We start from the raw sequence: 57,671 nt of genomic DNA on the forward strand, positions 1-57,671 counted from the left end.
ATCACCCCGATACATCCAGTATCGAGGCGACCCTCCGCCTTGCGATCGCACGCACCAGACGCCGCCAGGCCCGCCCTTCGGGCGGACGGCGCTACTTTCGAAACACGCCCTAGGCGGGCCCTGCCCGGGAAGCCGGAATCCGTAAAGAGGGTGACGTCCGGCCGCGCAGCGGATACAACACCCAGATGACCACGACCATCCGACCGGCCGGGCCGGTAGAGCAGGGTGCCGACGGCACGCGGGCACGCACGTACGACGTGTGCGACAACGGGCGGCCCGTGGGCGCCGTCGGTATCTCCACCGATCCGGCGTTCGGCCCCTCGGCGGGCATACTCAAGGTGCTCGACATCGACGAGGCGCACCGCAGGCGCGGGCGCGGCACCATCGCCGCGCTCGCCGCCGAAGAGGTGCTGCGCGGCTGGGGCTGTACCCAGGTCCGCCTGGTGGCCCCGGCCGGGAACACCGCTGCCCAGGCCCTTGCGGCCGTGCTCGGCTACACCGAGCGCAGCCGGAACATGCTGAAGCCCCTCGGGCAGGCCGCTCCCGCGCTGCCGGCCGGGGTCACGGCGCGGCCCATGACGGAGCGGGAGTACGCCGAGTGGGCGGCCACCAGCGTCGGGACGTACACGCGGGAATGGGCGGAGCGCGGCGTGCCGGAGGAGCAGGCCCGGCGCAAGGCCGAGCGGGACCACTCCATGCTCCTGCGCGACGGCCTGGCCACGCCCGGCATGTACTTCCATGTCCTCGTCCACGACGGAGCAGTCGTCGGCTACATATGGGTGGCCCGACGCGACACGCCGGACGGCGACGACCTCGGCTACGTGTTCGACATCGAGGTGAGCGAGGAGCACCGGGGGCGCGGCTACGGCCGGGCGCTGATGCACCTCGCGGAGGGCATCACGCTCGACGCCGGCCTCCGTCTCCTGGGCCTGCACGTCTTCGCCTCCAATACTCCCGCGCTGCGACTGTACGCATCACTCGGCTACGAGGTGACGCAGTACAACCTGGCCAAGGCGCTGTAGCCGGCCGGCACACCGGGCAGCCGGTGACCTCCGCGGCCGGCGGCAGCCGCGGTCAGCCCTGGTCGGCGAGCAGGCGGTCGGCGATCTCCACGACGCGCGCCAGGAGCCCGTCCTGGCTCTTCCCGCCGTCCAGCCGCTCCTCGCCGATGACATAGGTCGGAGTCCCGGTGACGCCGATCGCCTTGCCCTCCGCCTGGTCCGCGTCCACGATCAGCAGATGCCGGCCGTCGATCAGCGCGGTGTCGAACTCCTCGGCGTCCAGTCCCAGTTCGCCGGCCACCTCGAGCAGTAGGGGCTCACCCAGGCGGGCGAGGTCGGCGGTGCGGGCCAGTACGGCCTCGATGTACGGCCATCCCTTGCCCTGGACGACCGCCTCCTCGGCGGCCTGCGCCGCCGCGTACGCGTGCTTGTGCTTCTCCAGCGGGAAGTGGCGCAGCCGGACCTCCAGCCGGTCGCCGTAGCGGGCGCGCAGGGCGTGGATGTCGGAGAGTGCCCGGTGGCAGTCGGGGCACTCGAGCTCGCACCAGAGGTCGAGGACGACCGGCGAGGCGGAGGGGGATTCGCTCATGGCGTCAGTCTTCCAGGCCGGACCGGCGCTTCCCAAACGGGACCTGTGGAGGACTGCGGCCCTGAAATGTCCCTGATGTGGCGCCGCACCGTGGCCCCTGCGGCGGTGCCCGGTGCAGGATGGAAGGGACGTATCCCGATCGCTGGAGGCTCCGATGCTTGCCGAGACCATCTGTTCCGCGGTGTCGGCGGCCGGTTTGGGTATCGCCGCGATCACCGCGTACCGCAAGCGGTTCCTCACAGCGACCCGGATCGCCGCCTATGCGCTGGTGCCCGTCGGTCTGGTGATGACGGGTGTCGTCGAGTGGCTGTCGGGCATCGTCTTCGAGCCGAGCGTCTGGATCGGGTTCGGGCTGCTGGCCGTGGCCTGGCTGCTCTTCATGACGACGCGGGCCGTGGAACGCCGCGGTGGGCCGACCCGCAAGGAGCGCAAGGCCGCCAGGGCCGCGGAGCGGAGCGGTGCCGTCGCACCCACCACGTCGTCGCCCTCGCTGCCCTCGTCCGAGGCCGGATCGGCGGCCGGCCCGCAGGGTCAGGAACGGCCGAGGAGGAAGCCGCAGCAGGCGGCCACGCCCGGAGACGATTTCAGTGACATCGAGGCCATCTTGAAGAAGCACGGGATCTGACCGGCCACCGGGACGGCCCGCCTCCCTCACGATCCGCCTTATGAGACGAGAGGGTGTGAATCGATTCACACCCTCTCGTGGAGTTCTTGGAGCCCGCAGCCGCCTCGCGTCTCGGTATATTCGGTTGGCGTCGCACCGATCTTGACGGTCTCCCGTGGGTGCGGTTAGCGTCCCGGACGGATTGAAACAATTCAATCCGGTGGGCGCGGTTCGGGCGACGACGCGACGGAACACGCCGTGCGTCCGTCCATGGACCGAGGGACCGGCGCCGACGCGCGGCGGCCGAACGCATCAGTGGGGCAGGGCAAGTGGGGCGTGTGGCAGGGATCAAGGACGTGGCCCGGCAGGCCGGAGTCTCGGTGGGCACCGTCTCCAATGTGATCAACCGTCCCGAAGCGGTACTTCCCGACACCCGGGCCCGTGTGCTGGCGGCGATCGAGGAACTCGGATACGTGCGCAGCGAGTCGGCGAGACAGCTCCGGGCGGGCCGCAGTCGCATCATGGCCCTGCTCGTGCTGGACATGGGCAACCCGTTCTTCGTCGACATCGCCCGCGGCGCCGAGCGTGCGGCCCGGGAGGCCGGGCTCGGCGTGATGGTCTGCAACAGCGGACAGAGTCAGGAGGAGGAGGCCGAATACCTGGGGCTCTTCGCCGAGCAGCGAGTCTGCGGCGTGCTCGTCACCCCGGCCGACGCCACCGGCGGCAACCTCGAGGCCTTCGCCCGCCACCGGATCCCCCACGTCCTGGTCGACCGGGTGGCTGCGTCCACCGACAGCTGTGCCGTCTCCGTCGACGACGTACGCGGAGGCATGCTCGCCGTCGGGCATCTCGTCTCGGCGGGCCACCGCTCCGTCGCCTATGTGAGCGGCCCCGGCGATCTCCACCAGATCAGGGACCGCCGCGAGGGTGCCCTCGCGGCGCTCACCGAGGCGGGGCTCGGTCCCGAGGCACTCGTCGAGATCCCCTCCGACCGCCTGGATGTGGCGGCGGGCCGCGACGCCGGGGCCAGGCTGCTCGGCCTCGTACCCAGGCCCACCGCGGTGTTCTGTGCCAACGACCTGCTGGCGCTGGGTGTCCTGCAGTCGCTCTACGCAGCCGGCGTGCGGGTGCCGCAGGACGTCGCCATCGTCGGTTACGACGACATCGAATTCGCCGCAGCCGCTGCCGTACCCCTCACGTCGGTGCGGCAGCCCGCCGTGGTGATGGGCAGGATGGCGGCGGAACTCCTCCTTGAGGAGGCGGACGACGAGGGCGGCACCCACCGTCACCGCAGTGTGGTGCTCCAGCCGGAACTCGTCGTGCGCGCGTCCAGCGCCGCCCCCCGCTGACCCCGGGGGTGGCGGGCGGGGGCGATCCCGTCGACCGGACGTCCCGGCGGGAAGCGGGCCGGGACGAACGCGTGCACGATCTTCGGACGGCGAAGTGAATCCCGTTCATCCTGGCGTGGGTGAACGCGCCCTGCGAAAGGTGCTGTTGATCGCCAACAGGGTCCCCTCTGCGTCATGATCACTACGAGATGGTGGACACCTCCCGGGGCGACGCCCCCGCATCCCCTGCCGAAGAGCCCCGTGGCTGCCTCTTCGCGCTTTCCCAGCCCCCGCTGATGATTTTCCTGACGGTGGTCGGCGGCCTGCTGCTGATGGCCGCCCTGCACGATCTCTTTCTCCTGTGAGCGCCCACCGGGCCCGGCTGCACTCCGGTCCGCGGGGGTGGCCCTCCTGCCGGGGACGGCCGTGCGGCGCGCGGGCGTACGGTCAGCGTTCCGCTTCCCGGCGCCGGGCGCGGTAGGCGGCGACATGCAGCCGGTTGCCGCAGGTCCGGCTCGAGCAGTAGCGGCGGGAGCGGTTGCGCGAGAGGTCGACGAAGGCGTCCCGGCAGTCCGGGGCCTCGCAGCGGCGCAGCCGTTCCTGCTCGCCCGCCACCACGATGAAGGCCAGTGCCATGCCGCAGTCGGCCGCGAGGTGGTCAGCGACGGAGGCGTCCGGCGCGAAGTAGTGGATGTGCCAGTCGTAGCCGTCATGGTCGGTGAGCTGCGGGGTGGTGCCGGCCGCGGCCACCAGGCTGTTGACGAGGTCTGCGGCGGTGCGGGCGTCGGGCGCCGCGAATATCTCCGCGAACCGGCCTCGGACGTCCCGCACGGCGCGCAGATCCTTCTCACCGAGGGTCCCGACTCCGCTGATGTCGTGGCGCTCCGCGAAGGCGTAGAGCGCGGAGAGCTCCGCGAGCCCGTCGCCCGCGTCGCTGTCCGGTGCGGTGTTCACCAGATCGACCACCGTCTCGAGGGCGATCCGGGTGTCGTGTGGGATCAGCACGCTTCGCTCCCTGGCTCCGGCGGACGGGCGTCCGCCGATGGCGGCTGACTCTACTGGCTCGACGAAGGCACTCACGGCCCGGTGCGGCCTCAGTGGGATGGAAGGGCCCCTTTCCCCGCTCGGGGCGCGCCGCCGGAGCCGGGAGGGCCCGCTCAAGGCTCCAGAGGCGGTTCAGGTGGCAGTAGCGGGGGCGCATGGTGCGGATGGTGCCGGTGTGACGCGCGGCAGCTCCGGATCGATACGGCTCCGGCCGGCGACCGCACCCAGGCGGGCGCCCTCGTACGCCCGCCCCCGTGTGCACAGCGGCGCCGCCGCCGCGGTGGGTTCCGCGGCGACGGCGCCGGTGCCTGCCCTATGAGGTTGTCCGCGTGACGCCGTCTCCCCGAGTCGGACGGCGTCCCGCAGCTCTCGGCCTGGCTCAGCTCTCGGCCAGGATGTGTGAGAGCTCCGTATCGAGGTCGAAGTGACGGTGCTCGGTGCCGGGCGGGACCGCGGCGTCGGTCCTCTTCAGGAACGACTCCAGGGCCCTCGCCGGGGCTTCCAGCAGGGCTTCGCCCTCCGGGGAGCTCAGTGCGATGCAGACGACGCCTTGGCCGTGACTTCGAGATGGCCAGACGCGGACGTCTCCGGTGCCGGTGGGCCGGTGCAGCCCCTCGGCAAGGAGGTCACGGGCGAAAACCCATTCGACCGTCTCCTCCGCTCCGGTGTGGAAGGTGGCGTGCACGGCATAGGGGTCGGCCGTGTCATACCGCAGGCCCGCGGGTACAGGCAGTGAGGACTCGCTCGACACAACGAGGCGCAGGTGCAGCTCGCAGCTGACCGTGGTGTTCATAAGCGCCAGGGCCTTTCGCTCAGTGTGCGCTCGGGGATTCGCACGTCGGCGAAATCGACATGCCACCTACGGTGGCGTTGTAAACCCCTCTGACCTATTTGTGATGCTTCAGCCCGCTTGTCCAGGGGTATGTAACTTTGCGCCATGCGTCCATTCCGGTGACGAGCGCCGTTCCGGTAGGTTGGGCCCCATGAACGCGGAGAGTGACGAGCGGAAAGAGGTCGCCGCGACGGTGGCCGCCGATTCCGCCGCGGGGGACGAACGGACGACGGAGCGCGAGCTGGGGTCGCGGGCGCCCGGGTTCATCCGGAAGTCGAGGCTGCTTCACCTGAGCTGGCAGGTCGGGATCTTCGTCGTCGGCCTCGCGGTGGTCGGGGCGGGCGTCGCGATGCTGGTGCTGCCCGGCCCGGGCTGGCTGGTGATCTTCGGCGGTATGGCGATCTGGGCGACCGAGTTCGTCTGGGCGCAGATCGTCCTGCGCTGGACCCGGCGCAAGGTCACCGAAGCCGCCCAGCGCGCCCTCGACCCCAAGGTCCGGCGGCGCAACATCATCCTCACCACGGTCGGACTCGTGATCATCGCGGTGCTGGTCGGCGTCTACCTCTGGAAGTTCGGCATAGTGATGCCGTGGAAGATCGAGCAGTGACCTGGTGATGGTCCGGAGGCGCCGCTGACATGGGGTAATGTTTGCGGTGCGCCGGGGCGATTAGCTCAGTGGGAGAGCGCTTCGTTCACACCGAAGAGGTCACTGGTTCGAACCCAGTATCGCCCACCCCGGACCGATGGCCCGGAAGCTTCTGATGAAGCTTCCGGGCCATCGGCGTTTCCATGCGTGCGCCGGCGTCGCCGTCCGTGTCGCCTGTTCGGCCTGTCGTCAGGCTGCCGGAATTTCGTCCTAACCGTTGACGCGCCCCGTGCCGGTCCTTACTTTGACCCAGCAAGCGCTTTCTAAAACGATTCAATGCGGAACGGTGGGGGCGAGCTATGTCTCGTAACAACGGCATGGACAGGCGGCAGCTGCTGAAGCTGGCCGGCCTCTCGGCGGCCGGTCTCGGGCTGACCGCGGCCGGTTGCGGCTCGGGCAGCAGTGGTTCGGGTGGCCCGGTGACCATCCGGCACTCGTGGTGGGGTGCGGACGACCGCGCGAAGAAGGTCCAGCAGTGCGTCGCGCTCTTCGAGAAGAAGCACCCGAAGATCAAGGTGAAGACGGACTTCCAGCAGTACCCGGACTTCTGGAAGAAGTTCAACACCCAGGCGGCCGGTGGCAACCCCCCTGACGTCATCCAGAACGCCGTGACCTTCCTGCGCAAGTACGAGGCGAAGAACGTCCTCCTCGACCTCGGCCCTCAGGTGGAGAAGGGCAACCTCGACCTCGGCGGCTTCCGCTCCGGGCTGGAGAAGTTCGCCGAGATCGACGGCAAGCTGCTCGGCGTGCCGGTCGGCAGCAACTCGATGGCCCTGGTCATCGACGAGAAGGTGTACGAGAAGGCAGGCATCACGCCCGAGATCGGCTGGACGTGGGACGACTGGCTCGCCGGCCTCCAGAAGATCAAGGGCGGGCAGAAGATCGCCGGTGACGCCGGACCGCACGGGGTGATGTACCTCTACGACCTGATCCTCCGCCAGAACGGGAAGGCCTTCTTCACCGAGGACGGCATGGGCTTCGGCGAGGCCGAGCTGCTGCCGTACTGGACCGAAGCCCTCGAGCGGGTGAAGTCGGGTCTCTACGCCGACCCCAACAAGGTCGAGCAGATCAAGCCGGCGTCGGCGACCGCCAAGGGCCTGTCCGCCGGGGAGTTCACCTGGGACAACTTCTCGGTCCGCTACAGCGCGGAGGGCAAGAGCAGCTACGGCCTCGCGCCCATCCCGAGCACCGACGGCAAGAAGACCGGACAGTACCTGGGTTCGCTGATGCTGAGCGGTACGGCCCGCACCAAGCACCCGGCCGAGGTCGCCACCTTCATCAGCTTCATGACCCACGACCCGGAGGTCGCCCGCGTCATGGGCTACGACCGCGGAGTGCCCGCCACCACCGCCCAGTTCGAGGCCTACCAGCCCGCTGACGCCCCCAGCAAGGCCATCGGCGCGTACGAGACCGCGATCGCCGACGCCGGTGTGCTGGAGCCCATCACCCCGCACCCGGCCGGTGCGGACGTCATCGAGGCTGCGTTCCTGCGCATCTCCGCCGACCTCTCCCTGGGCAAGACCTCGCCGAAGGACTCCGTACAGCAGTTCTTCACCGAGGCGAAGACCGCCCTCGCCTCGAACTGAGAGGACCGTGGTGACTCACATCCACAGCTCCCCGGGCGTGCTCGCCGCCGGGGACGACCGCTCCGTCGCCAAGCGGAACGGTCCCGGAGGAAACGCGCCGCCCGTAGCCCCGAAGCGGCGGGACCGCGGCGAGAACCTGGCCGGCTATCTGTTCATGTCGCCCTGGATCGCGGGATTCCTGTTCCTGATCGCCGGGCCCATGGTGTTCTCGCTGTACCTGTCGTTCACCGAGTACAACCTGTTCGACGCACCCCGCTGGATCGGTCTGCAGAACTTCACCGACATGTTCGCCGACCCCCGCTGGCGCCAGTCGGTGAAGGTCACCTCCTGGTACGTGCTGATCGGCACCCCGGTCAAGCTGGCCGCCGCACTCGCCGTCGCCATGCTGCTCGCGCAGAAGCGCTGGGGGCAGTCCTTCTACCGGGCGGCGTTCTACGCCCCGTCCCTGATCGGCGCGAGCGTCTCGGCCGCCATCGTCTGGCGCGCACTGTTCTCGGACGACGCGATCGTCGATCGTACGCAGAAGGTGTTCGGCGTCGAGGCCGGCGGCTGGATCGGCGACCCCTCGATGATCATCTACGCGCTGATCGCCCTCACGGTATGGCAGTTCGGCGCGCCGATGGTCATCTTCCTCGCCGGCCTCAAGCAGGTCCCGCAGGAGCTGTACGAGGCGGCCGAGATGGACGGAGCCGGCCGCTGGCGGAAGTTCTTCAACATCACCCTGCCGATGATCTCGCCGGTCCTGTTCTTCAACGTCCTGCTGGAGACCATCCACTCCTTCCAGATCTTCGGCTCGGCCTACATCGTCAGTAACGGCAGCTGCGGACCGGCCGACGCGACGCTCGTCTACACCTGCTACCTGTACGAACAAGGTTTCGTGAACAGCCGCATGGGCTTCGCCTCGGCCATGGGATGGCTGCTGCTGCTCGCGGTCGGCCTGGTCACCGCCGTGCTGTTCTGGTCCCAGAAGCGCTGGGTGCACTACGAGGAGGGCGGCCGATGAGTCTCCTGTCAGCAGCCGTACGGCGCCGGGGACCCGGCGCGCTCGCCTGGCACCTCGGTGCGCTCGCCGTCCTCGCCGTGGTCCTCTACCCGGTGGTGTGGACGATCGGAGCCTCCTTCAAGCCCAGCGCCGACATCATCGGCGCCCTGGACCTCTTCCCGGCCGATCCGATCGGCGACAACTACGCCCGGCTCACCGAGGGCATCGCCGACATCCCGATCTCGACGTTCTTCCTGAACTCGACCTACATAGCGGTCGGTTCGGTGTTCGGCGTGGTGCTGTCCTGCTCGCTGACCGCCTACGCCTTCGCGAAGGTGCGCTTCGCCGGCCGCAACATCATGTTCGCCGTCATGATCGGCACCCTGCTGCTGCCGTACCACGTACTGATCATCCCGCAGTACGTGATGTTCCAGAAGCTGGAGCTGATCAACACCTTCACCCCGCTGCTGATCGGCAAGTACCTGGCCACCGACGCCTTCTTCGTCTTCCTGATGGTGCAGTTCATGCGAGGCCTGCCCAAGGAACTCGACGAGGCGGCACGGCTGGACGGCTGCGGCCACCTGAGGACGTACTGGTCCATCGTCATGCCGCTCTGCCGGCCGGCGCTCGTCACCAGCGCGATCTTCACGTTCATCAACGCCTGGAACGACTTCATGGGCCCCCTGCTGTACCTCAACGAGCCGGACAAGTACACCGTCTCCCTGGGGCTGAAGATGTTCATCGACCAGGACGCGGTGGCGGACTACGGCGGCATGATCGCCATGTCGCTGGTCGCCCTGCTCCCGGTGCTGGCCTTCTTCGTGGCCTTCCAGCGCTATCTGATCGACGGCATGGCCACCTCCGGCCTGAAGGGCTGACCACCGTGGCGACGAAGACCCGCACCCCGGCCAGGCGTTCGCGCGTCATGGACCGCTTCGCCCTGTTCTCCGAATGTCTGCTGGTGGGCGTGTGGATCGCCGTCGCCGCCCTGCCCTTGTTCACGTTCCCCGCGGCCTTCGCCGCGGGGACCCGGCACCTGCGCCGCTACCTCGACGGCGAACACGGCGGCCTGCGTGAATTCGCCGCCGACACCCGGGCCGCCGCCCGCGGCGGATGGCTCGTGGGCGCGGCCGTGTGTGCCGCCGCGGCCCTGCTCCGGCTCGACCTCGCGGCCGTACGCGCCGGGCTGCCCGGCGGCCCCTTCGTGGGCGCCGTCGGCGTCCTCGCCATGATCGGTCTCCTCGTCGCCGTCCTGCGCGCCGCCTCGTGCTGGGCACCCGGCGCCCTCTGGCGCACCCTCCTGGCCGAGGCGGGCCGGAACACGGTCCGCGACCCGGCCGGTTCCCTGCTGCTCGTCTGCGGCATGGCCGTCGTCGTCCTGTCCGGCGCACTGGTCCTGCCGCTGGCCGTCCCCGTCATCGGGGCCGTGGCCGCCGCGGCCACCGCGGTGCGGGCACGCGGGCTCTCCCACTGACCGTTCCTGTTCGTTTCGTTCCCTGTCCCGAATCCGCACGGAGAGAGGCACACCCATGTCCAGGATGCCCCGCAGAACGCTCCTGAAGGCCGCGGCCGCGGCCGGCGCGGCCGCACAGTTCAGCTGGTCACTCGGCGCCACTCCCGCGTCGGCGGCGGCCCCGGGCGCGGAGCGCACCGGCGGACCCGTCACCCTGACCTGGCTGGAGTCCGGCGGTCTCGGCGCCGCCCCCGGCTCCACGCTCGGCGTGCCCTGGCCCAAGGGGCAGTACCCCAAGGACCAGACCTTCGCGCTGGCCACCGAGGACGGCAAGGACGTCCCCGTGCAGTCCTGGACGACCGCCACCTGGCCCGACGGTTCCGCGAAGTGGACCGCGCACGCCGTGGGCCCCGAAGCCGCCGGCGCCAAGAAGTTCGTCCTCGGTCCGGGTGGGCCCGCCGCACCCGCCCACAAGGTCACCGTCAAGAACACCGGCTCCACCGTCTCCGTCTCCACCGGTGTCATCACCGCGAAGATAGGGAAGTCCGGCTCCTCGCTCATCACCTCGCTCACCCGCGGCACCACCGAGATCGCGAAGGACGGCCGGCTCGTCCTGATCCGGCAGGGCGAGATCGAGGACGGTGACCAGGGGCGCGAGTCGTACGAACGGTTCGAGAGCGCCGTCACCAGGACCGAGGTCGAACAGAGCGGCCCGGTGCGCGCCGTCGTCCGGATCGAGGGCAAGCACCGCAGAGGGAAGCGCTCCTGGCTGCCCTTCTCGGTGCGGCTCTACTTCTACGCCGGCGCCGAATCGTTCCGCATGGTGCACACCATCACCTTCGACGGCACCCAGGAACCCGGGAAGGCGAGCGGTGACTTCATCCGCGGCCTCGGCGTCCGCTTCACCGTCCCCATGCGGGACGAGGCCTACGACCGGCACATCCGCATCGGCGGTGAGGGCACCGGCATGCTCCGGGAAGCCGTCAAGGGCATCACCGGGCTGCGCCGTGACCCCGGCGCCGCAGTCCAGGCGGCCCAGTTCGAGGGCACGAAGCTGCCCGACCCCGCCACCTGGGACCAGCGCGTCACCAGCCGCCTCCACCTCATCCCGGCCTGGGGCGACTACACCCTGAGCCAGTTGTCCGCCGACGGGTTCTCCCTGCGCAAGCGCACGAAGAAGGGGCACGGCTGGATCGCGGCGGGCGGCGGCCGACGGGCCTCCGGCTTCGGATACGTCGGAGGGGCGAGCGGCGGACTCGCCTTCGGGCTGCGGGACTTCTGGGAGAAGTTCCCCGCCCAGCTCGACATCCGCGGCGCGCACACGGACGCCGCCGAGGTCACCGTGTGGCTCTGGTCGCCCGAGGCCGAACCGATGGACCTGCGCTTCTACCACGACGGCCTCGGCCAGGACACGTACGCCGAACAGCTCGAAGGCCTCAACATCACCTACGAGGACTACGAACCGGGCTTCGGCACCCCGTACGGCATCGCCCGTACCAGCGAACTCCTCTTCTGGGCCCATGACTCCACCCCCGGCGCCACCGCCCTCGCCCAGCAGACCGAGGCCGTCCGCACCCTTCCCCAGCTCGTCGCACCGCCCGACCAACTGATCGCCGCGAAGGTCTTCGGCGGACTGTTCTCCCCGGTCGACCGCTCGACCCCCGCCAAGGCGAAGATCGAGGACCACCTCGACTTCCTCTTCACGTACTACAAGGACCAGGTCGACATGCGGCGCTGGTACGGCTTCTGGGACTACGGCGACGTCATGCACTCCTACGACCCCGCACGCCACCAGTGGCGCTACGACGTCGGCGGCTACGCCTGGGACAACTCCGAGCTCTCACCCGACCTCTGGCTCTGGTACGCCTACCTGCGCTCCGGCCGCGCCGACATCTTCCGCTTCGCCGAGGCCATGACCCGCCACACCGGCGAGGTCGACGTCTACCACCTCGGCCAGTGGGCCGGCCTCGGCACCCGCCACGGCATCCAGCACTACGCGGACAGCGCCAAACAGCAGCGCATCGCCAACACGACCTACCGGCGCTTCTACTACTTCCTCACCGCCGACGAACGCGTCGGTGACCTGATGCGCGCCAACGTCGACTCCGACGAGACCTTCCTCGTCCTCGACCCGATCCGTAAGATCCGCACCGAGCCCTACACCCCGGACCGGCACGCCCTGTCCGTCGGCTTCGGTACCGACTGGAGCGGGCTGGTCTCCGCCTGGCTCACCGAATGGGAGCGGGGCGGTCCGCAGGCGGCGAAGGCCAGGGCCCGCATCCTCGGGACCATGGAGACGATCGCCGCCCAGCCCAACGGTTTCGTCCAGGGCAGTGGCCTCTACGACCTCGACAGCGGGAAGTTCGCGGTCGCCACCGAGCCGGTCGTCAGTGTCTCGCACCTCTCGGCCGTATTCGGCCTGAACGAGCTGTGCGCCGAGCTCATCGACCTCGTCGGCGCCGACGTACCGGAGTTCGAGGAGGCGTACCTCGACTACTGCCGGTACTTCAACGCCACCAAGACGGAGCAGGCGGCCCGCTACGGCTCCCACTTCGGCAGCCTCATCCTCTTCCAGGGCCACTCGCGCCTCGACGCCTACGCGGCGGTCCGGACGGGCGACGAGAAGCTCGCCGCCCGCGCCTGGGAGAAGTTCTACAACAGTGACGGATACAAGGAATCGGCTCCCTGGAAGACCGAGGAGGTGACCGGCCCCGTCACGACCGTCCCGGGTACCGAGGCCAACTGGGTCTACACCAACGACACCGCGCTCTACGGACTCGCCGCCATCGAGAACCTCGCCCTCATCGGGGACAAGATGCCATAGGGCCTCCCGCCCTCACAGGGCAATACACCTAGCGCATCCGGCCGAAGCTCTCCCTCACCCGGCGCGCGTCGCGCAGCCGCTGCTCGTACGTCGCACCGACCACGAGCAGCAGCAGCCCGGCGAGTGCCGGGGGAGCCCAGCGGGGGAGCGCGTCGAAGACCTGGACCACATGCGGGGCCAGCTCGTGCAGGCCGTCCAGCGCCAGGACCGCACCACCCAGCACCAAAGGCGCCTGCAACCGCAGGCGGGCGCCCGCCAGGGTCACCACCAGCGCGGCGACCCCCAGCAGCAGGGGCCGGAGCCAGTGCGGATCACCCCACGCCACCACGAGACTCGGCACCATCGTCAGGGTCAGGGCGGGACCGTACGCCACCCACGAGGACGCGGCCGGATCCCTGCGGCGACGCAGATGCCCCACCACGAACGCGGACAGCGACACCGGCAGTGTGTACGCCTCGGGGTCCGTCACCCCTGAAGCCGCCAGCCGCACCCACGCCGCCGCCACGAACAGTGCCGCCGCCGCGTACCCGGCCACCCGCCGGCGCTCCGGGCGCAGCGCCGTAGCCGAGGCCAGCACCCCGCAGAGGCCCAGCACCAGCGCCAGGAACGGCGCGTCCGTCACCGCGAGAGCCACGGCGACCACCGCCGCGAACGCCCCCGCGAACTCCACCGAAACCGCGACCAGCGGCACCCGCACCCGTGACCCGAGCACCACCGTCGCCGCCGTCACCACCAGGACCAGCGGGGCCGAGTGCGGGGCGCTCCACCCCATCGACACCCCCGTGGCAGCGGCGACCACGACAGCGCCCAGCACCGAGGCGCAGGCGAGCACCGACCGCACCGCGGGCACCTTCGCACCGGCCGCCGTGCCGGCGAACAGCACCACCAGCACCCCGTACACCGCGTACGTCGCGGGCTCGGCGGCCAGCCCGAGCAGTCCCACGCTCACCGCCCCCACCAGCGCGCACACCAGGCAGGTCACCGCGACCGCGTCGGCGGCGCGCCGCACCACGAGGACCGAGAGCACCGCGACCAGCAGCAGTTCCCCACACACCGCCACCGCGTACGGGGCGTCCGCCACCGCGAGCAGCGCCAACACCGCTCCCCAGCCCAGAAGCGCCGCACCGGGCGCCGCCACGGGCCGGACCTGCTCCGGGAGAGCCCGAGGCCACCTGACGTGGAGCGCCGCCGACAGGCCGGCCACGAGTGCGAGCACCACCGGGGAAGCGACCGAGTCCGACCACGGAACCGAAACGCCCAGCGGGTCCCGGAGTCCCTCCGGGGCGCCGGACCACACCTCCGCCGTCACGGACACCGGCCCCAGCAGCACCGCGGCCACCACGGGCGCCGCCCACAGCACCGCGCCCACCACCACCGCAGCCGACGCGTACAGGACCCCCGAAGCCACCGGGCGCGGAACCCGGAGCCGTAGCACCACCGACAGGGCCGTCCCGCACAGCAGATACACCACGACCGTCCAGCCGTACGGCAGTCCCGCGCCCGGCACACCGCCCACAGCGGCCACCGCCGTGAGGCCGGCCACGACACCCCCGAGGACGGCCATCCCCTTCGGAGCCCGCCAGGCCCCGGCCAGCGCCACCGCCGCGCCGGCCAGCAGCAGCGCGCCCGGGCCCACGGCGCCGAGCAAGCCGTCGGCCGACACGGACAGGCCCAGACCCAGCGCCGACGAGATCAGTCCCGTCAGCAACGCCCCGGCGCACGCCGTGACCCGCACCGCGGGCCCCCGGCCCCACAGCGCCACGGCGACGTCCGCGGCCGCCGTCAGCAGGAGTGCCCAGCCGAAGCCGGCCGCGGACGCCCCGGCCGCCCAGGCGGTGAACACCAGTGGCAGTTGCCCCGCCACCACAGCCGCCGGCAGCGGCCCTCGCAGCCTGCCGAGCAGCAGCCCGTAGGCGGCCCACACCACGACCAGCACCGCGGACGCGACCGCCGAGAACACGAGCCCGTCCGTCCCGGGCGCCGCGACCGCGTGCAGCGCGATCGCGTCCAGCACCGTCAGCACCAGGGCCAGGGCGGCCACCGCCTCCGCTGTGGAGGGCAGGGCGCGGCCGACCAGCACGGCGGGTGCCACCAGCGCGCCCGCCGTCACCGCCGCCAGCACCGCCGAACGGCCCGCGATGCCCATCTCGCCCCAGCTGAACAGGGTGAACGCGATCGCCGCGACCGTCAGCAGCAGACCACCGAGGACCAGCAGCACGTTCTGCGTGCCGTGCGCGGGGGCGGTGGGCCGGGCGTACGGCCGCGGGAAGGGCGGGGCCACAGGCGCCGGAGGAGGAGGCGTCGGCGCCGCCGGCGCACGCAGCACACCGAGCAGCCAGGCACGACGGTTCAGCAACTGCAGCCGACGGGCGTCCAGCCGGACCAGTTCATGATCGAGGAGGGCCAATTCCTCTGCGGGTGGCGGCACATGTCTCATGTACGGGAGTGTGGCGGCCGCCACACTCCCGTACATGCGCTCGGATACTCAGTTCCTCGACTGAGTAGGAGTTTGAACCCAGGGCGCCACGCCCTGTATGGTTCAACCCGTTCCCGGGCGATTAGCTCAGTGGGAGAGCGCTTCGTTCACACCGAAGAGGTCACTGGTTCGAACCCAGTATCGCCCACCCGGGAAAAGCCGGTCCGTCAGTGTCGTCGACGGACCGGCTTTCGCGTACCCGGCCCGGGTCAGGCCGCAGCAGGAAGCTCAGGACGCAACGGCCACGCCGGGTCCACCGCCTCCGCCGCACCGTTCTTCTCGAACCACGCCTGCAGCCCGCGCGCCTGAGCCGCGTGCCACACCGCTTGCAGAGAATGCACCTCCGCCGGTGACAGCCGCTCCAGCCGGGCGGAGAACCGCCGGCCGACCGCCCGCACCAGTTCCAGCGAGGCCGCCGCGTCGGCCGCCGCGTCGTGCGCGCCGTCCAGCGTCACCCCGTACAGCTCGCACAGGTCCGTCAGCGTGCGACGGCCCTTGCGGTAGCGGTCCAGATGCTTGTCCAGCACCCGGGGGTCCAGCACGCACAACGGCTTCTTCCCCATGTACCCGGCCAGCGACGAGGCCCGGTGGCGCCTCAGTTCCCGGTCCAGCAGCGTCAGATCGAACGGCGCGTTCATCACGACCAGCGGCCGTCCCGTCGCGCACTGCTCGGCCAGTGCCCTGGCTATCTCCTCCACGACCGGTGCGGGCCACCGGCCGTTGCGCTGCAGATGGTCGTCGGTCAGGCCGTGGATCCCGGTGGCGCCGGGCGGCACCGGAATCCCCGGGTTGACCAGCCAGCGGGTGACGCGGAAGCGTCCGCCCGCCGCGTCCTGCACGACGAGGGCGGCCGAAACGATCCGGTCCTCCTCGACATCCACGCCTGTCGTCTCGGTGTCAAAAGCCGCCAGCGGCCCCTCGAACCAATGCATCATCCCCGAACTCCTCGCGCCTGCACGGCAGATGGCGGGATTCCTCTGCCCGGTGCGGTGATACCCGCGCCTCATGCCTGGTACGCCGTTTAGGGCCCGGCTCCTGCGGTGACAACACAAGGGACGGGTAAGGAAGTTGACCGGCCCGTCAGTGGAGACCGGGCAACCGGTCGGCACAGCCCGGAAGGCACGGAGCCATGGCGCTCGCGCAGCCGAACCCAGGGAGTCCCGCCCGCACCGAGGACCACGGGGGAATGCCGCCGCCCCAGCGGACCGCACCACCGCTGCGCGGCACGCTCGCCACCACCGCCTGCATGGAGACCCTCCAGGTGGGCTACCTCCACGCGGTGGCAGCCGCAGCCGGCTGCTCACTCTCGCAGCCCTTTCCCGACAACGGCATCGACTGGCACGTCAGTCACGGCGCCCCCGACCACACCGTCGACGACGAGGTGACCGTCAAGGTGCAGCTCAAATGCACCTACCAGATCCCGCCGCACCCGCCCGGCGCCGCGTTCTCCTTCACCCTTGACAACGCCCATCTGGTGAAGCTCGCGCGCACCCCCGTCTCGGTGCACAAGATCCTGGTCGTGATGCTCGTGCCGCGCAGCCAGGACGACTGGCTGCGGGCCGGACACGAACGGCTGGAGCTGCGGCACTGCTGCTACTGGACGAACCTGGCCGGCCACCCGGTGACGGGCCGGAACCGGACCACCGTACGGATACCCACCTCGCGGGTCTTCGACGACCGCGCGCTCTGCGACATCATGGCCCGAGTCGGGGCGGGAGGGAGACCCTGATGCACCGCTCGACGGACGAGCCCACCGGAGGGACGGTACCGGCGGGCGGCCGCGCACATCCGTACGCCGCCGGCCCCGACCCGCGACCGGCCCCCGACCCCGCACGCGTCGACCCCGCCGTACTCGGAGTGCTGCTGCGACGGCACGGCTGGCACCGGCGAGGAGGCGCACCGGGGCGCTACAGCCGCTGGGTCCCACCCGGCGCCGCCACCGCCGGAACCAGCCTGCTCGTGCCCGACACCACCGCCTACCCCGACAGCGAGGACCTGCTGGCCGAAGCCCTCACCGCCCTCGTGCGCAGCGCGGCCCCCTCCGCCCGCGACATCCTGATCGCCCTCACCGTGCCGAGCGACGAGATCCGCTGGTGGCGCGAGGTCCCCGAAGGTGCCACAGCCGCCGCCGACTGGACCGGCACCGACCAGCTGCGCACGGCGGCCCGGCAGATACTCCTCGCGGGGTCCCTCGCCGTACGCGGCCGGGCCGGCTACCACGGCGCCCGCCACCGCAGGAAGGCCAGGAGCGCACTGGACGGCACCCTGGTCGGGCCCGCGGCCGACGGCTGCGGCCTCACCGCGTACGTTCCTGTCACCGCGGGGCGAGCCGTCGTCGTCCAGCTGTACGCGGCGCTGCACGCGGCCCGGGAAGCCGTCGACTACCAGCGGGCCACCGGCGGGCTGGAGGCGTTCGACGCGGCGGTCGCCGCCGGCGTCAGCCGGGAACTGACCGAGGCGGTCGTCGCGCTCGTCCGGGGAGCGGAGGGCGCAAGGATCACGCTGGCCTGGGCGCCCGCCGCCGGAACCCCCGAGGGCTGCCCCGCGAGCCCCGAGCCCGTCGCGTTCTCCCCTGGCGACCTGCCCGCGCTCAGGCTGGCGGGAGCGCGCTATCTGCAGGACGAGCCCGCCGTCCCGGTACGGCTCACCGGAGCCGTCGTGCGACTGCGCCGCTCGGGACCGCGCGGCCCCGGCGTCGTACGGCTGCGGGTGCTGGCGGGAGCTGAAGTCGCGCACGTACGGATCGAGCTCGACGAGGAGGCCTACCGGATCGCGGGCCACGCCCACCTGGTCGGACTCCCGCTGCGGGTGGAGGGCAGGCTGGAGAACCGGGGCGGCTTCCGGCGGCTCGGCGGCGCCTCCCAGGTCACGCCGGTCCAGGTGGACGAGGCGGAGAGGGACCGGTTGATGAAGTCGCTCCAGGAGAACGTCGACTTCTTCGAGGAGGCCTGTACGGGGGACGAGGAGTAGCTCGCGGTATCCCTTTCGCGTCGAGGCCCTCCGGCTCGGTACGATTCGCATTGCGTACGCACCATCGAAGCGACGTACCCCCTCAGTCAGGAGAGACCGGTGTCAGACGTCCGTGTGATCATCCAACGCGATTCCGAGCGGGAAGAGCACGTGGTGACGACGGGCACGACGGCCGCCGAGCTCTTTCCCGGGCAGCGCACCGTCGTCGCCGCGCGGGTGGAGGGCGAGCTGAAGGACCTCGCGTACGAGCTCGAGGACGGCGACGTCGTCGAGCCCGTCGAGATCTCCTCCCAGGACGGCCTGAACATCCTGCGGCACTCCACCGCGCACGTGATGGCGCAGGCCGTCCAGGAGCTCCACCCCGAGGCCAAGCTGGGCATCGGCCCGCCGGTCAAGGACGGCTTCTACTACGACTTCGACGTCGAGACGCCGTTCACGCCCGAGGACCTCAAGGCCATCGAGAAGAAGATGCAGGAGATCCAGAAGCGCGGGCAGAAGTTCTCCCGCCGGGTCGTCACCGACGAGGCGGCCCGCGAGGAGCTCGCCGACGAGCCGTACAAGCTGGAGCTCATCGGCATCAAGGGCTCCGACTCCGTCGAGAACGCCGGCGACGGCGCGGACGTCGAGGTGGGCGGCGGCGAGCTGACCATCTACGACAACCTCGACCCGAAGACCGGCGAGCTGTGCTGGAAGGACCTCTGCCGGGGCCCGCACCTGCCCACCACCCGCTTCATCCCCGCGTTCAAGCTGATGCGCAACGCGGCGGCGTACTGGCGGGGCAGCGAGAAGAACCCGATGCTCCAGCGCATCTACGGCACCGCCTGGCCCACCAAGGACGAGCTCAAGGCGCACCTGGAGTTCCTGGAGGAGGCCGCCAAGCGCGACCACCGCAAGCTCGGCAACGAGCTGGACCTCTTCTCCTTCCCCGACGAGATCGGCCCCGGCCTCGCCGTCTTCCACCCCAAGGGCGGCGTCATCCGCCGGGCCATGGAGGACTACTCGCGGCGCCGCCACGAGGAGGAGGGCTACGAGTTCGTCTACAGCCCGCACGCCACCAAGGGCAAGCTCTTCGAGAAGTCCGGTCACCTCGACTGGTACGCCGACGGCATGTACCCGCCCATGCAGCTCGACGACGGGGTGGACTACTACCTCAAGCCGATGAACTGCCCGATGCACAACCTGATCTTCGACGCGCGCGGCCGCTCCTACCGTGAACTGCCGCTGCGCCTCTTCGAGTTCGGCACGGTATATCGCTACGAGAAGTCCGGTGTCGTCCACGGGCTGACCCGCTCGCGCGGCTTCACGCAGGACGACGCGCACATCTACTGCACCAGGGAGCAGATGGCCGAGGAGCTCGACAGGACGCTCACCTTCGTCCTGAACCTGCTCCGCGACTACGGTCTGACCGACTTCTACCTGGAGCTCTCCACCAAGGACCCGGAGAAGTTCGTCGGCTCCGACGAGGTCTGGGAAGAGGCCACCGAGACGCTGCGCCAGGTCGCCGAGAAGCAGGGCCTCCCGCTGGTCCCGGACCCGGGTGGCGCCGCCTTCTACGGCCCGAAGATCTCGGTGCAGTGCAAGGACGCGATCGGCCGTACCTGGCAGATGTCGACCGTGCAGCTCGACTTCAACCTCCCGGAGCGCTTCGACCTGGAGTACACCGGCCCGGACGGCACCAAGCAGCGCCCGGTCATGATCCACCGCGCGCTGTTCGGCTCCATCGAGCGCTTCTTCGCGGTGCTCCTCGAGCACTACGCGGGCGCGTTCCCGGTCTGGCTCGCCCCGGTCCAGGCGGTCGGCATCCCGATCGGCGACACCCACATCCCGTACCTCCAGGAGTTCGCCGCCGAGGCGCGCAAGAAGGGGCTGCGGGTCGAGGTGGACGCCTCCTCGGACCGGATGCAGAAGAAGATCCGGAACCACCAGAAGGCCAAGGTCCCGTTCATGATCATCGTCGGTGACGACGACATGAACGCGGGCACGGTCTCCTTCCGCCACCGCGACGGCTCGCAGGAGAACGGCATCGCCCGTGACGAGGCGATCGCCAAGCTCATCGATGTGGTGGAGCGTCGCGTGCAGGTGTGACGTGTTCCCCGCGCGGGCGGGAGCGGCCCGAACCCGATGCCTCGGCGGAGGGGCCCGGCCCCCGGAGAGCTACGCGCTCCCCGGGGGCCTCTTCTCGTCCTCCCGCTTGAACACCTCCACCAGCCACGACGAGAACGACCCCGTGACCGCCCCCAGCAGCGCCAGCCCGCAGGCCATCAGGCAGGCGGCGATCACCCGGCCGACCGGCGTCACCGGCACCGCGTCGCCGTAGCCCACCGTGGTGAGCGTCGCGCACGCCCACCACATCGCGTCGCCGAACGTACGGATCGTGGATCCGGGCGCCCCGCGTTCCTGGTGGTACACCGCGAGCGCCGCGGACAAGCCCAGGAGGGCGGCGGTGAGGCTCGCGTACGTCATCACCCGGGCGTACAGGCTCAGTCTGGGACGGTCCGTGCGCTGCTGGACCGCCGTGTAGATCTGGACGACGCGCAGTGGGCGCAGCAGCGGCAGGAGCAGGACCACCGAGTCCAGCCAGTGAGTGTGCACGAAGTGGGCACCCTGGCCGCTGAGCCGGAGGCGTACGCCGTAGTCCACGGCGAAGAGCAGCCAGGTGGCGGCGACGAGGGCGAGGGCGATGTCGCGCCAGGGCTGGGAGCCGATGGGGGCGAGGACGCGGACCGCGTAGCCGGTGAGGAAGACCAGTGCCGCGACGAGGAGCGGTACTTCGGTGCGCTGCTCCCATCTCTTCAGCCGGTCGGGGGAGGCGGGGGCCGTGAGGCGGTCGCTCATGGCGTCAGCATCGCGGTGCGCCGGCGGGGTCGGCCCCGGCGACACGCGCGAGGGGAGTGACGCAATATGCTGACGGGCATGACGAGTGAGCCGGAGCAGCAGATCGGAGTGGGGACGCCCGACGCGTTCCAGCGCCTGTGGACGCCCCACCGGATGGCCTACATCCAGGGTGAGAGCAAGCCGAGCGGCCCGGGGGCCGGGGACGGCTGTCCGTTCTGCGAGATTCCGTCGAAGTCGGACGAGGACGGGCTCGTCGTCGCGCGGGGCGAGAAGGTCTACGCGGTGCTGAACCTGTATCCGTACAACGGCGGGCACCTGATGGTGGTGCCGTACCGGCACGTGGCCGACTACACGGAGCTCGACGGGCCGGAGACCGCGGAGCTGGCCGACTACACCAAGCGCGCCATGGTCGCCCTGCGGGCCGCCTCCGGTGCACACGGCTTCAACATCGGGATGAACCAGGGCGCGGAGGCCGGTGCCGGCATCGCCGCCCACCTCCACCAGCATGTGGTGCCGCGCTGGGGCGGGGACACCAATTTCATGCCGGTCGTCGGGCACACGAAGGTACTCCCGCAGTTGCTGGGGGACACCCGGACGATGCTGGCCGGTGTGTGGCCGGCCGAGCTGCCCTCCGTCTGAGCGGGTGCACCGCCCCGGGCGGGCTCACGCGTCGTAGACGTCGGCCTTCCTCGGGGCGGCGTCCTGGACCATTCCGCTGAGGATCATGGAGCGGTTGTCGAAGCGCTCGGTGTCGACGCCGTGCTCCTTCAGGACCCGCATCGTCGCGGAGTGGACGACGCGCAGGACCGGGGTGGCCGTCCGCATGGCGTCGTCGGCCATGAAGCGGTGGCCCCAGGGCTTGGCCGCCCAGGCGTGGCGCAAGCCGAACGGTTCGGGCAGGACGATCTTGCCGCCCAGGTAGTCCAGGAGCGGCGGGTACCAGGTGAAGGGGGCGCGCAGGGCGAGCCTGACGACCTCGGTCGCCTTGACGAGGGGGAGCGAGATCTTGCGGGTCTCCCAGAACCTGACCGCCTTCTTGACCGTCTTGGTCGGCGCCTCCGGCTTGGAGAGGAAGAGGGAGTGGACAGGGCCCAGCGCGTGTCCGGTGACCTCGATCCGCAGGGTCTCGTGGAGCACGGTCACGGTGATCAGCATCGTGATCACCAGCTGGCCGTCCCAGAGCGTGAACTGGACGCCGAGGTAGTGCCGGTTGCCGCTGCTGAACTGCTGGTGGTTGCAGATGCGCTGTATCTCGTGGGGCTTGATCTGGAAGGTGGCGACGTCCTCGCCCTCCGGGCGGGAGACGGAGTCCGCGTTCTCGCCGATCGGTGAGACGATCCAGTGCTTGACGGACGGCGTGGGGAATCCGCCGGTGTTCAGCGGACCGCGCTCGAGCATCTTCAGCTGGTCGTGGATGGCCCGCACGACGTCCCAGCTGCGGAACTGGTGGATCTCCCGGGCGGGGTCCTCGGGAACGAGTTCTTCGGCGAGCTGCCAGCTGCCCCAGCGGGTGCCCATGCCGAGGATGCCCTTGGGGCCCGCGTAGAACACGGCGTTGGACTGCTGTTCGGCGGAGAGCTTCTCCAGGCCTTGGCGCAGGGCTTCGCGGGCGGTCTCGTTGGGATTCTTCGGTACGGCCTCGGGGATCTTCGCGCTCACGCCGGCGCCGGAGAGGAGCCCTTCCCAACGGGCCCGGAGATCCTTCGTCGAGGCCTCCGCGATCCGTTTGGCGAGCAGCCAGCCGATCAGCGGGGCGACGGCGGCGGCGCGCAGGTAAAGGGCCCAGAAGCCGGTGAGCGGCATCACGATCAGGAAGAAGGCGGCGGCCCCGCCGAGCACGACGAGCAGGATGCCGCCCAGTGCCTGGAAGAACTTGTCCTTGGACTTGTTCAGGCTGTCACGGAGGCGGAAGGCGAGGACCCAGAGGATCAGGCCGGGCAGGAAGACGAAGCCGCAGACGGCGGTGATCAGGGTCAGCTTCGTGTCACGGGCCTTGCGCAGCCGGGTCGCGGAAAGGCAGTGCTCCACGACGGTCTGCGGGTCGGTGCCGAAGGACTGGATGAGCGCGTTGCGGCCGCCGCCGAGCATGCGTTCCTGGACGGCCCGGGAGAACGCCTCGCCCAGATTCGGCTTGAAGTAGTCGGACTTGAACAGCTTCGACTCGCCCGATTTCACCTCGGACTTGTGCCACTCGCTGTTGGCCTTGAGGATCTCCGTCACATCGCTGTCGCGGTACGCGGCGGAGGCGAGGGCGTTGGTCGCCACCGCCTGTGCTCCCGATCCCTGGAGCGGGATCTGCGCTCCGGGAGAGAAATCGAATCCGTCGTTGGCCACTGTCGCCCCCACTCGCCCGCACGGTCTGCTCCTGCGGCTGTTCCCAACTACCGTACGTCGCACACCTTCTGAGCTGGGCCCACAGAATACCGCCCGAGCCGTGCGCCCGCCCGGACGACAAGCCCGTGGGCGGACGTAAGGGATCATATCCAGTCAGCTAGCCGACTTTTGTGCTGTTTTGCTGTGCTTCGCGGACGCGGTCGGAGAGTTGCGGAGGCATGGGTTCGTGCCGGGCGTACGCCCGGTCGAACTGTCCGGTGCCGTGCGTCAGGGAACGGAGGTCGACGGCATACCTGTCGATCTCGATCTCCGGCACCTCGGCGCGTACGAGCGTGCGCTCCCCGGCCTCCTGTTCGGTGCCGACTACCCGGCCGCGCCGACCGGCCAGGTCGCTCATGACGGCCCCCACGTAGTCGTCGGGAACCAGGACGCCGACCGTGGCGACGGGTTCGAGGAGCTGGATGCGGGTCTCGGCCGCGGCCTCGCGCAGCGCAAGCGCGCCCGCCGTCTGGAAGGCGGCGTCGGAGGAGTCCACCGAGTGCGACTTCCCGTCGAGCAGGGTGACGCGTACGTCGACGAGCGGGTGCCCGGCCGCGACACCGCGGGCCGCCTGGGTGCGTACGCCCTTCTCCACGGAGGTGATGAACTGCCGCGGGACCGAGCCGCCGACCACCTTGTCGACGAACTCGATGCCGGCCCCGGGGGCCAGTGGTTCCACCTCGATCTCGCAGACGGCGTACTGCCCGTGACCGCCGGACTGCTTGACGTGCCGGCCCCGGCCGACGGTCCGGGAGGCGAACGTCTCACGCAGCGGCACACGATGAGGTTCGGCGTCGACCTGTACGCCGTACCTGCTGCGCAGGCGTTCCAGTGCGACGTCCGTGTGCGCCTCCCCCATGCACCACAGGACGACCTGGTGGGTGTCCTGGTTCTGCTCCAGCCGCATGGTGGGGTCCTCGGCGACCAGGCGGGACAGACCCTGCGAGAGCCTGTCCTCGTCGGACTTGCCGTGGGCGCGGACCGCCAGCGGAAGCAGTGGGTCCGGCATGGCCCACGGCTCCATCAGCAGCGGGCCGCCGTCGTCGCCGGAGAGCGTGTCCCCGGTCTCCGCCCCGCCCAGTTTGGACACGCAGGCCAGATCGCCGGCGATGCAGCTGTCCAGGGGGCGTTGCTGTGCGCCGAAGGGAGAGGAGAGGGCGCCGACGCGCACGTCGGCCTCGTGGCAGGGGCGTGTCCCGCCGGCGGGACCGGTGAGGCCGTGGCCGCACACGTGCACGGTGTCGTCGGGGCGCAGGGTGCCGGAGAAGACACGGACGAGGGAGACCCGGCCGACGTAGGGGTCGGACGAGGTCTTCACGACCTCGGCGACCAGGGGCGCCTCGGGATCGCAGACGGGGGCGGGGCGTGGGGAGCCGTCCGGGGTGGTGACGGCGGGCAGGGTGCGTTCCTCGGGGGAGGGGAAGCCGCGGGTGATCAGGTCGAGGAGCTCCACGGTGCCGACGCCCTGGCGGGCACCGTCGGCGGCCGGTGCGGCGGCGAGGACGGGGTGGAAGGAGCCGCGTGCGACGGCGCGCTGCAGGTCGGAGACGAGGGTCGTGGTGTCGACCTCGCCGCCACCGAGGTAGTGATCCATCAGGGACTCGTCCTCGCTCTCGGCGATGATCCCCTCGATGAGCCGGTCGCGGGCCTTGCGGAGCGGGGCCCGCTGGCCCGCGTCGGGTGGTGACTCCCGCCGTTCCCCCGACGAGTAGTCGAAGACCCGCCGGGTGAGGAGTCCGGTGAGCCCGGTGAGCGGAGCGTGCCCGTCCGGGCTCTCGGGCCCCAGGAGCGGCAGATGGAGGGGGAGTACGGCGTCGGGGTCGTCATGTCCGAAGATCCGGCCGCAGATCCGGGTCATCTCGTCGAAGGACGTACGCGCGGTGTCCAGGTGGGTGACGACGATGGCCCGGGGCATCCCGACGGCCGCGCACTCCTCCCAGACCGCTCGGGTGGTGCCTGCCACCGCGTCGGCCTCCTGGGCGGCCGAGACGACGAAGAGGGCCGCGTCCGCCGCGCGCAGACCGGCCCTGAGTTCCCCGACGAAGTCCGCGTAGCCGGGGGTGTCCAGCAGATTGACCGTGCAGCCGTCCCATGCGACGGGGACCAGAGAGAGCTGCACGGAGCGTCCTCGACGCCGTTCGATCTCGTCGTGGTCGGAGACGGTGGCTCCGTCCTCGACCCGGCCTGCCCGGTTGAGCGCCCCGGCCGTCGACGCGAGCGCCTCGACCAGAGTGGTCTTGCCCGAACCGCTGTGGCCGACCAGCACCACGTTCCGCAGGGAAGCGGGCCGGTCGGCCGTCGCCGCTCTGCCGGCGGCCCCGGTGTGCGTATGTGTCCTGTCGCCCATGATGCGTGCCTCCCGGTCGGTGGCGCGGTGCCGCGGAAGCCGGGGAGTGGATACGGGCGGAGCCGACGCGGCGGCTTCGGCGACGCCCCCGGTCATTCGAGCTTTCCACCCGTGCCGGACGCCGTCCATCCGTCGCACACGGCGAAGCGTGACTTCCGGGACATCCGGCGGGACGGGGTGCCCCGCAAAGGCCCGGCACCGCTGGTGACTACGATGGGCCAGCCGGTGGCCGAAAGGGCCGCGCGGTGCCCACCGAACCTCGGGAAGGCCATGCTGAACAAGTACGCGCGTGCATTTTTTACGCGTGTCCTCACACCGTTCGCCGCTCTGCTGCTCCGCCTCGGGGTCAGCCCCGACGCGGTCACTCTCGTCGGCACGGCCGGAGTGATGGCAGGTGCGCTGGTCTTCTTCCCGATGGGGGAGTTCTTCTGGGGCACGATCGTGATCACGATGTTCGTCTTCTCGGACCTGGTCGACGGCAACATGGCCCGGCAGGCCGGGATCTCCAGCCGGTGGGGCGCGTTCCTGGACTCGACGCTCGACCGAGTGGCGGACGGCGCGATCTTCGCCGGGTTCGCGCTCTGGTACGCGGGCAGCGGGAACGACAACATGCTGTGCGCGGTGGCGATCTTCTGTCTGGCCAGCGGCCAGGTGGTCTCGTACACGAAGGCGCGGGGCGAGTCGATCGGCCTGCCGGTCGCGGTGAACGGACTGGTGGAGCGCGCCGAGCGGCTCGTGATCTCGCTGGTCGCCGCAGGCCTCGCCGGGCTGCACGGCTTCGGCGTCCCGGGCATCCAGGTCCTGCTGCCGATCGCGCTGTGGATCGTCGCGGTGGGCAGCCTGGTGACACTGGTCCAGCGGGTGGTGACCGTGCGCAGGGAGTCGGCCGAGGCCGATGCCGCCGCGGGCGGGACGGCGGACCAGGGGAGCGAGGCCACGCAGTGAGCAGTACCGGATCCGATCTCAGGGGACGGCTGTCCGACGGGCTCTACGGCCTCGGCTGGGGCGCGGTCAAGAAGCTCCCCGAGCCGGCCGCGGCCGTACTCTTCCGCACTCTGGCCGACCAGGTGTGGAAGCGGCGCGGGAAGTCCGTGCTGCGGCTGGAGTCGAACCTCGCCCGGGTGGTGCCCGACGCGGACGCCTCCCGGCTCGCCGAGCTGTCGAAGGCCGGCATGCGCTCGTACATGCGCTACTGGATGGAGTCCTTCCGGTTGCCGACCTGGAGTCCGCAGCGGGTCAAGGCCTCCATAGACGTCCGTGACGTCCACCGGATCACCGACGCTCTTGACGCGGGCCAGGGGGTCGTCGTCGCGCTGCCGCACCTGGCGAACTGGGACCTGGCGGGAGCGTGGGCCACCACGGACCTGAAGGTGCCGTTCACGACGGTCGCCGAGCGGCTCAAGCCGGAGATCCTCTACGACCGGTTCGTTGCCTACCGCGAGGGGCTTGGCATGGAGGTCCTTCCGCATAACGGAGGGGCCGCGTTCGGGAAACTGGCCCGGCGGCTGCGCTCGGGAGGGCTGGTCTGTCTCGTCGCCGACCGCGACCTGGCGGCCTCGGGCGTCGAGGTGAATTTCTTCGGCGACACCGCGCGCATGCCCGCCGGGCCGGCGCTACTGGCCCAGCAGACGGGCGCGCTGCTGCTGCCCGTCACCCTCTGGTACGACGGTACGCCGGTCATGCAGGGACAGGTCCACCCACCCGTCACCATCCCTGAGACAGGTACCCGGGCCGAGAAGACGTCCTCCATGACACAGGCGCTGGCCGATGTGTTCGCCGCCGGGATCGCCGAACATCCGGAGGACTGGCACATGCTGCAGCGGCTCTGGCTTTCCGATCTGGAACCCCAGGGGGAAGCTCCGTGAAGATCGGTATCGTCTGCCCGTACTCCTGGGACGTGCCGGGCGGGGTGCAGTTCCACATCCGCGACCTCGCCGAGCACCTGATCGGCCTCGGCCACGACGTCTCGGTGCTCGCGCCCGCCGACGACGAGACGCCGCTCCCGCCGTACGTCGTGCCCGCCGGCCGGGCCGTGCCCGTCCGGTACAACGGCTCCGTGGCCAGGCTGAACTTCGGTTTCCTGACCGCCGCCCGGGTCCGGCGCTGGCTGAACGACGGCACCTTCGACGTCATCCACATCCACGAACCCACCACGCCCTCGGTGGGCCTGCTGACCTGCTGGGCGGCGCGGGGACCGATCGTCGCCACCTTCCACACGTCCAATCCGCGTTCCCGGGCCATGATCGCGGCCTACCCGATCCTCCAGCCCGCGCTGGAGAAGATCAGCGCGCGGATCGCGGTGAGCGAGTACGCGCGGCGGACGCTGGTCGAGCACCTCGGCGGGGACGCCGTGCTCATCCCCAACGGCGTCGACGTGGACTTCTTCGCCCGGGCCGAGCCGAAGGCCGAGTGGCAGGGGGACACCCTCGGTTTCGTCGGGCGCATCGACGAGCCGCGCAAGGGGCTGCCCGTCCTGATGAAGGCGCTTCCGGCCATCCTCGCCGCCCGCCCGGAGACCCGGCTGCTGGTCGCGGGGCGCGGCGACGAGGAGGAGGCGGTCGCCTCACTGCCGAAGGAGCTGCGCTCACGCGTCGAGTTCCTCGGCATGGTGAGCGACGAGGACAAGGCACGGCTGTTGCGGAGCGTCGACGTGTACGTCGCGCCGAACACCGGCGGCGAGAGCTTCGGCATCATCCTGGTCGAGGCACTGTCGGCGGGAGCACCCGTCCTCGCCAGCGACCTGGACGCCTTCGCGCAGGTGCTCGACCAGGGAGCCGCGGGCGACCTGTTCGCCAACGAGGACGCGGACGCGCTGGCCTCGGCCGCGATCCGGCTCCTGGGCGATCCGGAGCGGCGTGAAGGGCTGCGGGAGCGGGGCAGCGCGCATGTGCGCCGCTTCGACTGGACGACGGTCGGCGCGGACATCCTCTCGGTCTACGAGACGGTCACGGACGGGGCGGCGGCCGTGGACACCGACGAACGCACGGGGCTCCGTGCGCGTTTCGGCCTCGCCAGGGACTGAGCGGGGCGTACCGGCGGATCCGGGTGCGTCCCGCCGACGGTAGCCTTGCCGCCCGTGATCGAAATCCTCATCTGGACCGTCGTCGCCCTGGTCGCGATCGGCCTGTATCTCAGCTGGACCGCCGGGCGGCTCGACCGGCTGCACGCCCGTATCGACGCGGCTCGGGCGGCACTGGACGCCCAGCTGCTGCGCCGCGCCTCGGTCACCCAGGAGCTGGCCACCTCCGGCGTCCTGGACCCGGCCGCGTCGATCGTGCTGTACGAGGCGGCGCACGCGGCGCGGCAGGCGGAGGAGGAGCAGCGCGAGGTCGCGGAGAGCGAGCTGAGCACAGCCCTGCGGGCCGTGTTCGGCGAGCCGGAGCAGGTCGAGGCGGTGAAGGAGTTCCCGGGCGGTGAGGACGCCGCCAGGGAACTGGCCGCCGCCGTACGCCGCGTACCGATGGCGCGCCGCTTCCACAACGACTCGGTGCGCGCCGCCCGCGCGCTGCGCCGGCACCGGACGGTGAGGCTGTTCCGGCTCGCGGGCCACGCACCGTTCCCGCTCGCCTACGAGATGGACGACGAGCCGCCGGTCGCTCTGGCGGACCGGCCCGGCAGCTGAGGGCAGGAGCCGGCCGGAGTACGGCACCGGTCAGCGGAACGATCCACCGGCTACTCATTGGCCCTTGCTGTGGACTGCTCCCGGAGCGTTTGCTCGGGTCTGCACGATCCAGCGTTTCTCCACCCCCAGTGAGGTCGATCCGTGTCCACGCTTCCCAGCACCCCGCAGTCCGCCGAGACCCCGGCCACCGGCACCGCCCGAGTCAAGCGCGGCATGGCCGAGCAGCTCAAGGGCGGCGTGATCATGGACGTCGTCGACGCCGAGCAGGCGAAGATCGCCGAGGACGCCGGCGCCGTGGCCGTCATGGCCCTGGAGCGGGTGCCGGCCGACATCCGCAAGGACGGCGGCGTGGCCCGGATGTCGGACCCCAACATGATCGAGGAGATCATCGGGGCCGTCTCCATCCCCGTCATGGCGAAGTCCCGCATCGGCCACTTCGTCGAGGCCCAGGTGCTCCAGTCCCTCGGCGTCGACTACATCGACGAGTCCGAGGTCCTCACCCCGGCCGACGAGGTCAACCACAGCGACAAGTTCGCCTTCACCACCCCCTTCGTCTGCGGTGCCACCAACCTGGGCGAGGCCCTGCGCCGAATCGCCGAGGGCGCCGCGATGATCCGCTCGAAGGGCGAGGCGGGTACGGGCAACGTCGTCGAGGCCGTCCGCCACCTGCGCCAGATCAAGAACGAGATCGCCCGGCTGCGCGGCTACGACAACAACGAGCTGTACGCGGCCGCCAAGGAGCTCCGCGCTCCGTACGAGCTGGTCAAGGAGGTCTCCGAGCTCGGCCGGCTGCCCGTCGTGCTGTTCTCGGCCGGCGGCGTCGCCACCCCCGCGGACGCGGCCCTGATGCGTCAGCTCGGCGCCGAGGGCGTCTTCGTGGGCTCCGGCATCTTCAAGTCCGGTGACCCGGCCAAGCGCGCCGCCGCCATCGTGAAGGCCACCACCTTCTACGACGACCCGAAGGTCATCGCGGACGCCTCCCGCAACCTGGGCGAGGCCATGGTCGGCATCAACTGCGACACGCTGCCCGAGGGCGAGCGCTACGCCAACCGCGGCTGGTAAGCGCCTCATGACCGACAACCCTGTCATCGGGGTCCTGGCTCTTCAAGGCGACGTACGGGAACACCTGATCGCCCTGGCCTCGTCCGACGCCGTGGCCAGGCCGGTCAGGCGGCCCGAGGAGCTCGCCGAGGTCGACGGGCTCGTCATACCCGGTGGCGAGTCCACCACCATGTCCAAGCTGGCGGTGCTCTTCGGCATGCTGGAGCCGCTGCGCGAGCGGGTGGCCGCCGGGATGCCGGTCTACGGCACCTGCGCGGGCATGATCCTGCTCGCCGACAAGATCCTCGACCCCCGCTCCGGCCAGGAGACGGTCGGCGGTATCGACATGATCGTGCGCCGTAACGCTTTCGGGCGGCAGAACGAATCCTTCGAGGCGGCCGTCGAGGTCGCCGGGGTGCCGGGCGGACCCGTCGACGGCGTCTTCATCCGGGCCCCCTGGGTGGAGTCGGTCGGCGCCCGGGCGGAGGTCGTCGCGGTGCACGGCGGGCATATCGTGGCCGTACGCCAGGGAAACGCCCTGGCGACCTCGTTCCACCCGGAACTGACCGGCGACCACCGTGTGCACGCGCTCTTCACCGACATGGTGCGCTCCGTGGGCTGATCCGACCCCGGTAGGATCTCTCGGGTTCGGATCGATTTTGGTGACGCGAAGGAGAAGGCAGATGTCCGGCCACTCTAAATGGGCTACGACGAAGCACAAGAAGGCCGTGATCGACGCCAAGCGCGGCAAGCTCTTCGCGAAGATGATCAAGAACATCGAGGTCGCGGCCCGCACGGGCGGCGCCGACGTGTCCGGCAACCCGACTCTCTTCGACGCCATCCAGAAGGCCAAGAAGAGCTCGGTCCCGAACAAGAACATCGACTCGGCGGTCAAGCGCGGTGCCGGTCTCGAGGCCGGTGGCGCCGACTACGAGACGATCATGTACGAGGGCTACGGCCCGAACGGTGTCGCGGTGCTCATCGAGTGCCTCACCGACAACCGCAACCGTGCCGCGTCCGACGTCCGTGTCGCCATGACCCGCAACGGCGGTTCGATGGCGGACCCGGGCTCGGTCTCGTACCTGTTCAACCGCAAGGGCGTCGTGATCGTCCCCAAGGGCGAACTGTCCGAGGACGACGTCCTCGGTGCGGTGCTCGACGCGGGCGCCGAGGAGGTCAACGACCTCGGTGAGACCTTCGAGGTGCTCAGCGAGGCCACCGACATGGTCGCGGTCCGCACGGCGCTGCAGGAGGCCGGCATCGACTACGACTCCGCCGAGGCCAACTTCGTCCCGACCATGCAGGTCGAGCTGGACGAAGAGGGCGCGCGCAAGATCTTCAAGCTGATCGACGCGCTGGAGGACAGCGACGACGTGCAGAACGTCTTCGCCAACTTCGACGTCTCCGACGAGGTCATGGAGAAGGTCGACGCCTGAGGGCGGCACAGCCTGGGACGGGCCGACGGGACACACCCCGTCGGCCCGTCGCATTGTCAGCGGCAGCCGATAGCCTGCGGGAACACATGACCGAGCGGCGGAGGGGGCCCATTCATGCGGGTGTTGGGCGTGGACCCGGGGTTGACCCGGTGCGGCGTCGGAGTCGTCGAGGGAGTCGCCGGCCGGCCGCTCACGATGATCGGCGTCGGCGTCGTGCGGACCCCGGCCGACGCGGAGCTCGGCCACCGGCTCGTCGCCATCGAGCAGGGCATCGAGCGGTGGCTCGACGAGCACCGGCCCGAACGCGTCGCCGTGGAGCGGGTGTTCAGCCAGCACAACGTGCGTACGGTGATGGGCACCGCCCAGGCCAGCGCCGTCGCCATGCTCTGCGCCGCCCGCCGGGGCATCCCGGTGGCACTGCACACCCCCAGCGAGGTCAAGGCCGCCGTCACCGGCTCCGGACGTGCCGACAAGGCACAGGTCGGCGCCATGGTGACCCGGCTGCTCCGGCTCGACGCGCCGCCGAAGCCGGCCGACGCCGCCGACGCCCTCGCCCTCGCCATCTGCCACATCTGGCGTGCGCCCGCGCAGAACCGACTGCAGCAGGCCGTCGCCGCCCACCGCACGCTGAAAGGCCGTACCGCATGATCGCCTTCGTCTCCGGCCCGGTGGCCGCCCTCGCTCCGGCCACGGCCGTGATCGAGGTCGGCGGCATCGGCATGGCCGTCCAGTGCGCCCCCGGCACCCTCGCGGGCCTGCGGATCGGCCAGGAGGCCAAGCTGGCCACCTCGCTCGTCGTACGCGAGGACTCGCTCACCCTCTACGGCTTCGCCGACGACGACGAGCGCCAGGTCTTCGAGCTCCTCCAGACCGCCAGCGGCGTCGGCCCCCGGCTCGCCCAGGCCATGCTCGCCACCCACAGCCCGGACGCCCTGCGCATCGCCGTCGCCACCGGTGACGAGAAGGCGCTCACCGCCGTGTCCGGCATCGGCAAGAAGGGCGCCCAGAAGCTCCTCCTCGAGCTCAAGGACCGGCTCGGCGAGCCCGTCGGCGCGCACATCGGGCAGCAGGGCATCGGCGCCGCCGTCAGCTCCTCCTGGCGCGACCAGCTGCAGGCCGCCCTGATCGGCCTCGGCTACGCCACCCGCGAGGCGGACGAGGCGGTGACCGCCGTGTCACCGCAGGCCGAGGCCGCGATCGCCGAGGGCGGCCAGGCCCCCGTGCCGCAGCTGCTGCGCGCCGCCCTGCAGACCCTCAACCGCGCACGCTGACCGCAGGGGCACGACGCCCCGTACGCCGGCCGGAGCACCGCACGGACCGGCACCGAAACACCCGAGGCGGGACTGACGAGATGAACTGGGACGAGACCGGAGCCGATACGGGCGACCTCACGGAGGAGCGGCTGGACGACCGTCTGGTCGACGCCGGAGCGGACGGCGAGGACACCGCGGTCGAGGCCGCCCTGCGCCCGAAGGACCTCCACGAGTTCGTCGGCCAGGAGAAGGTCCGCGAACAGCTCGACCTGGTCCTCAAGGCCGCCCGCGCCCGGGGGGCCACCGCCGACCACGTCCTGCTCTCAGGCGCCCCTGGCCTGGGCAAGACCACCCTCTCCATGATCATCGCAGCCGAGATGGGCGCACCGATCCGGATCACCTCCGGCCCCGCCATCCAGCACGCCGGTGACCTCGCCGCGATCCTTTCCTCGCTCCAGGAGGGCGAGGTCCTCTTCCTCGACGAGATCCACCGCATGTCGCGGCCGGCCGAGGAGATGCTCTACATGGCGATGGAGGACTTCCGGGTCGACGTCATCGTCGGCAAGGGCCCGGGGGCCACGGCGATCCCGCTGGAGCTGCCCCCGTTCACCCTCGTCGGCGCCACCACCAGGGCGGGACTGCTGCCGCCCCCGCTGCGTGACCGTTTCGGCTTCACCGGGCACATGGAGTTCTACGCCCCCACCGAGCTGGAGCGGGTCATCCAACGCTCCGCCGGTCTGCTCGACGTCGTCATAGACACCGCGGGGGCCGCCGAGATCGCCGGACGTTCCCGGGGCACGCCCCGTATCGCCAACCGCCTGCTGCGCCGTGTCCGGGACTACGCCCAGGTGAAGGCCGAAGGGCGTATCGACCGGGACATCGCCGCCGCGGCCCTGCGGGTGTACGAGGTCGACGCCAGGGGCCTGGACCGCCTGGACCGTGCGGTGCTCAGCGCCCTGCTGAAACTCTTCGGCGGGGGCCCCGTCGGGCTCTCCACCCTCGCCGTGGCCGTCGGCGAGGAGCGCGAGACCGTCGAGGAGGTCGCCGAGCCCTTCCTCGTACGGGAAGGACTGCTCGCGAGGACTCCGCGGGGCAGGGTCGCCACCCCCGCGGCATGGGCCCATCTGGGGCTCGTCCCCCCGCAGCACGGCGCAAAGGGACAACAGGGCCTGTTCGGGGCGTGACACAGGACGGGTTGGCCAGCAGGGGAACCACGGTGCCATGCTGGACGTTGTTCCAATGATGCGGACTCGCTTAGACTCCGCCGATGCCGCCCGTACAGGTCGGTGTACCCACCCCCGTAGACCAGGCCGCGCGAGTTCAGCGTGGTCGTGCGAAGGAAGTTCCGTCCCGTGAGTCTCGTGACCCTCCTCCCCTTCATCGTGCTCATCGGGGCCATGTTCCTGATGACCCGGTCCGCCAAGAAGAAGCAGCAGGCGGCTGCGCAGATGCGCAACGACATGCAGCCCGGCACCGGCGTCCGGACGATCGGGGGCATGTACGCCACCGTCAAGGAGATTCAGGAAGACACGGTTCTCCTCGAGGTCGCGCCCGGCGTCCACGCCGTCTACGCCAAGAACGCCATCGGTGCCGTCCTCGACGACGCGGAGTACAACCGCATCGTCCACGGTGACGACGAGCAGGAGACCGACGGCGCGATCGTGCCCGACGACGCCTCCTCGCTGACCGAGGGCGAGCCCGCGGACGACGACGTCGCGAAGATCGACCTCGGTAAGAAGACCGAGGACACCGCACCGAAGGACGCCGAGGCCAAGGACGCCAAGGCCGACGGCGAGGGCGACGCGAAGTAGTTCCACGACCCACAGACGCCGGACACCCACAGGTGTCCGGCGTCTCACGGGCCGTGCGGTCTTCTGCGGGGGTGGGTCCCCACAACACTTCGTGGCCGCTCGGGCGCGTACCCGGCGCGGGGCGGTTGGACAGGGAGAAACGAAAAGGTGGCAGCACCGAAGAAAGGCCGGGGCTCAACCGGTGGACAGGGCAGGCCGGGGCGTGCCCTGGTTCTGATCCTCATCGCCATGGTCGCCCTGACCGGTGGGATGTTCCTGTCCGGGCACACCACGCCCCGGCTCGGAATCGACCTGGCCGGCGGTACGTCGATCACGCTCAAGGCGAAGAGCCAGCCCGGCAAGCCTGAGGCGATCAACGAGACCAACATGAACACCGCGGTCAGCATCATCGAACGCCGTGTCAATGGTCTGGGTGTCTCCGAGGCCGAGGTTCAGACCCAGGGCGCATCGAACATCATCGTCAACATCCCCAAGGGGACGAACTCGAAGCAGGCCCGGGAGCAGGTCGGCACCACGGCCCAGCTCTACTTCCGGCCCGTGCTCACGGTCACCGGCGGCGAGCCGACCCCCGAGGGTTCCGCCAGCCCGTCCGCGAGCGGCTCCGGAGAGGCGAGCGCCACGCCCAGCGCGAAGGCGACCGACCCGGAGACGGCCTCGGATCCGAAGACGACGCCCTCGGCGAGCGCCACCACCCAGGGCCGTGCCGTCACCGACGCGCTGAAGGACGAGACGCCGGCCCCCTCGGACACCGCGGGGTCCTCGGAAGCCCCGGCGGCGACCGGGACGCCCGACGCCGCCACCGCGGCGCTCGAGAAGAAGTTCACCGCACTGGACTGCACCGACGCGGCCGCCCGCGCCAAGGCCGGCGACGGCGTCAAGCCCGAGGACTCCACGGTCGCGTGCAGCTCCGAGGGCGACGCCAAGTACCTCCTCGGCCCGGCCGAGGTCTCCGGTACGGACGTCGACGACGCGAAGGCACAGTTCGACCAGCAGCGCGGCATCTGGCTCGTCTCCATGGAGTTCACCGACAAGGGCTCCAAGAAGTTCCAGACGATCACCAAGAAGCTGTCGTCGCAGACGTCCCCGATGAACCAGTTCGCGATCTCCCTCGACGGTGAGGTCGTCTCGGCCCCCCAGGTGAACGAGACGCTCTCCGGCAGCGCCGAGATCTCCGGAAGCTTCACCCAGCAGTCCGCCGAGGACCTGGCGAACGTCCTGTCCTACGGCGCGCTCCCGCTGTCCTTCAGTGAGGACACCGTCACCACGGTCACCGCCGCGCTCGGTGGCGAGCAGCTGGAGGCCGGTCTCATCGCCGGCGCCATCGGACTCGCGCTGGTCGTCATCTACCTGGTGGCCTACTACCGCGGCCTGGCGCTCATCGCGCTGCTCAGCCTGTTGGCCTCCGGCATCCTGACCTACACGATCATGGCCCTCCTCGGCCCGGCCATCGGCTTCGCGCTGAACCTGCCGGCCGTCTGCGGTGCCATCGTGGCGATCGGAATCACGGCGGACTCGTTCATCGTGTACTTCGAACGCATCCGGGACGAGATCCGTGAAGGCCGCACACTCCGTCCGGCCGTCGAGCGCGCCTGGCCCAGGGCCCGGCGCACCATCCTCGTGTCCGACTTCGTATCGTTCCTGGCCGCGGCCGTGCTCTTCCTCGTCACGGTCGGCAAGGTCCAGGGGTTCGCTTTCACGCTCGGCCTCACGACCCTGCTCGACGTCGTCGTGGTGTTCCTCTTCACCAAGCCCGTCATGACGCTGATGGCCCGTACGAAGTTCTTCGGCAACGGTCACCCGTGGTCCGGCCTGGACCCGAAGCGGCTCGGCGCCAAACCGCCGCTGCGCCGCTCGCGCCGCGCCCCCGTCCGCACCGACCACCCGAAGGAGGCGTGAGATGTCGCGACTCGGCAATCTCGGCGCCCGGCTCTACCGTGGCGAGGTCGGTTACGACTTCATCGGCAAGCGCAAGATCTGGTACGGCGTCTCGATCCTGATCACCATCACCGCCATCCTCGGCGTGGTGGTCAGCGGCCTCAACATGGGCATCGAGTTCAAGGGCGGCGCGGTCTTCACGACCGACACCAAGGCCAAGATCTCGGTCACGCAGGCCCACGAGGTGGCGGTCGAGGCCTCAGGCCACGAGGCGATCGTCCAGGAGCTCGGCAACGGCGGGCTCCGCATCCAGATCACCGAGGTCGACACGGCCAAGGCCGACCAGATCAAATCCGAGCTCTCCGACGAGCTCGGCATCCCCGAGGCGAAGATCAACGCGGACCTCGTCGGCCCCAGCTGGGGTGAGCAGATCGCCAACAAGGCCTGGGCCGGCCTCGGCATCTTCATGGTCCTGGTGGTGATCTACCTGGCCATCGCGTTCGAATGGCGGATGGCCGTCGCCGCGCTGGTGGCCCTGATCCACGACATCACCATCACCGTCGGCGTCTACGCCCTCGTCGGCTTCGAGGTCACCCCCGGCACCGTCATCGGTCTGCTGACCATCCTCGGTTACTCCCTCTACGACACGGTCGTCGTCTTCGACAGTCTCAAGGAGGGCACGAAGGGGATCACCAAGCAGACCCGCTGGACCTACAGCGAGATCGCCAACCGTTCCATCAACGGCACGCTGGTGCGTTCCATCAACACCACCGTCGTCGCCCTGCTGCCGGTCGCCGGTCTGCTGTTCATCGGTGGCGGTGTCCTCGGCGCGGGCATGCTGAACGACATCTCCCTGTCGCTGTTCGTCGGCCTCGCCGCCGGTGCGTACTCCTCGATCTTCATCGCCACCCCGCTGGTCGCCGACCTCAAGGAACGCGACCCGCAGATGAAGGCACTGAAGAAGCGGATCCTCGCCAAGCGGGCCGCCTCTGCGGCCAAGGGCGAGTCCGCCGAGGACGAGCACGACGACCGGGCCTACGAGGCCGACGAGTCCGACGAGGACACGGCGCCCGCCGGGGCCGTCGTCGGACAGCGCCGGCAGCCCGGGGGTCACGGCCGGACTCCGAGGAACCGACGATGACCAGCACCAGCATCACCGACGCCACCCGGGAGCTCCTGCTCAGCCGGATCCGGGACGTCCCGGACTACCCGAAGCCCGGGGTGCTGTTCAAGGACATCACCCCGCTGCTCGCGGACCCGGTCGCCTTCACCGCGCTCACCGACTTCCTCGCGGAGCTGTGCGTGCGGCACGGGGCCACCAAGATCGTCGGCCTCGAGGCGCGCGGTTTCATCCTGGCCGCGCCGGTCGCGGTCCGGGCCGGGCTCGGCTTCGTACCCGTCCGCAAGGCCGGGAAGCTGCCCGGCGCCACGCTCGGGCAGGCGTACGAGCTGGAGTACGGCACCGCGGAGATCGAGATCCACGCCGAGGACCTGTCCGCCGACGACCGCGTCATGGTCATCGACGACGTCCTGGCCACCGGCGGCACCGCCGAGGCCTCGCTGGAGCTGATCCGGCGGGCCGGTGCACAGGTCGCCGGGGTCTCCGTCCTCATGGAGCTCGGCTTCCTCGCAGGCCGCGCCCGGCTCGAGGCAGGGCTGCGGAACGCCCCGCTGGAGGCCCTGATCACCCTCTGACCTGCAACGCGCCACCCCGGCGCGCTCAGGGACGTACAGGACGGGCACCCGGGAACATCCGGGTGCCCGTCCCGCGTTGTGCAGGGCCCCGCACTCCCCGGGCGAGGACCCGCCCCGGGGTCGATACCATGGGTTTTCCGGTAGCCCGGATCCGCACGAGGAGCGCTCTTGCCAGACGAGGCCCAGCCAGTCGCCGCCCCGCAGCCCGAAAGGCCCGCGGCGGCCTCCGCCACGCCCGGGAAGGCGCAGCCCGAGGGGGCGGGCCAGCCGGGGACCGCAGGCGAGCCCACGCAGGGTCCCGCCCAGGCTCCGGCCCCCCAGACGCCCGCCGCACCGGCGAAGCCGGCCCCGCCGCCGGGCGTGAAGCCGGCGTCCCCTCCTGGCACGAAGGCCGCGCCCTCCCCGGAGCCGAACACTCCGGCTCCGGTGTCTCCTGCCCCGGGGTCCCCGGCTCCCGCGCCCGCCGCGAAGCACCCGGCCAGGCCCGCCGTCACCCCGTCGGCCGCGCCCACGCGCTCCGGCGGCTCCTCGAACCGGGTCCGGGCCCGCCTCGCCCGACTGGGCGTACAGCGCTCCAGCCCGTACAACCCGGTCCTCGAGCCCCTCCTGCGTACGGTCCGCGGAAACGACCCCAAGATCGAGTCCGCCACGCTGCGCCAGATCGAGAAGGCCTACCAGGTCGCCGAGCGCTGGCACCGAGGCCAGAAGCGCAAGAGCGGCGATCCCTACATCACCCACCCGCTCGCCGTCACGACGATCCTCGCCGAGCTCGGCATGGACCCGGCGACGCTGATGGCGGGACTGCTGCACGACACGGTCGAGGACACCGAGTACGGCCTGGACACCCTGCGCAAGGACTTCGGCGACCAGGTCGCGCTGCTCGTCGACGGCGTCACCAAGCTCGACAAGGTGAAGTTCGGCGAGGCCGCCCAGGCGGAGACCGTACGCAAGATGGTCGTCGCCATGGCCAAGGACCCCCGGGTCCTCGTCATCAAGCTCGCCGACCGGCTGCACAACATGCGCACCATGCGCTACCTCAAGCGCGAGAAGCAGGAGAAGAAGGCCCGCGAGACCCTCGAGATCTACGCGCCGCTGGCCCACCGCCTGGGCATGAACACCATCAAGTGGGAACTGGAGGACCTCGCTTTCGCGATCCTCTACCCCAAGATGTACGACGAGATCGTCCGCCTCGTCGCCGAGCGCGCGCCCAAGCGTGACGAATACCTCGCGATAGTGACCGACGAGGTCCAGGCCGACCTGCGTGCCGCCCGCATCAAGGCCACCGTCACCGGCCGGCCGAAGCACTACTACAGCGTCTACCAGAAGATGATCGTGCGGGGCCGCGACTTCGCGGAGATCTACGACCTGGTGGGCATCCGCGTCCTCGTCGACACCGTTCGGGACTGCTACGCGGCGCTCGGCACCGTCCACGCCCGGTGGAACCCGGTGCCGGGGCGGTTCAAGGACTACATCGCGATGCCCAAGTTCAACATGTACCAGTCGCTGCACACCACGGTGATCGGTCCCAGCGGCAAGCCCGTCGAGCTGCAGATCCGCACGTTCGACATGCACCGCCGCGCCGAGTACGGCATCGCCGCGCACTGGAAGTACAAGCAGGAGGCCGTCGCGGGCGCCTCCAAGGTGCGTACCGACGTTCCCAAGAACACGGGTGGCGGCCGCGGCCAGGACACCGTCAACGACATGGCGTGGCTGCGCCAGCTCCTGGACTGGCAGAAGGAGACCGAGGACCCCAGCGAGTTCCTGGAGTCCCTGCGCTTCGACCTCTCGCGCAACGAGGTCTTCGTCTTCACGCCGAAGGGCGACGTGATAGCGCTGCCCGCCGGCGCGACGCCGGTCGACTTCGCGTACGCCGTCCACACGGAGGTCGGCCACCGCACCATAGGGGCTCGCGTCAACGGGCGGCTCGTACCGCTGGAGTCGACGCTCGACAACGGCGATCTGGTGGAGGTCTTCACCTCCAAGGCGGCCGGTGCGGGGCCCTCCCGTGACTGGCTCCAGTTCGTCAAGTCACCCCGGGCGCGCAACAAGATCCGCGCCTGGTTCTCCAAGGAGCGGCGTGACGAGGCGATCGAGCAGGGCAAGGACGCCATCGCGCGGGCCATGCGCAAGCAGAACCTGCCGATCCAGCGGATCCTGACGGGCGACTCCCTGGTCACGCTGGCGCACGAGATGCGTTACCCCGACATCTCGTCGCTGTACGCGGCGATCGGGGAGGGCCATGTCACGGCGGCCGGTGTCGTCCAGAAGCTCGTCCAGGCACTGGGCGGCGAGGACGCGGCCAACGAGGACCTGGCGGAGAGCTCGCCGCCCTCGCACGGGCGTAACAAGCGCCGTAGCAAGGCGGATCCAGGTGTGGTCGTCAAGGGCGTCGAGGACGTCTGGGTCAAACTGGCCCGCTGCTGCACCCCCGTACCCGGCGACCCGATCATCGGGTTCGTCACCCGGGGCAGCGGCGTCTCCGTGCACCGCGCGGACTGCGTCAACGTCGACTCGCTCTCGCAGCAGCCGGAGCGGATCCTCGACGTCGAGTGGGCGCCCACCCAGTCCTCGGTCTTCCTCGTCGCCATCCAGGTCGAGGCACTGGACCGGTCGCGCCTGCTCTCCGACGTCACCCGCGTCCTGTCGGACCAGCACGTGAACATCCTGTCGGCGGCCGTGCAGACCTCCCGGGACCGGGTGGCCACCTCGCGCTTCACCTTCGAGATGGGCGACCCCAAGCACCTGGGCCACGTCCTGAAGGCCGTACGCGGTGTCGAGGGCGTCTACGACGTCTACCGGGTCACCTCGGCCCGCCGGCCGTAGGGCGGGGCGGCACACGCCCCGGGGAGGCCCGCGCCGCCCCATGCGAAAGGGGCTTCCGTACGCGACGCGTACGGAAGCCCCTTTCGCATGGGGCGGGAGCGCCCGGCTCAGCCGCCGAACTCCTCCAGGCCCTTCAGCGCCTGGTCCAGCAGCGCCTGACGGCCCTCCAGCTCACGGGAGAGCTTGTCGGCCCTGGCGTTGTTGCCCGAGGCGCGTGCTGTGTCGATCTGCGTGCGCAGCTTGTCGACGGCCGCCTGGAGCTGACCGGTCAGCCCCTCGGCGCGTGCCCGCGCCTCCGGGTTGGTCCGGCGCCACTCGGACTCCTCGGCCTCCTGGAGGGCACGCTCCACGGCCTGCACCCGGCCTTCGACCTTCGGGCGGGCGTCACGCGGGACGTGGCCGATGGCCTCCCAGCGCTCGTTGACGGAGCGGAAAGCCGCCCTGGCCGCCTTCAGATCGGTCACCGGGACCAGCTTCTCGGCCTCGGCGGCGAGCTCCTCCTTGAGCTTGAGGTTCTCGCCCTGCTCCGCGTCCCGCTCGGCGAAGACGCCACTGCGGGCTGCGAAGAACACGTCCTGGGCGCCGCGGAAGCGGTTCCACAGTTCGTCCTCGGCCTCGCGCTGGGCGCGACCCGCGGCCTTCCACTCCGTCATCAGGTCGCGGTAACGCGCGGCCGTCGTGCCCCAGTCGGTCGAGCCGGAGAGCGACTCGGCCTCGGCGGCCAGCTTCTCCTTCACCTTGCGGGCCTCTTCGCGCTGGGCGTCGAGTGCGGCGAAGTGGGCCTTGCGGCGCTTGGAGAAGGCGGAACGGGCGTGCGAGAAGCGGTGCCACAGCTCGTCGTCGGACTTGCGGTCCAGGCGAGGCAGCCCCTTCCACGTGTCGACGAGCGCACGCAGACGCTCACCCGCGGACCGCCACTGCTCGCTCTGCGCCAGCTCCTCGGCCTCGACGACGAGCGCCTCCTTGGCCAGCCGGGCCTCGTCGGCCTGCTTCGCCTTCTGGACCTTGCGCTCCTCGCGGCGTGAGTCGACCGTCGCGACCAGGGCGTCCAGCCGCTCGCCGAGCGCGGCGAGGTCGCCGACGGCGTGGTGCTCGTCGACCTGCTGCCGCAGGTGCCCGATCGCGGCCGTGGCGTCCTTCGACGACAGGTCGGTGGTCTTCACCCGCCGTTCGAGGAGGCCGATCTCGACCACCAGGCCCTCGTACTTGCGCTCGAAATAGGCCAGTGCCTCCTCGGGGGAACCGGCCTGCCACGATCCGACGACCTGTTCGCCCTCGGCCGTACGCACGTACACGGTGCCCGTCTCGTCGACACGGCCCCACGGGTCGCTGCTCACAGCGCCTCCTCCACCTGATGCATCGAAGGGGTTCGCCCCCGTGCATCGTCCACAGTTTCCTGGGGCGGGCAGCGCCCGCCCTGCACAACGCCAATCTAGGCGACCGGCCGCCCGGCTGTCCGCACTCAGCGCGGCCGAAATTCTCCGGTGCGTCCCAGGAACCCCGTGCCGGGCGGCCACACGTACGGTCAGGCCTTGTCCACCGTGGCCTTCTCGACCGTGACGGTCTTCTTCGGGGCTCCGTCGCCCGCCCCATCGGCGACGCCCGCCTCGGCGACCTTCTTGACGGTCTTCAGGCCGGCATCGTCCATGGTGCCGAACGGCGTGTAGCTGGGCGGGAGTTTGGTGTCCTTGTAGACCAGGAAGAACTGGCTGCCGCCCGTGCCCGGCTGGCCGGTGTTCGCCATCGCGACGGTGCCCGCCGGGTACGTCACCGCGCCGTCGGCGCCCGCCTTGCCCAGCGCCGTGAGGTTCTCGTCCGGGATCGTGTAGCCGGGACCGCCGGTCCCGTCACCCTTCGGGTCACCGCACTGCAGGACGAAGATGCCCTCCGTGGTCAGCCGGTGGCACTTCGTGTTGTCGAAGTACTCCTTGTCCGCGAGGGCCTTGAACGAGTTCGTGGTGCGCGGGGTCTTCGCCGCGTCCATCGTGATGCCGATCTCGCCCTGGCTCGTCTTGAGCGACATCGAGTACCGGGCCTTCTTGTCGATCTTCATCGCCGGCTCCGGGGCACTGCTCTCGCTCTCCGCGGGCGAGGGCGACGCCGACGGGTCGGCGGTCGCCGCCGCGTCCGCGGTGTCCTTCGTGTCGTCGCCGTCGAGTGAGACATACGCGCCCGCACCGATGACCGCCACCACGGCCACCGCCGAGGCGATGATCACCGTGAGGCGCCTGGTCCTGCGGCGCGCTTCCTCCCGGCGCTGCTGCTGCCGCTCGAACTTCTCCCGGGCGAGCTGCCGCCGCCGCTGATCGCTGCTGACCACCGGATGGTCTCCTTGTACGTCGTGTGATCGGTCCTGGAATGCCCGTACGGTATATGGGTTAGCTGTGGAATGCGGAGCGCCGGTAGTCTCTGATCTGCCGTATTTCCCTCCATGGACCTCCTCGTCGGACGAACACTAAGGACGATCGTGCTCATTGCCGGGTTCCCCGCCGGGGCCTGGGGGACCAATTGCTACCTGGTCGCCCCCGCCGCCGGTGAGGAGTGCGTGATCATCGACCCCGGCCACCAGGCCGCCCAGGGCGTCGAGGAGACGCTCAGGAAGCATCGGCTCAAGCCCGTCGCCGTCGTCCTCACCCACGGCCACATCGACCACGTCGCCTCGGTCGTCCCCGTGTGCGGCGCCCATGACGTCCCCGCCTGGATCCACCCCGAGGACCGCTACATGATGAGCGACCCCGAGAAGGCGCTGGGCCGGTCCATCGGAATGCCGCTGATGGGCGAGCTGTCCGTCGGCGAGCCGGACGACGTCAAGGAACTGACCGACGGTGCCCGGCTGGAGCTGGCGGGCCTGGAGTTCGGCGTCGCGCACGCGCCCGGCCATACCAAGGGGTCGGTGACGTACCGGATGCCCGAGGCGGCGGATGTTCCGCAGGTCCTCTTCTCGGGCGACCTGCTCTTCGCCGGCTCCGTCGGACGCACCGACCTGCCCGGCGGCGACCACGCCGAGCTGCTCGAGTCGCTGACCCGTGTGTGTCTGCCGCTCGACGACTCGACCGTGGTGCTGTCCGGCCACGGCCCCCAGACGACCATCGGCCGCGAGCGCGCCTCCAACCCGTACATGAACGGTCTGGCCGCGCCCCGCCGAGGAATGTGACGAGAGAGAACAACCGTGAGCACCTTCCAGGCCCCCAAGGGCACGTACGACCTGATCCCGCCGCGCTCCGCGAAGTTCCTCGCGGTGCGCGAGGCGATCTCCGCACCCCTGAAGAACTCCGGCTACGGCTACATCGAGACGCCCGGCTTCGAGGACGTCGCCCTGTTCTCACGCGGTGTCGGCGAGTCCACCGACATCGTGTCCAAGGAGATGTACGCCTTCGAGACCAAGGGCGGCGACCAGCTCGCGCTGCGCCCCGAGGGCACCGCGTCCGTGCTGCGCGCGGCGTTGGAGGCCAACCTGCACAAGGCGGGCAACCTCCCCGTGAAGCTCTGGTACTCCGGCTCGTACTACCGCTACGAGAAGCCGCAGGCGGGCCGTTACCGTCACTTCTCGCAGGTGGGCGCCGAAGCCATCGGCACCGAGGACCCCGCGCTCGACGCCGAGCTGATCATCCTCGCCGACCAGGCGTACCGCTCGCTCGGCCTCAGCCAGTTCCGGATCCTGCTGAACTCGCTGGGCGACAAGGAGTGCCGTCCCGTCTACCGGGAGGCACTCCAGACATTCCTGCGGGATCTCGATCTCGACGAGGAGACCCGTCGGCGCATCGAGATCAACCCGCTGCGGGTCCTCGACGACAAGCGGTCCGACGTCCAGAAGCAGCTGACCGGTGCCCCGATGCTGCGCGACTTCCTGTGCGACGCATGCAAGGCGTACCACGAGGAGGTGCGTGATCTGCTGACGGCGGCCGGTGTGGTGTACGAGGACGACGAGAAGCTGGTCCGGGGCCTCGACTACTACACGCGCACGACCTTCGAGTTCGTCCACGACGGTCTGGGCTCCCAGTCCGCGGTGGGCGGCGGCGGCCGGTACGACGGCCTGTCCGAGATGATCGGCGGCCCGGCCCTCCCCTCCGTCGGCTGGGCGCTCGGCGTGGACCGTACGGTTCTGGCGCTGGAGGCCGAGGGCGTCGAACTCGAGATCCCCGCCACCACCAGCGTGTACGCCGTGGCGCTCGGCGACGAGGCGCGGCGGGTGCTGTTCGGCCTGGTCACGGAGCTCCGCAGGGCCGGGGTCGCCTCCGACTTCGCGTACGGCGGTCGTGGCCTGAAGGGCGCTATGAAGAACGCGAACCGTTCCGGTGCCCGCTACACGATCGTGGCAGGCGAGCGTGATCTCGCCGAGGGCGCGGTTCAGCTCAAGGACATGGAGTCGGGTGACCAGGAGGCGGTCGCGCTCGACGCGCTCGTGGCCACGGTGCGGGCGAAGCTGGCCTGAACACGGACCGTCCGCACCGTGCCCGCCCGGATCGTCCGGGCGGGCACGGTGCGTCGAACGCCGGGTGAGCCGCGTCCCTCGCACCGTCAACGCGGTGGATGCGGATTCATTCTGTCGAATGCTTTCGACACGGGGCCGCCGCCGGTGGCGTGGAGCGCCCAGGTGGTGCGGAGCACGGGAGGCCGCCCGGGCGTCGCGCGAGCAACCCCCGCACGTCGACCGCCAGTTCCACCCTGTGCGGGGGAAGTCCCGGAGCCTGCGCCCGCACTCCACCCGGGCACATCTTTATGTCCATCGAACGGTTGCCCGTACCGGCGGTGCGGCAGAATGACCCTGCCCGGCCGGCTACTCAGTGATGGAACGGCGATATGACGATGGCAGCGGTAGACCACCCCTCCTCCCGGCAGGACGAGGACAGCGGCGCGACGACCTTCGGCGGCAGTCGCGCGCTCGCGCTTCTGCTGGTGATCACCGGTGCGGCCGGGCTGCTCGCGGCCTGGGTGATCACGATCGACAAGTTCAAGCTGCTCGAGGACCCGAACTTCACACCGGGCTGCAGCCTGAACCCGGTGGTCGCCTGCGGCAACATCATGAAGAGCGAGCAGGCGTCCGCCTTCGGCTTCCCCAACCCCATGCTCGGCATCGCCACCTACTCGGTGGTCATCGGCATCGGCATGGCGCTCCTCGCCGGGGCCCGCTTCCGCGCCTGGTACTGGCTGGGCCTCAACGCCGGCACCCTGTTCGGCGTCGGCTTCTGCACCTGGCTGCAGTACCAGTCGCTGTACAACATCAACTCGCTCTGCCTGTGGTGCTGCCTCGCCTGGGTCGCCACGATCTTCATGTTCTGCTACGTCACCACGCACAACATCAAGCACGGCATCCTGCCCGCGCCCGCCTGGCTGCGGAACACCCTCACCGAATTCCACTGGGTGCCGCCGGTGCTCTGGATCGGGATCATCGGCATGCTGATCCTGACCCGTTGGTGGGACTTCTGGACCAGCTGACGCTCCGGGCGGTCCTGTCAGTGGGGTGACATAGGCTTCTGGACGTGGAGCCCGACCTCTTTACCGCAGCAGCCGAAGACCGCCAGGAGAAGGACCCGTCCAGCAGCCCCCTCGCTGTCCGGATGCGCCCTCGTACGCTGGACGAGGTCGTCGGCCAGCAGCATCTGCTCAAGCCGGGCTCGCCGCTGCGCCGTCTCGTGGGTGAGGGCAGCGGAGGGCCGGCAGGGGCCTCGTCGGTGATTCTGTGGGGCCCGCCGGGCACGGGAAAGACAACCCTGGCGTACGTGGTCAGCAAGGCCACCAACAAGCGCTTCGTCGAGCTCTCCGCGATCACCGCGGGCGTCAAGGAGGTCCGGGCCGTCATCGAGGGCGCGCGCCGCGCCACCGGTGGGTTCGGCAAGGAGACCGTCCTCTTCCTCGACGAGATCCACCGCTTCTCCAAGGCGCAGCAGGACTCCCTGCTCCCCGCCGTGGAGAACCGCTGGGTCACGCTGATCGCGGCCACCACGGAGAATCCGTACTTCTCGATCATTTCTCCGCTGCTGTCGCGATCCCTGCTCCTCACCCTGGAGCCCCTCACGGACGAGGACCTGCGGGCGCTCCTGCGCCGGGCCGTGACCGACGAGCGAGGTCTCGGCGGTGCGGTCACGCTTCCCGAGGCCGCGGAGGCGCATCTCCTGCGCATCGCCGGCGGCGACGCCCGGCGGGCGCTGACCGCCCTGGAGGCGGCGGCCGGAGCGGCTCTCGCCAAGCACGAGCCGGAGATCACGCTGGAGACGCTCGAGGAGACCGTCGACCGCGCCGCCGTGAAGTACGACCGCGACGGCGACCAGCACTACGACGTGGCGAGCGCCCTGATCAAGTCGATCCGCGGCTCCGACGTGGACGCCGCATTGCACTACCTGGCCCGGATGATCGAGGCGGGGGAGGATCCGCGCTTCATCGCCCGGCGCCTGATGATCTCCGCCAGCGAGGACATCGGGCTCGCCGATCCGACGGCGCTGCCCACGGCGGTGGCGGCGGCCCAGGCCGTCGCCATGATCGGCTTCCCCGAGGCGGCGCTCACCCTCAGCCATGCCACGATCGCGCTCGCGCTCGCACCCAAGTCGAATGCGGCGACACTGGCGATCTCCGCGGCGCAGGAAGACGTGCGCCGGGGCCTGGCAGGCCCGGTCCCGGCCCACCTGCGCGACGGCCACTACAAGGGCGCCGCCAAACTGGGCCACGCCCAGGGCTATGTCTACCCGCACGACGTGCCCGGGGGCATCGCCGCCCAGGAGTACGCCCCGGACGCCGTCCGCGGCAGGCGTTACTACGAACCCACGCGCTACGGCGCGGAGGCGCGCTACGCAGACGTGGCGGACCGGGTCCGCGAGCGGCTCGGCCGCGGCGAGCAGGGCGGTCCGGCGTCCTCGTGACGCCCGTCACTCAGCAGGCCGCCGCCTCGAAGAGGGTGTACATGGCGCGGCGCAGCTCGGTGATGTCACGTACGGGCTCGGGAAACTCGAACCGGGCGTCGAAGCAGGCATCCCGTTGCTCGACGAACCGCACCCGGAGGCCGAAGCGGTCGAGTGCGACGGGGACGGCGCCGACCCGGTGTTGCGGGCAGCCGCACTCGGCCCGGTCACCGAGCAGCCTGGACAGAGTGGCCATCTGCTCGCTGTGCGCGGCGTGCAGATGCTGGAGCAGCTCGGCCTCATGAGGGGTCAGAGGATCGGCGACGGCGTCCCGGAATGCCTCCGGTTCCACCTCCTCGCATCCCCACAGATCGTCGACCGAAGCCTCGCCGGTCTCCAGCCGGAGCATCATCCGGCCGGGCCGCGCGAGCCCCGGTACGGCGGTGAGCCAGCCGGCGATCCGGGCACGGCCGCGGATCCGGTGCGGGACCGAGACCGGTGCGACATCGGTGATCTCCAGCACGGCGGTCAGTTCGTCGCCCTGGGCGCGCGTCGCAGCCCGTACGACCGGGGAGTCGGTGGGGAATTCGAGGAACAGATCCCCTTCGGCACCCATGCTCCTGCTGTCGGGCATCAGCTGGTCCGGGTGGAGCACCGACAGCCCGGGTACGAGCAGCACCGCGGAGCAGGTACTCTGTACGAGAGTTCGTGTGCGCTCGGCTGCTGACGGCATCCGAGTGTTTTCAAGCCCGCTGGGACGCGGCTGACCACGATCAGATCGGCCTTCCGTCGTAGCAGCACCTTCTGTCGTGCTGCCGCTGTCTGTGCTGTCCGTGACGTGTGTGGTGTTCCCAGGGCGAGACATGCGATCTCCTTGAGTAAGGTAAGCCTAACCTAACCTACAACGGAGGTCTGGAGAACGTGCCTAACCAGTCGCGTCCCAAGGTCAAGAAGTCGCGTGCCCTCGGCATCGCCCTGACGCCGAAGGCTGTCAAGTACTTCGAAGCCCGCCCCTACCCGCCGGGCGAGCACGGCCGTGGCCGCAAGCAGAACTCGGACTACAAGGTCCGTCTGCTCGAGAAGCAGCGTCTGCGTGCGCAGTACGACATCAGCGAGCGCCAGATGGCGCGTGCCTACGACCGCGCCCGTAAGGCCGAGGGCAAGACGGGCGAGGCGCTTGTCGTCGAGCTCGAGCGCCGCCTCGACGCCCTGGTCCTGCGTTCGGGCATCGCCCGCACCATCTACCAGGCCCGCCAGATGGTCGTCCACGGCCACATCGAGGTCAACGGTGGCAAGGTCGACAAGCCGTCCTTCCGCGTGCGCCCCGACGACGTCGTGCAGGTCCGCGAGCGCAGCCGCTCCAAGGTCCCCTTCCAGGTGGCCCGCGAGGGTGGTTACGACACCGACGGTGAGACCCCGCGCTACCTCCAGGTGAACCTGAAGGCCCTGGCCTTCCGCCTGGACCGGGACCCGAACCGCAAGGAAATCCCGGTCATCTGCGACGAGCAGCTCGTCGTCGAGTACTACGCCCGCTGATCCAGGCGTAGCGCTCAATCGAGCTCGGGCCCGCCCCTCCTGGTTGTACGGGAGGCGGCGGGCCTCGGCGTTTCCTCGGGTGTTCCCTCGACGCGCGTCCCCTCCGGGGCCGTGCCGTCGTCCGTACCGGCGCCGAGTGCCCGCGCCACCGCGGCCTCCGCCTCCAGTCGGCGGCCCGAGCGCCGCTCCGCGTCGTACCGTGCGTCGCCGAGCTGCGCCCTGGCGCGCTCCTCGCACTCGGCCCGGGGCCAGCCGTAGTGGGCGGAACCGAACAGCGACAGCCCCACCGAGGGCCAGATCCGGTCCGCCGCCCCCTGCTCAGTCGCGCGTAGTCGTAGGGGGACTCCTCCTCCAGTACGTGGTCCGGCCAGTGGCGCCCCTCGGCGAGACGACCGCAGCCCACCCAGTAGAACCAGAGCGTGCCGGCGAGGTACTGCGCGAGATGGACCTCCGCCGGGCGCTCCATCGAGTACTCCATCGCGCGCCGGAGATTGGACAGCTCGCTGTCGATCCGGGCCGCGGCCTCCGCCTGCCGGGGGCTGAACCAGTCCAGCTCGCACCATGTCGCGAGCCCCAGGTGCCAGTCCCGGTGCCTGCGGCGCAGCCGCTCGGCGTCCCCGGTCGCCCGCAGCCACTCGGCGCCGTGCTCCCGTACGGTGTCCAGCAGCCGGTAGCGGCAGGACGTCCAGCACGGAGTCGGCCGGCAGGCAGGGGCCACTGCAGATGTACTCGACCGCCTCCAGGTCGAACGGTCCCGCGAAGACGGAGAGCCGCGCCCACAGCAGCCGTTGCTCGGGAGCGCACAGTTCATGACTCCAGCCGATGGCGGTACGCAGCGTCCGGTGGCGGGGGAGCGCGCTCGGGCTGCCTCCGGTCAGCAGCCGGAAACGGTCGTCGAGGCGGTGCAGCACCTGCACCGCCGTGAGGGCCCGCAGTCGCCCTGCGGCGAGCTCCAGCGCCAGCGGGATGCCGTCGAGCCGTCGGCAGAGCTCCCGCACGGTCTCCCGGTCCCTGTCCGCCAGCCGGAATCCCGGGCGCACCGCCGCGGCACGCCGGGTGAACAGTTCCAGCGCGTCCGCGTCCGACATCGGCAGCAGGGAGAAGGTGAGTTCGCCGTCCACCCGCAGCGGACGGCGCCCGGCCGCGAGCACCTGGAGCCCCGGCGCCCGGCGGAGCAGTTCGCGTACGAGTCCGGCGCACACGTCGGTGAGGTGTTCGAAGCCGTCCAGCACGAGCAGCAGCCGGCGCGCCGCACAGTGATCGAGCAGAGCGGTGCGGGGCGGCCTGCTGGTGTGGTCGGTGAGCCCCAGCGCTTCTGCCAGGGCGTACTCGACCAGTGCCGGGTCATGGACGGCAGACAGCTCGGCGATCCACACGCCGTCGCAGTACCGTTTCTCCGCCAAGGCTGCGGCCCGGCTCACCAAGCGGGTCTTCCCCACCCCGGCGACCCCGGCCACGGTGACGAGCCTGGACTCCAGCAGGAGCGACTCCGGTTCGGCCGGTTCGTCGTCGCGTCCCACGAAGGTGTTCAGCTCGGCCGGGAGATTTCAGCGTACGGGGGAGGGGCGCTGAGGGCGTCGCATGAAACACGAAGAGTACTGGCACGTAAGCTCTCCGTACAATCTCCCCGGACCCAGGGCCCGGCCGCCCGCCGGTAATGCGGTACGGGGCGAGACGCCCGGCGCGATAGGCTCGGGGGACGACGATCGGCAGTGGTGGCGGGACGCGCCGGCCGAGCAGTGACAGGAAGATACCGGCCGGAACAGGTCCCGGCCGATGCGGGCGACGAGCAGAGAGCGGTGCACTGTGTCCGGTGGAGAGGTTGCCGGCATCCTGGTGGCTGTCTTCTGGGCGATCCTGGTGTCCTTTCTCGCCGTGGTACTGGTGAGGCTGGCCCAGACGCTCAAGGCGACCACCGCCCTGGTGGCGGACGTGACGGAACAGGCGGTTCCGTTGCTCGCCGACGCCTCGGCCACGTTGCGCACCGCGCAGACCCAGCTCGACAAGGTCGACGCCATCGCCAGCGACGTCCAGGAGGTCACCTCCAACGCCTCCGCGCTCTCCACCACCGTCGCGTCGACGTTCGGCGGCCCGCTCGTGAAGGTGGCCGCGTTCGGCTACGGCGTACGGCAGGCGCTAGGCCGCCGTGCAGCCGCGGAGCCGGAACCGGCCCGCCGGACCTCCCGCCGCACCGTGATCGTCGGCCGTACCGTGCCGTCCGCCCGTGACAGGAAGCGGAACGGCCGAAGCTCCCGCGGACAGAAGGACTGACCCAGCGATGTTCCGCCGTACCTTCTGGTTCACCGCCGGCGCAGCCGCCGGCGTCTGGGCCACCACCAAGGTCAACCGCAAGATCCGGCAGCTGACCCCCGAGAGCCTCGCGGCGCAGGCCGCCGACAAGGCCATCGAGGCGGGTCACAAGCTGAAGGACTTCGCCCTCGACGTGCGTGAGGGCATGGTCAGGCGCGAGGCCGAACTGGGCGGGGCGCTCGGCATCGAGGCACCGGCCGACCCCGAACTCGTCCCCCACCGCACACTTCCCTCCCACTCGCACAACCGGAATGAGGACTACTGATGGAGTCGGCTGAAATTCGCCGCCGCTGGCTGAGCTTCTTCGAGGAGCGCGGTCACACCGTCGTGCCTTCGGCGTCGCTCATCGCGGACGACCCGACTCTGCTGCTGGTCCCCGCGGGCATGGTTCCCTTCAAGCCCTACTTCCTGGGCGAGGTCAAGCCGCCCGCCCCACGCGTCACCAGCGTGCAGAAGTGCGTGCGCACACCGGACATCGAAGAGGTCGGCAAGACCACCCGGCACGGCACGTTCTTCCAGATGTGCGGCAACTTCTCCTTCGGCGACTACTTCAAGGAAGGCGCGATCGAGTTCGCCTGGGCCGCCCTCACGAATTCCGTGGAGGACGGCGGCTTCGGCCTCGACCCCGAGCGTCTGTGGATCACGGTCTACCTCGACGACGACGAGGCGGAGCAGATCTGGCGCGAGAAGATCGGTGTCCCGGCCGAGCGGATCCAGCGCCTGGGCAAGAAGGACAACTTCTGGTCCATGGGCGTCCCCGGCCCCTGCGGCCCGTGCTCCGAGATCAACTACGACCGGGGCCCCGAGTTCGGCGTCGAGGGCGGCCCCGCCGTGAACGACGAGCGCTACGTGGAGATCTGGAACCTGGTCTTCATGCAGTACGAGCGCGGCGCCGGCGACGGCAAGGAGGACTTCCCGATCCTCGGCGACCTGCCGTCGCAGAACATCGACACCGGTCTCGGTCTCGAACGCCTCGCGATGATCCTGCAGGGCGTGCAGAACATGTACGAGACCGACACCCTGCGCGTCGTCATGGACAAGGCCACCGAGCTCACCGGTGTGCGCTACGGCGCCGAGCACGGCTCCGACGTCTCCCTCCGGGTCGTCGCCGACCACATCCGCACGTCGGTGATGCTCATCGGCGACGGCGTCACCCCGGGCAACGAGGGCCGCGGTTACGTCCTGCGCCGCATCATGCGCCGCGCCATCCGCAACATGCGGCTCATGGGCGCCACCGGCCCGGTCGTCCGTGAGCTCGTCGACGTCGTCGTCGACACCATGGGGCTGCAGTACCCGGAGCTGATCACCGACCGCAAGCGCATCGAGACCGTCGCCCTCGCCGAGGAGGCCGCCTTCCTCAAGGCGCTCAAGGGCGGCACGAACATCCTCGACACCGCCGTCACCGAGACCAAGGCCTCCGGTGGCAAGGTCCTGGCCGGGGACAAGGCGTTCCTGCTCCATGACACCTGGGGCTTCCCGATCGACCTCACGCTGGAGATGGCCGCCGAACAGGGCCTCTCGGTCGACGAGGACGGCTTCCGCCGTCTGATGAAGGAGCAGCGGGAGCGCGCCAAGGCCGACGCCAAGGCCAAGAAGACCGGTCACGCGGATCTGTCCGCCTACCGTGAGGTCGCCGACAACTCCGGCGTCACCGAGTTCACCGGCTACACCAGCAACGAGGGCGAGTCGAAGATCGTCGGCCTGCTCGTCGACGGTGTGCCCTCGCCCGCCGCCACCGAGGGCGACGAGGTCGAGGTCGTCCTCGACCGCACCCCCTTCTACGCCGAGGGCGGCGGCCAGCTCGCCGACCAGGGCCGGATCCGGCTCGACACCGGCGCCGTCATCCAGGTCCGGGACGTGCAGCAGCCCGTGCCGGGCGTCTCGGTCCACAAGGGCTCGGTCCAGGTCGGGGAGGTGACGGTCGGCGCCTCCGCCTACGCCGCCATCGACAACACCCGCCGCCGCGCCATCGCCCGCGCCCACAGCGCCACGCACCTCACGCACCAGGCGCTGCGCGACGCGCTCGGCCCGACGGCCGCCCAGGCCGGCTCGGAGAACTCGCCAGGCCGCTTCCGCTTCGACTTCGGCTCGCCCGCCGCCGTACCCGGCACGGTCCTCACCGACGTCGAGCAGAAGATCAACGAGGTCCTCTCGCGGGAGCTCGACGTCCAGGCCGAGGTCATGTCCATCGACGACGCCAAGAAGCAGGGCGCCATCGCGGAGTTCGGCGAGAAGTACGGCGAGCGGGTCCGAGTCGTCACCATCGGCGACTTCTCCAAGGAGCTGTGCGGCGGTACGCACGTGGGTAACACCGCCCAGCTTGGCCTGGTGAAGCTGCTCGGCGAGTCGTCCATCGGCTCCGGGGTGCGCCGTATCGAGGCCCTCGTCGGCGTCGACGCGTACAACTTCCTCGCCAAGGAGCACACGGTCGTCGCCCAGCTCCAGGAGCTGCTCAAGGGCCGCCCCGAGGAGCTCCCCGAGAAGATCTCCGGCATGCTCGGCAAGCTGAAGGACGCCGAGAAGGAGATCGAGAAGTTCCGCGCGGAGAAGGTCCTCCAGGCCGCCGCCGGTCTCGTGGAGTCGGCCAGGGACGTGCGGGGCGTGGCCCTGGTCACCGGGCAGGTGCCCGACGGCACCTCGGCCGACGACCTGCGCAAGCTGGTCCTCGACGTGCGTGGACGCATCCAGGGCGGCCGCCCGGCCGTCGTGGCCCTGTTCACCACGGCCAACGGTCGCCCGCTGACGGTCATCGCCACCAACGAGGCCGCCCGCGAGCGCGGTCTCAAGGCCGGCGACCTGGTGCGCACGGCCGCCAAGACCCTCGGTGGCGGTGGCGGCGGCAAGCCGGACGTCGCCCAGGGTGGCGGGCAGAACCCGGACGCCATCGGGGACGCCGTCGCCGCTGTCGAACGCCTCGTCACCGAGACGGCGTGACGCCGGACATGTCGCAGATGCGCCGTGGACGCCGACTCGCCGTCGACGTCGGGGACGCCCGTATCGGGGTCGCCTCGTGCGACCCCGACGGGATCCTCGCCACGCCGGTGGAGACCGTGCCGGGACGCGACGTCCCGGCCGCCCACCGGCGGCTCGGCCAGATCGTCGAGGAGTACGAGCCGATCGAGGTCATCGTCGGCCTGCCCCGCTCCCTGGGCGGCGGTGAGGGCCCGGCGGCGGCCAAGGTCCGCGCCTTCGCGCAGGTGTTCGCCCGGGCGATCGCGCCGATCCCCGTACGGCTGGTGGACGAGAGGATGACCACAGTGACGGCCACTCAGGGGCTGCGCGCTTCGGGCGTGAAGTCCAAGAAGGGCCGGTCTGTCATCGACCAGGCTGCCGCTGTGGTGATCCTTCAGAACGCTCTGGAGTCCGAACGGGCGTCAGGCACCGCACCCGGTGAGGGCGTCGAAGTGGCTGCCTGATCGCGATACGGTAACGTTCCGCGCGATGCGCCGGTGTTCGAACAGACACCGCACAGCAAAGCGAAGAGACGGAGCGTCGTCTCGCGGCTCAAGGGGATCGATGACTGAGTATGGCCGGGGCCCCGGCTCCGAACCGTGGCATCCCGAGGACCCCTTGTACGGGGACCAGGGATGGGGAGGCCACCAGGCCGCCCACGGCCAGGGCCAGTACGAAGGCCAGCAGCAGCCCCACGCGCAGGACCCCTATGCCCAGCAGGGCTACCAGCAGGACCCGTACGCGCAGCAGCACCCGCAGGAGCAGCAGTACCCGCAGCAGTACAGCGCGCCGCAGGAGCCGTACGCCCAGCAGCAGCCCCAGGACCCGTACGCGCAGCAGCCGCAGCAGCCCCAGGACCCGTACGCGCAGCAGCAGCCCCAGCAGCCCCAGGACCCGTACGCGCAGCAGCCGCAGCAGCCTCAGTACGACGGTGGCTGGGACACGGGGCAGCAGGCCGCGATGCCGTACGGGGTCCAGCAGCCCCAGTACGGCAACGAGCCCGGCGGCTACGGTGAACAGGCCGACTACTACGGCACCCCCGAGGCATACCCTCCGCCGCAGCCTCCGGGCCACCGGGAGCAGGCGCCCCAGCAGCAGGCCCAGGACTGGGACCCTGACGTGCCGCAGGAGGAGACGCATCCTTTCTTCACGGACGCGGACGAGCCGGCCGGCGGCCGTGAATCCCGTTCCGGCTCGGGCTCCGGCGGGGACGACGACTACGACGACCCGCGTGAGTCCCGCAGGGGCGGCGGCGAGCGCCGCGGCAAGGGCAAGAAGAAGAGCCGCAACGGCTGTGCGTGCCTGGGCGTGGCGGTGGTCCTGGTCGGCGGCCTCGGCGGGGTGGGCTACTTGGGCTACTCCTTCTTCCAGAGCCAGTTCGGCTCGGCGCCTGACTACGCGGGCGAGGGCACGGGCTCGGTCGAGGTGGAGATCCCCGAGGGTGCGCTGGGCAACGAGATCGCGAACATTCTGAAGAAGGCCGGCGTGGTGAAGTCCGTCGATGCCTTCGTCTCGGCGCAGAACGGGAATCCCAAGGGGGGCTCCCTCCAAGCCGGTGTCTATCTCCTGAAGAAGGAGATGTCCGCCGACAGCGCCATCGCGTTGATGCTGGATCCGAAGAGCCAGAACGCACTGGTCATTCCGGAGGGCACGAGCACCACCGGCATCTATGCGGCGATCGACAAAAGACTCAAGCTGAAGTCCGGAACCACGGCCGAGGTCGCGAAGACGAAGGCTGAAAGTCTTGGGCTGCCCGAATGGGCGGACGACGATCCCGAGATCAAGGACCCGCTGGAAGGGTTCCTCTTCCCGGCGGCGTACGCGGTCTCCGCAGGGTCGAAACCCGAGGACGCGCTGAAGAAGATGGTCACGCGGGCCAACAAGGAATACGGCAAGCTCGACCTCGAGGAAAACGCGAAGAAGCTGAAGCTGGACTCGCCGCTCGACCTTGTCACCGTGGCGAGCCTCGTCCAGAAAGAGGGCAAGTACAAGCACGACTTCGACAAGGTCGCGACGGTGGTCTACAACCGCCTCAAGCCGGACAACATGGAGACGGTCGGAAGGCTCGAATTCGACTCGACGATCAACTACATCCGCGATGAGAGCACGCTGGATGTGGGAGCCGTGGACGCTCTGCGGGAGATCGACGATCCGTACAACACGTACCGGATAAAGGGTCTCCCGGCCGGTCCGATCTCCAACCCGGGCGTGGACGCGCTGCACTCGGCGATCAGTCCGGCGTCCGGCCCCTGGTACTACTTCGTGTCCGTGACCGAGGACAAGACGCTGTTCGCGGTGACGAACGAGGAACACGAGCGTAACCGGGACGAATACGAAGAGAACCAGGCAAAACAGTGAGCATCCCCCGCAGGGCCGCGGTGCTCGGCTCACCCATCGCCCACTCCCTCTCCCCGGTCCTCCACCGGGCCGCCTACGCGGAGCTCGGCCTCGACCACTGGTCGTACGAGCGCTTCGAGGTGGACGAGGCGGCGCTCCCCGGTTTCGTCGAGAAGCTGGACGCCTCGTGGGCGGGCCTCTCCCTGACGATGCCGCTCAAGAGGGCGATCATCCCGCTGCTGGACGGCATCAGCGAC

The 57,671-nt window shown here is 70.3% G+C and carries 51 protein-coding genes, 2 tRNA genes and 1 pseudogene (1 of these 54 running past the window's edge); 42 read left to right on the forward strand and 12 right to left on the reverse strand.

Annotated elements, in window-relative coordinates:
- Positions 1-185: 185 nt before the first annotated feature.
- Entirely contained in the window at positions 186-1,022 is an 837-nt protein-coding gene (locus ACFYSH_RS28965) for a GNAT family N-acetyltransferase (RefSeq protein ID WP_359477614.1), read from the forward strand.
- Positions 1,023-1,074: 52 nt separating this feature from the next.
- Here ACFYSH_RS28965 and ACFYSH_RS28970 read toward each other — a convergent pair whose 3' ends face one another.
- Positions 1,075-1,590 (reverse strand): DsbA family protein, encoded by a 516-nt coding sequence (locus tag ACFYSH_RS28970; RefSeq protein ID WP_359477611.1) that lies wholly within the window; start codon positions 1,588-1,590, stop codon positions 1,075-1,077.
- Between the two features lie 154 nt (positions 1,591-1,744).
- On the opposite strand from ACFYSH_RS28970, the gene ACFYSH_RS28975 reads away from it, so the two are divergent.
- The 3 genes from ACFYSH_RS28975 (at position 1,745) to ACFYSH_RS28985 (ending at position 3,887) form a co-directional block, all read left to right on the forward strand.
- Complete coding sequence (locus ACFYSH_RS28975; protein WP_359477608.1) at positions 1,745-2,215, forward strand: hypothetical protein; 471 nt, start codon at positions 1,745-1,747, stop codon at positions 2,213-2,215.
- 308 nt (positions 2,216-2,523) lie between these two features.
- Positions 2,524-3,543, forward strand: a complete 1,020-nt coding sequence (locus tag ACFYSH_RS28980) for a LacI family DNA-binding transcriptional regulator (protein ID WP_359477605.1) — start codon at positions 2,524-2,526, stop codon at positions 3,541-3,543.
- A 188-nt stretch (positions 3,544-3,731) separates the two neighbouring features.
- Positions 3,732-3,887, forward strand: a complete 156-nt coding sequence (locus ACFYSH_RS28985) for a hypothetical protein (RefSeq protein ID WP_014157302.1) — start codon at positions 3,732-3,734, stop codon at positions 3,885-3,887.
- Positions 3,888-3,969: 82 nt separating this feature from the next.
- Here the strand turns inward: ACFYSH_RS28985 and ACFYSH_RS28990 are convergent, their stop codons facing one another.
- The gene (locus ACFYSH_RS28990; protein WP_359477600.1) at positions 3,970-4,527 is read right to left on the reverse strand and encodes a CGNR zinc finger domain-containing protein; all 558 of its coding nucleotides are present in this window, start codon (positions 4,525-4,527) and stop codon (positions 3,970-3,972) included.
- Between the two features lie 418 nt (positions 4,528-4,945).
- Positions 4,946-5,359, reverse strand: a complete 414-nt coding sequence (locus ACFYSH_RS28995; protein WP_003959770.1) for an SsgA family sporulation/cell division regulator — start codon at positions 5,357-5,359, stop codon at positions 4,946-4,948.
- Between the two features lie 190 nt (positions 5,360-5,549).
- Between ACFYSH_RS28995 and ACFYSH_RS29000 the strand changes: the two genes are divergently transcribed.
- The 7 genes from ACFYSH_RS29000 (at position 5,550) to ACFYSH_RS29030 (ending at position 12,889) form a co-directional block, all read left to right on the forward strand.
- Complete coding sequence (locus ACFYSH_RS29000; protein WP_359477597.1) at positions 5,550-6,005, forward strand: TIGR02611 family protein; 456 nt, start codon at positions 5,550-5,552, stop codon at positions 6,003-6,005.
- Between the two features lie 54 nt (positions 6,006-6,059).
- Positions 6,060-6,131, forward strand: a tRNA-Val gene (locus ACFYSH_RS29005).
- Between the two features lie 212 nt (positions 6,132-6,343).
- Positions 6,344-7,630 (forward strand): extracellular solute-binding protein, encoded by a 1,287-nt coding sequence (locus tag ACFYSH_RS29010; protein WP_359477594.1) that lies wholly within the window; start codon positions 6,344-6,346, stop codon positions 7,628-7,630.
- A gap of 10 nt (positions 7,631-7,640) precedes the next feature.
- On the forward strand, positions 7,641-8,633 hold the full coding sequence (locus ACFYSH_RS29015; protein ID WP_359477632.1) for a sugar ABC transporter permease: 993 nt from the start codon (positions 7,641-7,643) through the stop codon (positions 8,631-8,633).
- Positions 8,630-9,490, forward strand: coding sequence for a carbohydrate ABC transporter permease (locus ACFYSH_RS29020; RefSeq protein ID WP_388756331.1), 861 nt, complete (start codon positions 8,630-8,632; stop codon positions 9,488-9,490). The genes ACFYSH_RS29015 and ACFYSH_RS29020 overlap by 4 nt, the downstream gene beginning before the upstream one ends.
- A gap of 47 nt (positions 9,491-9,537) precedes the next feature.
- Entirely contained in the window at positions 9,538-10,086 is a 549-nt protein-coding gene (locus ACFYSH_RS29025) for a hypothetical protein (RefSeq protein WP_359477629.1), read from the forward strand.
- A gap of 55 nt (positions 10,087-10,141) precedes the next feature.
- Positions 10,142-12,889, forward strand: coding sequence for a Tat pathway signal sequence domain protein (locus ACFYSH_RS29030; protein WP_388756334.1), 2,748 nt, complete (start codon positions 10,142-10,144; stop codon positions 12,887-12,889).
- Positions 12,890-12,917: 28 nt separating this feature from the next.
- Here ACFYSH_RS29030 and ACFYSH_RS29035 read toward each other — a convergent pair whose 3' ends face one another.
- Entirely contained in the window at positions 12,918-15,326 is a 2,409-nt protein-coding gene (locus tag ACFYSH_RS29035) for an SCO7613 C-terminal domain-containing membrane protein (protein ID WP_359477585.1), read from the reverse strand.
- 115 nt (positions 15,327-15,441) lie between these two features.
- Between ACFYSH_RS29035 and ACFYSH_RS29040 the strand changes: the two genes are divergently transcribed.
- Positions 15,442-15,513, forward strand: a tRNA-Val gene (locus tag ACFYSH_RS29040).
- A 61-nt stretch (positions 15,514-15,574) separates the two neighbouring features.
- Here ACFYSH_RS29040 and ACFYSH_RS29045 read toward each other — a convergent pair.
- Complete coding sequence (locus tag ACFYSH_RS29045) at positions 15,575-16,300, reverse strand: 3'-5' exonuclease (RefSeq protein WP_388756337.1); 726 nt, start codon at positions 16,298-16,300, stop codon at positions 15,575-15,577.
- 194 nt (positions 16,301-16,494) lie between these two features.
- Between ACFYSH_RS29045 and ACFYSH_RS29050 the strand changes: the two genes are divergently transcribed.
- The 3 genes from ACFYSH_RS29050 (at position 16,495) to thrS (ending at position 20,420) form a co-directional block, all read left to right on the forward strand.
- Entirely contained in the window at positions 16,495-17,094 is a 600-nt protein-coding gene (locus tag ACFYSH_RS29050; RefSeq protein ID WP_388756340.1) for a DUF4365 domain-containing protein, read from the forward strand.
- The gene (locus ACFYSH_RS29055; RefSeq protein WP_388756342.1) at positions 17,094-18,335 is read left to right on the forward strand and encodes a hypothetical protein; all 1,242 of its coding nucleotides are present in this window, start codon (positions 17,094-17,096) and stop codon (positions 18,333-18,335) included. Before ACFYSH_RS29050 ends, ACFYSH_RS29055 begins: the two co-directional genes overlap by 1 nt.
- A 99-nt stretch (positions 18,336-18,434) precedes the next feature.
- The gene (gene thrS / locus ACFYSH_RS29060) at positions 18,435-20,420 is read left to right on the forward strand and encodes a threonine--tRNA ligase (protein ID WP_359477576.1); all 1,986 of its coding nucleotides are present in this window, start codon (positions 18,435-18,437) and stop codon (positions 20,418-20,420) included.
- 69 nt (positions 20,421-20,489) lie between these two features.
- Here the strand turns inward: thrS and ACFYSH_RS29065 are convergent, their stop codons facing one another.
- Positions 20,490-21,170, reverse strand: coding sequence for a potassium channel family protein (locus ACFYSH_RS29065; protein WP_359477573.1), 681 nt, complete (start codon positions 21,168-21,170; stop codon positions 20,490-20,492).
- 66 nt (positions 21,171-21,236) lie between these two features.
- On the opposite strand from ACFYSH_RS29065, the gene ACFYSH_RS29070 reads away from it, so the two are divergent.
- Positions 21,237-21,809 carry an HIT domain-containing protein gene (locus ACFYSH_RS29070; protein ID WP_359477570.1) on the forward strand — a complete coding sequence of 191 codons (573 nt, stop codon included), beginning with the start codon at positions 21,237-21,239 and terminating at the stop codon, positions 21,807-21,809.
- Between the two features lie 24 nt (positions 21,810-21,833).
- Here the strand turns inward: ACFYSH_RS29070 and ACFYSH_RS29075 are convergent, their stop codons facing one another.
- Entirely contained in the window at positions 21,834-23,504 is a 1,671-nt protein-coding gene (locus tag ACFYSH_RS29075) for a hypothetical protein (protein ID WP_359477623.1), read from the reverse strand.
- 157 nt (positions 23,505-23,661) lie between these two features.
- Positions 23,662-25,890 carry an elongation factor G-like protein EF-G2 gene (locus tag ACFYSH_RS29080; protein WP_359477567.1) on the reverse strand — a complete coding sequence of 743 codons (2,229 nt, stop codon included), beginning with the start codon at positions 25,888-25,890 and terminating at the stop codon, positions 23,662-23,664.
- Positions 25,891-26,160: 270 nt separating this feature from the next.
- On the opposite strand from ACFYSH_RS29080, the gene pgsA reads away from it, so the two are divergent.
- The 15 genes from pgsA (at position 26,161) to ACFYSH_RS29155 (ending at position 41,446) form a co-directional block, all read left to right on the forward strand.
- On the forward strand, positions 26,161-26,835 hold the full coding sequence (gene pgsA / locus ACFYSH_RS29085; protein ID WP_359477620.1) for a phosphatidylinositol phosphate synthase: 675 nt from the start codon (positions 26,161-26,163) through the stop codon (positions 26,833-26,835).
- Positions 26,832-27,755: a phosphatidylinositol mannoside acyltransferase gene (locus ACFYSH_RS29090; protein WP_359477564.1), complete on the forward strand. Its 924-nt coding sequence runs from the start codon at positions 26,832-26,834 to the stop codon at positions 27,753-27,755. Before pgsA ends, ACFYSH_RS29090 begins: the two co-directional genes overlap by 4 nt.
- Positions 27,752-28,912 (forward strand): glycosyltransferase family 4 protein, encoded by a 1,161-nt coding sequence (locus tag ACFYSH_RS29095; RefSeq protein WP_359477561.1) that lies wholly within the window; start codon positions 27,752-27,754, stop codon positions 28,910-28,912. The genes ACFYSH_RS29090 and ACFYSH_RS29095 overlap by 4 nt, the downstream gene beginning before the upstream one ends.
- 54 nt (positions 28,913-28,966) lie before the next feature.
- Positions 28,967-29,512, forward strand: a complete 546-nt coding sequence (locus tag ACFYSH_RS29100; RefSeq protein WP_359477558.1) for a hypothetical protein — start codon at positions 28,967-28,969, stop codon at positions 29,510-29,512.
- Positions 29,513-29,653: 141 nt separating this feature from the next.
- Complete coding sequence (gene pdxS / locus ACFYSH_RS29105) at positions 29,654-30,574, forward strand: pyridoxal 5'-phosphate synthase lyase subunit PdxS (RefSeq protein ID WP_277334947.1); 921 nt, start codon at positions 29,654-29,656, stop codon at positions 30,572-30,574.
- A gap of 7 nt (positions 30,575-30,581) precedes the next feature.
- On the forward strand, positions 30,582-31,175 hold the full coding sequence (gene pdxT / locus ACFYSH_RS29110) for a pyridoxal 5'-phosphate synthase glutaminase subunit PdxT (RefSeq protein WP_388756349.1): 594 nt from the start codon (positions 30,582-30,584) through the stop codon (positions 31,173-31,175).
- 61 nt (positions 31,176-31,236) lie between these two features.
- A complete protein-coding gene (locus tag ACFYSH_RS29115) occupies positions 31,237-31,989 on the forward strand; it encodes a YebC/PmpR family DNA-binding transcriptional regulator (RefSeq protein ID WP_359477551.1) in 753 nt (250 codons plus the stop codon).
- Positions 31,990-32,103: 114 nt separating this feature from the next.
- The gene (gene ruvC / locus ACFYSH_RS29120; protein ID WP_359477548.1) at positions 32,104-32,637 is read left to right on the forward strand and encodes a crossover junction endodeoxyribonuclease RuvC; all 534 of its coding nucleotides are present in this window, start codon (positions 32,104-32,106) and stop codon (positions 32,635-32,637) included.
- Entirely contained in the window at positions 32,634-33,260 is a 627-nt protein-coding gene (gene ruvA, locus ACFYSH_RS29125; protein WP_359477545.1) for a Holliday junction branch migration protein RuvA, read from the forward strand. The genes ruvC and ruvA overlap by 4 nt, the downstream gene beginning before the upstream one ends.
- An 80-nt stretch (positions 33,261-33,340) precedes the next feature.
- Entirely contained in the window at positions 33,341-34,426 is a 1,086-nt protein-coding gene (ruvB, locus tag ACFYSH_RS29130) for a Holliday junction branch migration DNA helicase RuvB (protein ID WP_359477543.1), read from the forward strand.
- A gap of 168 nt (positions 34,427-34,594) precedes the next feature.
- Positions 34,595-35,053: a preprotein translocase subunit YajC gene (gene yajC / locus ACFYSH_RS29135; protein WP_359477540.1), complete on the forward strand. Its 459-nt coding sequence runs from the start codon at positions 34,595-34,597 to the stop codon at positions 35,051-35,053.
- Between the two features lie 147 nt (positions 35,054-35,200).
- Positions 35,201-36,949, forward strand: a complete 1,749-nt coding sequence (gene secD / locus ACFYSH_RS29140) for a protein translocase subunit SecD (protein ID WP_359477537.1) — start codon at positions 35,201-35,203, stop codon at positions 36,947-36,949.
- Position 36,950: 1 nt separating this feature from the next.
- A complete protein-coding gene (gene secF, locus ACFYSH_RS29145; RefSeq protein WP_359477535.1) occupies positions 36,951-38,069 on the forward strand; it encodes a protein translocase subunit SecF in 1,119 nt (372 codons plus the stop codon).
- Positions 38,066-38,623 carry an adenine phosphoribosyltransferase gene (locus tag ACFYSH_RS29150; protein WP_359477532.1) on the forward strand — a complete coding sequence of 186 codons (558 nt, stop codon included), beginning with the start codon at positions 38,066-38,068 and terminating at the stop codon, positions 38,621-38,623. The genes secF and ACFYSH_RS29150 overlap by 4 nt, the downstream gene beginning before the upstream one ends.
- A 168-nt stretch (positions 38,624-38,791) precedes the next feature.
- Positions 38,792-41,446 carry a RelA/SpoT family protein gene (locus tag ACFYSH_RS29155; protein WP_359477529.1) on the forward strand — a complete coding sequence of 885 codons (2,655 nt, stop codon included), beginning with the start codon at positions 38,792-38,794 and terminating at the stop codon, positions 41,444-41,446.
- 107 nt (positions 41,447-41,553) lie between these two features.
- Here the strand turns inward: ACFYSH_RS29155 and ACFYSH_RS29160 are convergent, their stop codons facing one another.
- Positions 41,554-42,783, reverse strand: coding sequence for a DUF349 domain-containing protein (locus ACFYSH_RS29160; protein ID WP_388756356.1), 1,230 nt, complete (start codon positions 42,781-42,783; stop codon positions 41,554-41,556).
- A gap of 188 nt (positions 42,784-42,971) precedes the next feature.
- Complete coding sequence (locus ACFYSH_RS29165; protein WP_359479302.1) at positions 42,972-43,766, reverse strand: peptidylprolyl isomerase; 795 nt, start codon at positions 43,764-43,766, stop codon at positions 42,972-42,974.
- 147 nt (positions 43,767-43,913) lie between these two features.
- On the opposite strand from ACFYSH_RS29165, the gene ACFYSH_RS29170 reads away from it, so the two are divergent.
- The 4 genes from ACFYSH_RS29170 (at position 43,914) to ACFYSH_RS29185 (ending at position 48,300) form a co-directional block, all read left to right on the forward strand.
- Entirely contained in the window at positions 43,914-44,600 is a 687-nt protein-coding gene (locus ACFYSH_RS29170; protein WP_359479304.1) for an MBL fold metallo-hydrolase, read from the forward strand.
- A gap of 15 nt (positions 44,601-44,615) precedes the next feature.
- Positions 44,616-45,878, forward strand: coding sequence for a histidine--tRNA ligase (gene hisS, locus ACFYSH_RS29175; RefSeq protein WP_359479306.1), 1,263 nt, complete (start codon positions 44,616-44,618; stop codon positions 45,876-45,878).
- Between the two features lie 368 nt (positions 45,879-46,246).
- The gene (locus ACFYSH_RS29180) at positions 46,247-46,882 is read left to right on the forward strand and encodes a vitamin K epoxide reductase family protein (RefSeq protein WP_388756360.1); all 636 of its coding nucleotides are present in this window, start codon (positions 46,247-46,249) and stop codon (positions 46,880-46,882) included.
- 44 nt (positions 46,883-46,926) lie between these two features.
- On the forward strand, positions 46,927-48,300 hold the full coding sequence (locus ACFYSH_RS29185) for a replication-associated recombination protein A (RefSeq protein ID WP_359479310.1): 1,374 nt from the start codon (positions 46,927-46,929) through the stop codon (positions 48,298-48,300).
- A 10-nt stretch (positions 48,301-48,310) separates the two neighbouring features.
- On the opposite strand, the gene ACFYSH_RS29190 is transcribed toward ACFYSH_RS29185, so the two are convergent.
- A complete protein-coding gene (locus ACFYSH_RS29190) occupies positions 48,311-49,012 on the reverse strand; it encodes a DUF2470 domain-containing protein (protein ID WP_388756363.1) in 702 nt (233 codons plus the stop codon).
- A gap of 188 nt (positions 49,013-49,200) precedes the next feature.
- Here ACFYSH_RS29190 and rpsD point away from each other — a divergent pair, with 188 nt between their 5' ends.
- Positions 49,201-49,815: a 30S ribosomal protein S4 gene (gene rpsD, locus ACFYSH_RS29195; RefSeq protein ID WP_014157362.1), complete on the forward strand. Its 615-nt coding sequence runs from the start codon at positions 49,201-49,203 to the stop codon at positions 49,813-49,815.
- Between the two features lie 14 nt (positions 49,816-49,829).
- Here rpsD and ACFYSH_RS29200 read toward each other — a convergent pair.
- Positions 49,830-51,347: pseudogene (locus tag ACFYSH_RS29200) on the reverse strand (ATP-binding protein).
- A 244-nt stretch (positions 51,348-51,591) separates the two neighbouring features.
- Between ACFYSH_RS29200 and ACFYSH_RS29205 the strand changes: the two are divergent.
- The 6 genes from ACFYSH_RS29205 to ACFYSH_RS29230 form a co-directional block, all read left to right on the forward strand.
- Positions 51,592-52,086: a DUF948 domain-containing protein gene (locus tag ACFYSH_RS29205; RefSeq protein ID WP_359475503.1), complete on the forward strand. Its 495-nt coding sequence runs from the start codon at positions 51,592-51,594 to the stop codon at positions 52,084-52,086.
- 7 nt (positions 52,087-52,093) lie between these two features.
- Positions 52,094-52,390: a DUF6167 family protein gene (locus tag ACFYSH_RS29210; RefSeq protein ID WP_359475506.1), complete on the forward strand. Its 297-nt coding sequence runs from the start codon at positions 52,094-52,096 to the stop codon at positions 52,388-52,390.
- Positions 52,390-55,059: an alanine--tRNA ligase gene (alaS, locus tag ACFYSH_RS29215; protein ID WP_359475509.1), complete on the forward strand. Its 2,670-nt coding sequence runs from the start codon at positions 52,390-52,392 to the stop codon at positions 55,057-55,059. Before ACFYSH_RS29210 ends, alaS begins: the two co-directional genes overlap by 1 nt.
- 8 nt (positions 55,060-55,067) lie before the next feature.
- Complete coding sequence (gene ruvX, locus ACFYSH_RS29220) at positions 55,068-55,541, forward strand: Holliday junction resolvase RuvX (RefSeq protein ID WP_388756473.1); 474 nt, start codon at positions 55,068-55,070, stop codon at positions 55,539-55,541.
- 100 nt (positions 55,542-55,641) lie between these two features.
- A complete protein-coding gene (gene mltG / locus ACFYSH_RS29225; RefSeq protein ID WP_359475514.1) occupies positions 55,642-57,435 on the forward strand; it encodes an endolytic transglycosylase MltG in 1,794 nt (597 codons plus the stop codon).
- Positions 57,432-57,671, forward strand: partial view of a shikimate dehydrogenase gene (locus ACFYSH_RS29230; protein ID WP_359475517.1) — the 5' portion only. Its footprint extends 597 nt past the window's final position; the window shows 240 of its 837 coding nt (coding positions 1-240); the start codon lies at positions 57,432-57,434; the stop codon falls past the right edge of the window. The genes mltG and ACFYSH_RS29230 overlap by 4 nt, the downstream gene beginning before the upstream one ends.

It is taken from the genome of Streptomyces sp. NPDC005791 (assembly GCF_042871485.1).
Classification (GTDB): Bacteria; Actinomycetota; Actinomycetes; order Streptomycetales; family Streptomycetaceae; genus Streptomyces.

Bases quoted from the DNA above. Each gene is read 5' to 3' on its own strand.
- ACFYSH_RS28965 (WP_359477614.1), top strand. From the start codon at position 186: ATGACCACGACCATCCGACCGGCCGGGCCGGTAGAGCAGGGTGCCGAC.
- ACFYSH_RS28970 (WP_359477611.1), bottom strand. From the start codon at position 1,590: ATGAGCGAATCCCCCTCCGCCTCGCCGGTCGTCCTCGACCTCTGGTGC.
- ACFYSH_RS28975 (WP_359477608.1), top strand. From the start codon at position 1,745: ATGCTTGCCGAGACCATCTGTTCCGCGGTGTCGGCGGCCGGTTTGGGT.
- ACFYSH_RS28985 (WP_014157302.1), top strand. From the start codon at position 3,732: ATGGTGGACACCTCCCGGGGCGACGCCCCCGCATCCCCTGCCGAAGAG.
- ACFYSH_RS28995 (WP_003959770.1), bottom strand. From the start codon at position 5,359: ATGAACACCACGGTCAGCTGCGAGCTGCACCTGCGCCTCGTTGTGTCG.
- ACFYSH_RS29000 (WP_359477597.1), top strand. From the start codon at position 5,550: ATGAACGCGGAGAGTGACGAGCGGAAAGAGGTCGCCGCGACGGTGGCC.
- ACFYSH_RS29010 (WP_359477594.1), top strand. From the start codon at position 6,344: ATGTCTCGTAACAACGGCATGGACAGGCGGCAGCTGCTGAAGCTGGCC.
- ACFYSH_RS29020 (WP_388756331.1), top strand. From the start codon at position 8,630: ATGAGTCTCCTGTCAGCAGCCGTACGGCGCCGGGGACCCGGCGCGCTC.
- ACFYSH_RS29025 (WP_359477629.1), top strand. From the start codon at position 9,538: ATGGACCGCTTCGCCCTGTTCTCCGAATGTCTGCTGGTGGGCGTGTGG.
- ACFYSH_RS29030 (WP_388756334.1), top strand. From the start codon at position 10,142: ATGTCCAGGATGCCCCGCAGAACGCTCCTGAAGGCCGCGGCCGCGGCC.
- ACFYSH_RS29035 (WP_359477585.1), bottom strand. From the start codon at position 15,326: ATGAGACATGTGCCGCCACCCGCAGAGGAATTGGCCCTCCTCGATCAT.
- ACFYSH_RS29045 (WP_388756337.1), bottom strand. From the start codon at position 16,300: ATGATGCATTGGTTCGAGGGGCCGCTGGCGGCTTTTGACACCGAGACG.
- ACFYSH_RS29050 (WP_388756340.1), top strand. From the start codon at position 16,495: ATGGCGCTCGCGCAGCCGAACCCAGGGAGTCCCGCCCGCACCGAGGAC.
- ACFYSH_RS29055 (WP_388756342.1), top strand. From the start codon at position 17,094: ATGCACCGCTCGACGGACGAGCCCACCGGAGGGACGGTACCGGCGGGC.
- ACFYSH_RS29065 (WP_359477573.1), bottom strand. From the start codon at position 21,170: ATGAGCGACCGCCTCACGGCCCCCGCCTCCCCCGACCGGCTGAAGAGA.
- ACFYSH_RS29070 (WP_359477570.1), top strand. From the start codon at position 21,237: ATGCTGACGGGCATGACGAGTGAGCCGGAGCAGCAGATCGGAGTGGGG.
- ACFYSH_RS29080 (WP_359477567.1), bottom strand. From the start codon at position 25,890: ATGGGCGACAGGACACATACGCACACCGGGGCCGCCGGCAGAGCGGCG.
- pgsA (WP_359477620.1), top strand. From the start codon at position 26,161: ATGCTGAACAAGTACGCGCGTGCATTTTTTACGCGTGTCCTCACACCG.
- pdxT (WP_388756349.1), top strand. From the start codon at position 30,582: ATGACCGACAACCCTGTCATCGGGGTCCTGGCTCTTCAAGGCGACGTA.
- ACFYSH_RS29115 (WP_359477551.1), top strand. From the start codon at position 31,237: ATGTCCGGCCACTCTAAATGGGCTACGACGAAGCACAAGAAGGCCGTG.
- ruvC (WP_359477548.1), top strand. From the start codon at position 32,104: ATGCGGGTGTTGGGCGTGGACCCGGGGTTGACCCGGTGCGGCGTCGGA.
- ruvA (WP_359477545.1), top strand. From the start codon at position 32,634: ATGATCGCCTTCGTCTCCGGCCCGGTGGCCGCCCTCGCTCCGGCCACG.
- ruvB (WP_359477543.1), top strand. From the start codon at position 33,341: ATGAACTGGGACGAGACCGGAGCCGATACGGGCGACCTCACGGAGGAG.
- secF (WP_359477535.1), top strand. From the start codon at position 36,951: ATGTCGCGACTCGGCAATCTCGGCGCCCGGCTCTACCGTGGCGAGGTC.
- ACFYSH_RS29150 (WP_359477532.1), top strand. From the start codon at position 38,066: ATGACCAGCACCAGCATCACCGACGCCACCCGGGAGCTCCTGCTCAGC.
- ACFYSH_RS29180 (WP_388756360.1), top strand. From the start codon at position 46,247: ATGACGATGGCAGCGGTAGACCACCCCTCCTCCCGGCAGGACGAGGAC.
- ACFYSH_RS29190 (WP_388756363.1), bottom strand. From the start codon at position 49,012: ATGCCGTCAGCAGCCGAGCGCACACGAACTCTCGTACAGAGTACCTGC.
- ACFYSH_RS29205 (WP_359475503.1), top strand. From the start codon at position 51,592: ATGCGGGCGACGAGCAGAGAGCGGTGCACTGTGTCCGGTGGAGAGGTT.
- ACFYSH_RS29210 (WP_359475506.1), top strand. From the start codon at position 52,094: ATGTTCCGCCGTACCTTCTGGTTCACCGCCGGCGCAGCCGCCGGCGTC.
- alaS (WP_359475509.1), top strand. From the start codon at position 52,390: ATGGAGTCGGCTGAAATTCGCCGCCGCTGGCTGAGCTTCTTCGAGGAG.
- ruvX (WP_388756473.1), top strand. From the start codon at position 55,068: ATGTCGCAGATGCGCCGTGGACGCCGACTCGCCGTCGACGTCGGGGAC.
- mltG (WP_359475514.1), top strand. From the start codon at position 55,642: ATGACTGAGTATGGCCGGGGCCCCGGCTCCGAACCGTGGCATCCCGAG.